Raw genomic sequence first — 56,917 nt, forward strand, 5'->3', positions numbered from 1 at the left:
CCCACGGCAGCTGCTCACCTCTTCTCATGTGCAGGCTAACAGCCCATCAGGCGCCCACATTCCAAGGGGAGATGCGACATTCTGTTAGGAGTTCTAAGTCGAGGCGAAGCGGTCACCTCACGGGTGCTCACCGGCCACTTTGGGCGACTCGACCCTCAAGCGTCTCAAATGGCGAGACGCATTTCATGTGACCTGCGCCACTCTCGTACATCATGTCTGCGAAGTCGCTTACGCAAAGCAGCAGTTCACGGTTAAGGCGTGCGTGACTCTTCGCCGGCGCCGCCCCGAACACCGTCTGGTCGCCAGGCTGCGGCGCGGGGAGACGCACAGCCTCAGCAGCTGGACAACATGTCAGCGGACAACAGACAGCTGCGGCCGGTTGTCCGAACCGCCGTGCCGTTGCCCCTCCCCCTCCTGCGCGGTGACAACGAGCCCGAAGATCAGGTCGTTGAGATCGGCGGGACGGAGGTGAAGCTCGCGGGCCGCATCGGCAGGCCGCGTCCCCTCGCTGCGCAGGGCAGTGAACACCTTTCCCAGTACCTGGGAGGTCTCGCCAGCGACTCCGCTCCGCGGCTCTGACTTGCGGTAGCCGAGACGGCCGAGTTCCACGCAGTGGGTGCGGTACTGCCATTCGGTGGTCAGGCCCAGTTCGTGCAGCCGGTGTGCGAGCGCCATGGCGGCGACCTTCCAACGGCGCTTTGCCTGGAGGATCCAACTCGTGCTCGCGCCATGCGGCGCGTGGGCGAGGACGTCTGCCCGCGGCATGAGGAATGCGGCTGCGAAGCGGTGCGCTTCGGCCTCGGCCTGTGGGCCGTGCGGCACCTGCTCCTCGCCATCCAGGACGAGGTGCCCGAGCTCGTGGGCGGCGTCGAAGCGCCCGCGTTCCGCGGTCTTCTCCGTGCTCAGCAGGACGAACGGCATCCCCCGGTCCCAGAAGGAGAACGCGTCGACTTCAGGACAGTCCCTGGAGAGGGTGAAGACGCGGACGCCGTGCGCCTCCAACAGGTGCACCACGTTTGGGATCGGGGCGTTCCCGAGTCCCCAGCGGGCGCGCACCAGGGAGGCGGCTTCCTCCGCTGGGACGTCCGTGCCAGCCGCTTCCCCTGGACGGGGAATCTGACCCTCGTCCGAACAGGGCGTGTCCCGTACGGTTCCAGGCCAGTACGTCGCTGCGGCGCCCGAGCACGACCGCGGGTGCGTCGCCGAACGCGTCGAGCAACTGCTGGGTCGTGTCACCCGCCCGTTCCGGCGCGGGCCTGCGCCGGGTGCCGGTGCGGCGCGAGGCGCGGGCCAGGTCGTGCAGATGGGCCCGCTCCACCTCGTCCAACCCGAGGGCACGGGCCAGCGCGTCCAGCACCTCCGGTGAGGCGTTGAGCGAGAGCCCCTGCTCCAGCCGCGTGTAGTAGGACAGTCCCACCCCGGCGAGCTGTGCCAGCTCGTCGCGGCGCAGACCCGGCACGCGACGGCGCTCTCCGAAATCCGGGAGCCCTACGTCCGCCGGCTGCAACTGCGACCGGCGGGTCTTGAGGAACTCCCCCAACCGCGGCTTCTTGTCCATGCGCCGAGTATCGATCACCGGGACGCCAGGCAGCCTGCCCCTGGCAGGGGCAGGCTGCGAGCAGCCGACGCCAGCACACTCGGAGCCCACGAGCAGGACGCAGGGCCGCCCCCGCAACGGAACACGGGCGGGGGCCGACCGGCGTCACCGGCCCGGAACCCGGCACGGCGGCTTCGCCGTCCACGCGGTCCCGGCTTCGGCTCGGCCCGACTCACTTGGCCACGGCATCCCCGCCCACCACGTCCCGGACGCGATGTCCGGCGTACCGGCCGGACCGCGTCTCACGAAAGGGAAACAACATGTCTGCGCTGTACACCACCGAGGCCCTGTCGACCGGTGACGGTCGCAACGGCGAAGTCCGGTCCCTCGACGGCGTCCTGGATGAAGTCCTGGCGGTCCCGAAGGAGATGGGCGGCCCCGGCGGCGACAGGACCAACCCGGAGCAGCTCTTTGCCGCCGGATACGCCGCCTGCTTCCACAACGGACTGCGCCTGATCGCGCGCGGGCAGGGGGTCGAACTGGCGGCCTCGACCGTGCAGTCGAAGGTGAGCCTGCTGGCGCGGGAGGCCGGCGGTTTCACCCTGGCCGTGTCGCTGACCGCGCACCTGCCGGGCCTGGAGCAGTCCACCGCCGACCAGTTGATGAAGGCCACTCATGAAGTGTGCCCGTACTCCAACGCCACCCGGGGGGAACATCGAGGTGACCCTCACGGCCACGGTCCAGTAAGGGACTTCGGACGGCCGACGCCCCCGAAGAAACTCAGCGGCTGCTGCCGCCGCGTGGTGGCGGCAGCCGTGCCCACCAGGCCCGTTGGCCACCACAGCCGGGGGCTGTTCGGCCGGTGAGGACTCTCCCCGTCGGGCCGCCCGGCAACCTCGGCTCACGTCGGCGCCGAACCGTCTCACTTCCGCCGGCGAAGCCCTGAGCCGCCGCCCCAACTTCCCAGAAACCGCGTGCCCAGTGACCAATATCGGACATACCGCGGACGGCGGTACGAAGGCGTGAAATCCAAGCTCGATCCGCTGTCCATGGCGGCGATGGCAGTCACCGTGGTCTCCGTCTCGGCCACCGCCCCGCTCACCGCCGCCGCCTCCGCCTCGCCGCTCGCCATGGCCTTCTGGCGCAACTGCCTGGGCTTCGCCGTACTCGGGCCTCTCCTGCTGTTACTACGCCGTCGCGAAGTGGTGCGCGTCGCGCGCGGCGAGCGCGGCATCCTGCGCCGGGAGCAGTGGCGGCCCCTGGTCTTCGGCTTCCTCGCGGCCACGTCGCTCGCCCTCCACTTCGCGTCCTTCATGACGAGCACCCGGCTGACCTCGGTCGCCATGTCCACGGCCCTCGTCGCCACCCAGCCCGTCTGGCAGGCCCTCATCGCCGCGGGCCAGGGCGTCCGGACATCCCGCCGGGCATGGGCGGGTCTCGCGCTCTCCGTGGCGGGAGCAGCCGCGGCGGGCGGTCTCGACATCAGGTCCGGCGGTACGGCGCTGCTGGGGGACCTGCTCGCCCTCGTCGGGGCCGTCGCCCAGGCCGGGTACACCGCGCTGAGCGAACGGTCGCGGGCGGATGTGAGCACGCCGCTGTATTCGACGTTCACTTCGCTGGTCTGCGGTGTGGAACTCCTCGCCGTCTGCCGACTGGCCCACATCCCGCTGACGGGCTTCGACAGATCCACGCAACTGTCGCTGCTCGGGCTGCTCGTCCTTCCCCAGATCCTGGGGCTCGGCTCACTGAACTTCGCCCTCGGCAGGACATCGGCGACGACAATGAGCGTCCTGCTCCTGCTGGAGACGCCCGTGGCGGCGCTCGCCGCGTGGTGGTTCATGGGGCAGGGCATCAAGCCCGCGACCGTGCCCGGGCTCCTGTTGATCATCGTAGGCGTCACGGTCGTGGTGACGAGCGGCGGCGAGGAACAAGCCACGGCCCAGCAGGGCAGACACCTCAGTACAGGAATACCGCCGTACCCGGCCTACGCCCCCGACCCACCCCAGCCTCCGCCCGCACTGCGGCACCCGACGTTCCCGGACTCCGCCCGACAAGACCCCAGAGTGGACTGGGCAAGGTACACCGGGGACGAGAGCCCAACGGTCACCCTCACCACCTATCACGGTGCGGGGGCGTTCGACACCTTGTTCTTGCGCATGCCGCGCATGCCACGCACAGAGGAAGAGGAGCCGAACCTCGACGCTCCCGCCGAGTCATGGGCGGACCGCGGTCGGCGGCGGTAGGCCGCCCATCCGATCGCAGCCCGGGCGCGGTCGTGTCCGGACCGAGCGTCAGGGGCGGGGGATGGATCTCCGCACCCTCCAGTTCTCAGAAGGGGGCATCACCCACTCTCGCGTGAGAACAAGTTGTGCGAACCGAACCGGGGTTCCAGGTTCGCGGATGGCCGTACCGGACGGCCAGAAGCCGGCCGTGGACTACGGGCCCCTGGAAGCCAGGGCCCGCAACCGGGTGAACCTGAAGCGGATCGAGACGCACTGGCCGGACCAGGGGGTGCGAACGGATCCGCGACTTGATGACAAGTACAGGGTGAGACCGTCGTCCGGCGGTCGGAGACGGAGATTCCGTGAAACCGGATACCCGGCAACACGAGGAACGCAGCGACGGCGCCCCCGACCGTGACGGCGACAGCGACGCCCAGCTGACACGGTCGGCGGCGGGGGACGCGGCGGCGTTCACCCCGCTGGTGGAGGCGTACTCGCCTGCCCTGCACGGCTACTTCGCCCGGCGCATGCCCGGCGCGGCGGACGATCTGTTGGCCGAGGCGTGGTTGCAGGCGTTCGCTGCGCGGCGCACGTTCGACCCTTCGCGCGGCTCGGCGCGGGGCTGGCTGTTCGGGGTGGCCCGCAACGTACTGGCCCAGCACCTGCGGCGGGCGGGGCGGCAGCAGGACGTACCGGGAGTGGAGAGCACCGATCCCTGGCAGGCGGTGGACCAGCGGCTCGACGCGGCCGCGCTGGCCCCCGCGCTGCGCCGGGCACTGGCCGAACTGCCCGTCGAGGAGCGGGAGGTGCTGCTGCTCGTCAGCTGGGAGCAGCTCACCCCCGCCGAGGCGGCCGCCGCCGTGGGCATCCCGGCGGGCACCGCCCGCTCGCGGCTGCACCGGGCACGGGGTCGGCTGCGCGACCGGCTCGCACCAACACGCCCGGCCGGCCGGACGGCACCTGAGCGTGACGGGAGACATGGCATGAGTACGTACGACGACGTGGAGCGGACCGGCATGAGCACGCAGGACGTGGAGGAAACCGGCATGACCGAGCGCGCGGCGTTGCTGGACTTCCCCGGCGCCGATGAACTGGTGGCCGCAGGGCGGGTCGAGCCGCCGTCGGCACAGGCGCTGGCCAGGGCGCTGGCGGGGATCGAGGCGGCGGTGGCCGCGCAGGAGGCCGGGCACGCCGCCGAGCGTAAGAAGGGCGCTGTGGTGACCGCACCGCTGGGGGTGATGTCCGGGCGCCGCCGGGTCCTCGTCGGCCTGTTCACCGCCGCCGCGGTCGCGGTCGGCGTGGTGACGTACGCGAACACCGGTGAGACGCCCACGGACACGGGCACGCGGAGCGAGGCGCGCGCGGACACCGCGACCGTCTTCCTCAACGACATCTCCACGGTGGCCGCCACCCGGTCGGTCTCCTCGGGGAAGTACTGGAAGACGCACCTGACGGTCGGCGACTCGTACCTCTCGCAGTCCATGGACTTCTACGTCGTCAACGACGGCAAGGCGTACAAGAAGGGGCGCCGGCCCGACTGGCAGTTCGGGCCGAAGGACCTCGACTGGAAGTCCCTGGACCAGCTGACCACGGACCCGGCGAAGCTGCTCCAGCTGCTCCAGACTCCGCCGAGGCCCGACAGCATCTCCCCCTTCGACCAGGCAGTCACCCTGCTCGGCGAGTCCCCGGCGAGCCCGAAACTGCGGGCAGGGCTGTTCAAGGCAATGGCGGGGCTGAAGGGCGTCAAACTCGTCGGGACCGTCAAGGACAGCACCGGGCGCGGCGGGACCGCCCTGGAGTTCGCGGAGGCCAAGAGCGTCGGCCGGGCGATCGTCGACCCGAAGACGAGCTCCATTCTGGAGTACACCTTCACGTGGACGGCGGGAGCCAGCAAGGGCAAGGTCACCCATCAGACGTACCTGGCGGTGGGCTTCACGGACAAGATCGGCTGACACCGGGCCGGCGAAGAGGTCCTCGAACGACCGAGGGCGCCTGGGGGCGCTGCACGCCCCCAGGCGCCCTCGGTCGGTTGTTCCTGCTGCTGACGATCAGTGGGCGGTCATGTGGGCGAGAGCCTGCTCGGCGCTGTCGGGGGCGAAGGCGCCGTCGATTCCTTCGGCGGCTCCCTCGGCCGCCTCGACGGAGCGGGGGATGAGGATCTTCTCGTAGGCGGTGACGGCGCCGTCGGCGGTGGCGTGTTCGGTGAGGGCCTGGGCGAGGTCGGCGCCGTCGCGCATGGCGAGGTTGGCGCCCATACCGGAGAAGGGGGACATCAGGTGGGCGGCGTCGCCCAGCAGGGTGACGCCGGGGGTGGGTTCCCAGGTGTGGGGGACGGGCAGGGCGAACAGGGGGCGGTTGGTGTAGCCGGTGTCGGTGTCGGTGATGAAGCCGCGCAGGGCGGGGCTCCAGTCGGCGAACCGGTGCAGAAGGGCGTCGCGGACGGCGGCGGGGTCGGTGAGGTCGACGCCGGCCTGCTGGTGCCAGTCCTGGGGGGTGCGCATGCCGACGTAGACGCGGATGTGACCGCCGCTGTTGCGCTGGGCGACGAAGCCGAGGTTGTTGTCGAGGGCCATCATGGTGCCGTTCCCGGTCAGGGCGGCCAGTGACGGGTGGCGGGTGTCGGCGTCGTTCAGGCCGGTCTCGACGAAGGTGACGCCGGTGTAGTTCGGGACTGCGTCCGTCAGCATGCGGCGCACGCGGGACCAGGCGCCGTCGGCACCGACGACGAGGTCGGTCTCGGCGCTGAGGCCGTGGGCGAAGTGCAGGCGGTGGCGGCCGTCGCCGAGCGGTTCGGCGCGCTCCAGTTTGTGGCCCCAGCGGACGGTGCCGGGGGCGAGGGAGCCGAGCAGGAGGTCGCGCAGCTGCCCGCGGTCGATCTCGGGGTTGCCCTGGCCGTTCTGGGGCGGCGCGGCGTCGAACAGGACGCGGCCGTCGCGTGCGACCAGGCGCATCTGCTCGCCCTCGGGCCGGGCCAGGGCGGTGAAGCCGGGCCACAGGCCGCCGGCGCGCAGGGCGTGCTGTCCGGTGTCGGGGTGCATGTCGAGGGTGCCGCCCTGGTCGCGGGCGGTCGCGGAGGCATCGGAGTCATAGACGGCGACGTCGATGCCATGGCGCTGGAGGATGCGGGCGCAGGTCAGGCCGCCGGGTCCGGCGCCGATGACGGCGATGCGGTTCATGGTCGTTCTCCTTGTCGCGGGTGTGCGGGGCAGGGGTCGGCACGGTCGGGTTCCGTCCGGCTCCTGCACTCCGGTTCCCCCACAAAAGCACGATCACTAAATAAGTGCAACGGTGCAACTTTTTATACCAGACACCTTTGTGTACGATGGGAGCATGACGACACCTGTAGGACGGCGCGAGCGCAAGAAGGCCGCCACGCGCCAGGCGCTCGCCGACGCCGCCCTGAACCTCTTCATCGAGCGCGGCTACGACGCGGTGACCCTGCACGAGATCGCCGAGGCCGCCGACGTGTCCACCACCACGCTGCTCAAGCACTTCCCCAGCAAGGAGGCGCTCGTCTTCGACGAGGAGGCCGACCAGGAAGCCGGCCTCGTTGCCGCCGTCAGCGACCGCGCCCCCGGCATGACCGTCCCCCAGGCCCTTTGTGCGCACGTCAAGCGCGTCCGCATCCGCGCCGTCGACTCCGGCGCCCGTTACGCCGACTTCCTCAACCTGGTGAAGACCACCCCGGCCCTCAGCGACTACGCCCACCGCATGTGGATGCGCCACCAGGACGCCCTCGCCCGCGCCATCGCCCAAGATCTCGGCGTCACACCCGACGACCTGCGCAGCGCAGCCCTGGCCCGGTTCGCCCTGGAGACCTCCGCCCTCGCCCAGCGCGCCGACGACCCCGAACGAGCCGTCGACGCCGCCTTCGACCTCCTCGAACACGGATGGAGCGCCCCGGCCCCGCGGTTCGTTGACGCCCGCGACTGACCTTGATCCCGGACGTCAGGCGGCGCGGCCCCGGAAGGGCGGCCCGTTCTCACAAAGGGGTACGCCCGCTGCACAAGCCCGCTCATTCCCATCAGGAGTGAGCGTCATGGCGCCGCACGAAGCTGTGCGGCCTCGTGGCGCAGTGCCTCCACGGTGGCTGTCACCTCGGGAGAGCGGTCGCGGACCGTGACGGCGACGACGGCTCGGCCGAGCCAGGCGGGGTCGTCGACCTGGACGACGCGGACTCCGGCGGGGACCGCGGCCGCGGCCACTTCGGGGAGTACGGCGATGCCGAGACCGGTGGCGACAAGGCCGAGGCGAGTGGGCCATTCGCGGGCGGCGTAGGCGATCCGCGGGTGGTCGAGGGTCGGCCAGGCGCCGAACTGGGGGTCGTCACGGAGGCCCTTGCCGACGATCCAGGGTTCGTCCCTCAGCTCGGCCACCGGGATGGTTCCGCGGCCGGCGAACCGGTGGTCGGCAGGGACGGCGAGCAGAAGGCCACCGTCGAGGAGCAGGTCGCGGCGCAGTCCCTCGAAATCGTAGGCGGGCAGGTCCGGTCCCACGCCGATCACCGCGACGTCGATGCGGTGCGCGCGGAGCTGGCGAAGCTGCGTGGGCGAGGACGCCTCGCCGAACTCGACGATCAGACCCGGGTGGTCGTTTCCCAGGCGGGCCAATGTCCTGGGGACGAGCACGGCGGCGGCCGAGGGGAACGCCGCGATGGCGACCCGTCCGGTGACGTGGTCCTGCAGTCCGGCGAGGTCTGTGCTGACGGCGTCGATCTCATTGAGGGCGGTGGCGGCTCGGCGGGCGAGCATCATGCCCGCGGGAGAGGGGGCCACCCCGCGGGCGCCCCGGACGAACAGCGGTGCGCCCGCGGCGGCTTCCATCGCCGCCACCTGACGGGACACCGCCGACTGCGTGTATCCGAGTGCGTCGGCCGCGGCGGTGAACGATCCGGTGTCGACCACTGCCTGGACGACGCGCAGACCGGTCAGGGTGAAGTCCGCCATGCCGTCATCCTGACACATTCCAAAACCGCATGTCTCTTATGTAAGACCTTCGCTGGTGGAATACCTGGATCAGCAGCACGCTGGAGGAGCAACAGCAAGCAATTCACGCAAAGGGAGCACCAGTCATGGCGAAGACGTGGTTCATCACGGGCAGTTCGAGGGGGTTCGGCCGCGAGTGGGCAGAAGCGGCGCTCGAACGCGGCGATCACGTCGCGGCGACGGCTCGGGACGTCAGCCTGCTGACCCCTCTGGTCGAGCGGTACGGGGACGCGGTACTGCCGGTCCGGCTCGACGTCACCGACCGCACCGCGGTGCACGAGGCAGTGCAGCTCGCCCACTCGCATTTCGGTTCGCTGGATATCGCGGTCAACAACGCCGGCTACGGGCATTTCGGCATGGTCGAGGAGTTGAACGAGGACGACCTCCGGGCTCAGATGGAGACCAATTTCTTCGGCGCCATGTGGGTCACGCAGGCCGTGCTGCCCGTCATGCGGTCGCAACGCTCGGGAAGGATCCTGCAAGTGACCAGCGAGGGAGGCGTACGTGCATTCCCCGGCATCGGTGCGTACCACGCCTCCAAATGGGCTCTTGAGGGGTTGTCGGAGTCCCTGGCGCAGGAAGTGGCAGCCTTCGGCATCCACATCACCAACGTCGAGCCCGGCCCCTATGCCACCGACTGGCTGGCTAGCGGGGCACGGCACAGTGAGCGGCACCCGGACTACACCGAAGTCCACGCGGCCACCGCGCAGGATTTCGAGGTGGGCGACCCGCGCGCGACCCGCGACGCGATTCTTCGGATCGCCGATGCGGAGCGGCCCCCGCTGAGGATCTTCCTCGGCAAGTCCTTCACCGATGTCGCCACTCTCTACGAGGAGCGTCTGAGCACCTGGCGCCAGTGGCAGCCGGTCTCCCTGGCTGCGTTCGGTTGAGCGGCAGCGCCGGGTGTCAGTGGTGGGCGGTCATATGGGCAACGGCGTGTCTGCTGGGCTTACTTGCCGGAGCCGACGTGGTAGCCGACCGGGTCGACGTAGACGTCCGGAGCGTTGCCGCTGGACGCGGAGATGGTGAAGGCGAGATCGTTGAGATTCACGATCTCCGAGACCTTCTCGTTCGGCGGGGTGACGGAGAGCCGGGTGTACTTCTTGCCGGAGCCGCTGGTGTCCGGGATGTAGCGGAGCAGGAAGCGGGTCTCCTCCCCGGGCCCGATGGTGACGGTGGACGCCGAGGCGTCGGTGCGGGCGGCGTCGGGCCCGGTGTCGCCCAGTCCATCGGGGCCCACGAGCTGGACGCCCGGGAAGCCGTGCATGCTGCATGCGCTGGAACCGGTGTTCTTCAGGTTGACGACTATCTCGTTCTTGGTCCCGCTGGCGGAGGCGCTGAAGGCGAGATGGTCGGTCTTGCACATGGAGCTCGACGTCGAGGACTGGGTCTTGCCGGAGAGTTCGCTGCCCTTGCTGGAGCCGGTGGAACCGGTGGAACCGGACGAGGAGGAACCTGAGGTCGAGCCCTGGCCGCCGGTGGAGGTGCCGCCGGTGGTGGAGGTGCCGCCGGTGGTGGAGGTGCCGCCGGTGGTGGAGGTGCCGCCGGTGGTGGAGCTGCTCGCGGTGGTGGACGCGCTGGTGTTGACGGAAGCGCTCGATCCGTCGCTGCTGCCGCACGCGGTCAGCGAGAGGCCGGCAGCAGCGGCGATGAGGGCGAGGGCGGGCATCTTCTTGACGCGCATCGGTACTCCTGGGAAGCGGTGTCGTATCGGCCGCTCGCTCCGGCTGGGCGGCCTCGGTTGCTTCATAGGAGGCCGGTGCCGGGCCATCCGTTGCCGTCGGAGTTGCGCCAAGACACCGCTGTGACACGGGAGTTGACGCGCCGTTACGGAAATGCGGAGAAACACGGACAGACCAGGACCATCCAACGACCGCCGGCCCCTGAAGGCATACGGGTACGCATGAATACCTCTAGGCACATCGACATCGGCTTAGATGCCAGGAGTTGAGCTCCCGGCAGGACGGATGACCCATCGCACGACTCAGGGGCACCGATGCGTGATATGCGCGGCTCCGTTTCCGGGGCGGCAGGCCCTACTCTGATCCCCGTGAGGCAGGCCGGCGCTGGGAAGGATGATCGGCGATGACGCCCCTGAGCACCGGGGACCCGGAGTCCATAGGCGGGTACACCCTTCTCGGTCGGCTCGGGGCGGGCGGCATGGGAGTCGTCTATCTGGGAGTCTCCGCCTCGGGACGGCAGGTCGCGGTCAAGCTCGTGCACGGGCCGTACGCCCAGGAGGAGGAGTTCCGCACGCGCTTCCGGCAGGAGATCGCGGCAGCGCGCAGAGTGAGCGGAGCGTTCACCGCGCCTGTCGTGGACGCCGACCCGGACGCCGAACGTCCGTGGATGGCGACGCTCTACGTCCCGGGGTTCACCCTTTCCGAAGTCGTGGAGAAGGACGGCCCGTTGAGCCAACGGGACCTGCGCGCACTGGGGCTGGGGCTCACCGAGGCGCTGCGCGACATCCACCGGGTGGGCCTGGTGCACCGAGACCTCAAACCGGGCAACGTCCTGATGACCGAGGACGGGCCGCGCGTCATCGACTTCGGCATATCGCGCGCTTCCGGCAACCAGCGCCTCACCACGACCGGGCGGATGATCGGCACTCCGCCGTTCATGTCGCCGGAACAACTGGCCTCTCCCCGAGAGGTCACCCCGGCCTCGGACGTGTTCGCGCTGGGGTCGCTGCTGGTGTTCGCCGCCGTCGGCACGGGGCCGTTCGACGCCGACAGCCCGTACATAACCGGCTATCAGGTGGTGCACGGGACCCCGGACCTCGGCGGGGTGCCCGAAGCGCTTCTGGGCATTGTCGAGCGCTGCCTGGACAAGGACCCGGCCGCACGGCCGGAACTGACGGACATACACCGCATGCTCCAGACGCTGCCGGAATCCGACGCCACCACGTCTGCGAAGACCGGGCAGTCCGCGAACCCCCGGCGCCACCCCACTCCTCGGAGCACGGCCACCACCTCCGCGGGCGCCGCGACCGGCACCGGCAAGCGACGCAGAGCCCGGATGCTGCTCACCGGCCTCGGCGCGGCGCTGGCCGTCACGGGGCTGGGTATCGGGGTGGCTGTCTTCGTGTCCGGCCCGGACACCACCACCGCCTCCGAGACCGCCGCCTCCGCCCGTGCCGCGTCACTGCCCGACGGCTGGCGGCCGTGGCGCACGGCGCTGCGGTCCGACGTGAAGGGTGTTCCTCTCGACTACGACAGCCCTGGATGCGTGACGCAGGGAAGCGCCCTGTTCTGTGGCGGTACGGGCTTCACAGCCGCCAGGATCGACGCGGCCTCCGGCCGCATCCTGTGGCGGACCGGCACCCGCCCTCAGGGGGCACAGCCGATCGGCGTTCGCGACGGGCTGGTCTACATGTACGAGGACCCGGACGACAGGACCAGGCGCGTGGTGGCCCTCGACGCCGCTACCGGGCACCGGCGGTGGCAACGCGACATCAACAAGTCCCAGGACGCGGTCCTGTACGACGGCGGACTGCTGACCATGTCCCCCGACTACTCCTCGTTCATGGCCTACGGGCCGTCCGGCAAGGAACTGTGGCGGGCGCCCTCGCTGAACGAGGTCTGCACTCCGTCGGCGCTGGGAGGCGCCCCCTACGCCCTGTGTTCAGCCGGCACCGAGCCCGGCCAGGCCCCGGTCGAACTGATGAAGCTCGGCCCCGGCAGCCTGACCAAGACCGCCACGCTGCCCAAGAAGGCGGAAGCGCTCGGCGCAGTCGGCGGGCAGCCCCTGTTCCTCGCCCCCCAGACCGCGAAGGACGTGTACGAAGCCGGGTACGAACGGCCGTACAACGCGCTGCTGCGGGTGGCCCCGGACACCGGGCAGGTCAGACGGATACCGCTGGCGCATCCGCTGACCGGCGCGGCCACACTCGTGGACGGCGTCGTCTACTTCGTCCGGTCCGACGGGACGGTCACCGCGGTGTCGGCCCACAGCGGCAAACAACTCTGGCAGAAGACAACGGACATGGAGAGTCTGTCCGCGCCCGCGGTGTCAGCGACGTACAAGCGGGTCTACTTCTCCAACCGCTTCGGCCGTCTGCTGGCACTGGACAGCCGCACCGGAGCAGAGGTCTGGCGCACCTCCGCCCTGGACGCCCCCGGGGACAAAGCGCAGGACTACCCGCCGCACGTGCTGCTCATCAAGGACGCGATCGTGGCACTGGCCGGCGACACGGCCTTCTCCCGGAGCCCGAACAGGCCCACCTGACCGGCCGAGGCAATCGCCGCGCACCGTGCGGATCAGCCCGCAGACCGCCTACGCCCTCATAGGGGTGTGCATCGGCAAGCCGATATGTCGGGGCCATCCCGCACCCGCAGCTGTCCCACCGCAGCGGAGCGGTCCGGCCCCCGCGCAGTGCCCCCAAGTGGGTGCGTGCCCAAAGCGTGCCCATAAGACGGGACAACCACGGTAAACAGCGGTGCGAAGCCAACCCTTCAAACTGCACCCCCGGCGACGTACTTGCAGGTCAGAAGCCGTGCCGCCACCCAAGCGCCGTCGCTTCCCAAGCTGAGAGCGCGAGTTCGATTCTCGTCACCCGCTCTTCTTGAAGCCCCGGGTCAGCGGCCTGGGGCTTGTTTCATTGGGGAGCCGCTGCTGCGTTTTACGAGTCCTTCTGTACCCCGAGATTGGGCACGCAGAGGGCACGCGCGCCTTGAGAGGGTGCCCCAATCACGTCACAGCGTGGCGCTGACCTGCACTTTCACGTAGATGAGCCGGAGGTGAGCCCTCAGCCCGCTGTTCCCGGGCGAGGGCGATAACCGTCGTGCACGTGCTTCATCGTGGGCGGTGCACAAGCCCCTTGTGGGAGCGGGCATTTGACCGCCGAGGGTCCTGCGTCAGAGCGGGAGGTCGTCGGGGAGCACTCGGAACGCCTTGTAGCGGCCCAAGGGGCGTACGGCCCGGAAGTCTCGTCGGTCGAGGGTGAGAATCGCGTCCGTGTCATAGTCGGCGGCAAGCGCCACGTTCACCGCGTCGGCGAGGTCGAGGTCCAGCGCGCGGTAGCGGACACGGACAGACTGGGCGGCGCCCAGGTGGTCCTCCGTGATCTCCGGCAGGACGACACGACCCCGGCTCATCCAACGCCGCAGGTCGTCGACCGCGCTGAGGGCGGCCTCTCTGCCGAGCTCACGCGTCGCCACGTGATCCAGTTCGGCCAGCAGGAGCGGGGACATGACCAGCAGGCCCGCCGCCATGATCGCCTCGTTCGCCGCCCGGTGTTCCGGATGAGCCGAGTCCAGGGCTGCCAGAAGGCCGGACGTATCGGCGATGACAATGATCACGCGGCAGATCCGGACCCTGAGCCGGTCTCACGCCGGACGGCCTCGGCGACCGTGTCGCGGACCTCCGGCTTGGACAGCGTGCGCCCTGGCCCCTCGAAGGTGCGTGAGAACAACGGCTCGTCCCAGACCCGGTTCGCCATGGCCGCAAGGTGGATGCCCTGGCGGATGATCTCGGCCTCGCTTATACCTCGGCGCTTCGCGGCCTCCTTGATGATGGCCAGGTCCTCGGGGTCGGCGTAGACGTTGGTGCGCTTCATGGACATGTACCAAGAGTAGTCCATGTACCGGATTGATGTATCCGGCGCACTTCCCCACGTCCCGTTGCCGAGGATCAGCCGAGCCGATCTCACAGGCCCCGTCCGGGTGCCAGACTGTTCCTGGGGAGAGGGGTATGTCATGGGGTTCGGTTTCCGTGTCGGTGTGCCCGGGATGAGTGTGCGGGTCTCCACTCGTGGAGTACGCACCTCGATCGGGCCACGTGCGGCGAGGCTCAGCGTGGGCAGTGGCGGCGCCAGGATGTCGACCGGACTCGGCCCCTTCTACGCGTCGAGTTCCCTCGGCGGCAATCGACGGCGCACCAGTACGCGGCGTACGGCACGATCTCGTACGGTCACCCCATCGGTCGCGCAACTGGACCGGGCGCGCCGTCAGGCGGAGCGGGCTCAGCAGGAAGCGGAGCGTGGTGCACCATCGCTCAGTTGCGCGAGCTGAGGCGGCAGATGACCAGCGTTCATCTGGAGTCCTTCCCCGCGGCGCATCCGCCCGTCATCCCGGGCGCTCCCCAACCGAGCCTGTCCTGGGCGCTCGCCGAAGCCCGGACGTTCCACCTTCAGGGCGTCGGGCGGCTGGCCCGCGCGGAGAGGGCCGCCGCCAGGCAAAGGGCGGAACAGGACGCGCCCGCCTACCTGGCCGCCGAGACAGCGCGACTGCGAGAGATCCGCCATCAGTTGACGGACGAGGCCGAACACTGGTGGCAAGCCCTGCTCGCCAATGACGAGGACACCGTCTGCGAGGCGGTGAACACCGCCTTCTCGGACAACCCGGCCGCCGGCTGTGCCGTAGGCGTGGACGGCTCGGTCCTGTCCGTCGTTGTGCGGCAACAGGACCTCGACTCCATGCCCGGTCAGACGCCTGGGCTCACGCCCGGCGGACGCCCGACGCTGAAGAACCTCACCAAGCGGGATCGCGTCCTGTGGTGGCTGACGTCCATGGGTTCCAACATCGTCGCCACGCTGAAGGAGGGCTTCGCCACCGCACCTGGCATCACGGCCATCGACCTCGCCGTACTGACCCGCCTGCCCGACACCCAGCGCCTCGGCTTCGTGGCCTACGGCCGCTGGACGCGCCAGGCGATCGAGTCCACGCCCTGGCGGGAACCCGAGGACGCCCTGCGCTTCCAGGACATCGGGCAGGACGTCGCCTGCTCTGTCACCACCACTGCATCGGGCAACCTGTCCAGCGCGATCAAGCCGCTGGAGGCCAGCCGCGTGCCCGGCCTCCAGGACCTGCTCGACCATGCTCAGGACGAACCCGGCGCCGACGAACCGTCACTCGCCGACATCGACGTCACCCTCGGCGCCGCCACCCCACCCGACGACCGGGCCCCACTCACCGATCCCTACCAGATCAAGCCGTTCGCCGAATGGAAGCAAGAGACGTCGGCGGGACCGCCTCCTGTACCGACCACACCGCCCGCACCGCCTGCCTCGCTCGTCCCCGGCCAGACCCTTGTCCTGCCCGAGGACGCCTGGCAGGGGCTGCGCGTCGCCTTCAGCTTCGCCGGCGCGGACGCGGACCTCACCCTCTTCCTGACCGGGGAGGACGGCCGGGTGGCGGCTGACGAGGACTTCGTTTTCTACAACCAACCCTTCGCTGCCGACGGTGCCGCACGGCTTCTGGGCAAGCAGCAGGAGGGTCCGTACGCCGTCGAACGCGCCACCCTTCACCTGGCTGCCCTGCCCGAGCGAGTGCGCCGCGTCGCCATCGCCATCAACATGGACGTCGACACGGGCCTGAACTGCGGCTCTCTCACCCACGCCGCCTTGCACATGGACTGCGTGACCGGGGCGGCATGGGCTTTCCAGCCCTCCGCGAACCCGGATATCCAAGCCATGGTCGTCGCCGAGTTGTATCGGCACACCGTCGACGGCCGACCCGCATGGAAACTACGGGCCCTCGGCCAGGGATGGGCGGACGGCCTCGACGGCCTCGCTCGCGCCTATGGAGTCGATGTCGAATGACAGCCGGAAGCCGACCCCACCTACGCATCCGCAACCACACCTGTCCTGGGCACGAGACACCTGGACGCGGAATCCTCCCCAGGCTCGTCGTCCCCTCCCCCAGACCTATTACTCCGGAGCGGTGCCCATAGCGTGCCCGTAAGGACGGAAAACCACGGTCAACAGCGGTGCAGTCCGGCCCACTCAACCACCTCAAGGGTCAGGTATCTGTGCTGGTCAGAGCCCATCGAGCCTGTCCAGGCGCCGTCGCTTCCCAAGCTGAGAGCGCGAGTTCGACTCTCGTCACCCGCTCCAAATTGAAACCCCAGGTCAGCGGCCTGGGGTTTGTTTGTTGCCTAGTCCAATTCGAGAGTGGCGTGCTCTCGGCGTGCCCTTAGGGCTCCTTTCACAACGCTGGGTTTCTTGCAGGCGAGGATCATGCAGTGGGCGAGTTGTAGAAACACGTCGTGCATGTCGTCGCGGGTCTCCCAGCGGGTCCGAGGGCGCGGCTGCCGCGCCGCGGAGTCTCAAGTCGCCGACCGCGCAGGTGTCGTACTACGGCGGGCGCACCTGGAAGAACACGGCCGTCCGCACGACCGCCGACGGCAAGCGGTCGGTAAGGCCGAGCGGCCCGAGGATGCCCGGTTCGGTGTCATTCCGGGCCGAGGCCGTCGACGCCAAGGGACCAGCGTCACCCGGACGCTGATCAACGTCTACCTCACCACGAGGTGACCGGAAGAAAGTTCCCGGCTCGAGGCAACCCTTTGCGGAGCCTGTGACCACAAGGGGATCGGATCCCGCCAGTTCCGGTGCCTGGGTCCGCCTACCTCTGGTGAACGGCATGCAAGGAGAACACCTCCCCATGAACAACCCCACGAACGGCGGGCGCCGCGGGCGTCACCGTCGTCGCTGGACCGCGACCGGTCTGCTGCTCGGCGTGCCCGCCATCGTCGTGCCGTATCTCCTGTTCGCGCAGGAGGACTCGCAGGCCGCAACGGTCGACGGCGATGCCTACTACCGGCTGGTCTCCGTACGCAGCGGCAAGGTGATGGACGTCAACGGCTTCTCCACCGCCGACGGCGCCCGTATCCAGCAGTGGACCAACCAGAACACCGCCAACCAGCAGTGGAAGCTGAGACCCACCGGGGACGGCTACTACGAGCTGGTGAACCGCAACAGCGGCAAAGTGCTGGGTATAACGGGCAATTCGACCGCCCAGGCGGCCGCCGCCGAGCAGCAGACCGACAGCTCCTCCACCTCCCAGGAGTGGCGGATCAGCGATGTGAGCGGTTCCGACGCCGTCACCTTCACCTCCCGCAGGAGCGGCCAGGTCCTGGACGTCTCCGGGGGCTCCACGGCCGACGCCGCGGCAGTCATCCAGTATCCCGGCAGGGGCAGCAGCAACCAGCAGTGGAAGCTGGTGAAGACGGTCGAGGCCCCGGCGGCCGGGGCCGGCGGTGCGCAGACCACGGCCGCGGCCGGACCGTACAGGTGGAAGAACGCCCAGGTGGTGGGCGGCGGTTACGTCACCGGGCTGGTGTTCAACCAGCGGGAGAAGGGTCTGCTGTACGCGCGCACCGACATGGGCGGCGCCTACCGCTGGGACACCGCGGCCGAGCAGTGGATCCCGCTGACCGACTGGATCGGCGAGAAGGACTGGAACTTGCTGGGCATCGACTCGGTGGCCACCGACCCCGTCGACCCCGACCGGCTCTACCTAGGGGCGGGCACCTACACCAACGAGTGGGCCGGCAACGGCGCGGTCCTGCGCTCCACCGACCGGGGCCGCACCTTCAAGCGCACCAGTCTGCCCTTCAAGCTGGGCGCCAACGAGGACGGCCGCGGGGCGGGCGAACGGCTCGTGATCGACCCCGCAGACAACGGCACCCTGCTCCTTGGCACCCGCAGGAACGGCCTGTGGCGCAGCACCGACCACGGCGTGACATGGAGTCAGGTCTCCTCGTTCCCCGTCAAGGACGGGGCGAGCAGCGGCGCGGGCATCTCCTTCGTGACGTACGGCCCGGCCGGCAGCAAGACGATCTACGTCGGCGTCGGCGACAGGTCCACCTCCCTGTACCGCTCCACCGACGGCGGCAGCACCTGGCAGGCCGTCTCCGGGCAGCCCACCGGCCAGCTGCCGCAACACGGAGTGCTCTCCGGTGACGGCTCGCTGTACCTGACGTACACCAACGTCCTCGGACCCAACGGCGTGACGGCGGGGTCGGTGTGGAAGTACACGCCGAGCCGCGGGGCGTGGAAGAACGTCTCCCCGTCCCAGGGCAGTTACGGCTTCTCCGGTCTGGCCGTCGACCCGCGCAAGCCGTCCACGGTGATGGTCACCACCCTCGACCGCTGGTGGCCCGAGGACGAGATCTACCGGACCACCGACGGCGGCACGACCTGGAAGGCACTGGCCGACAAGTCGGTGCGCAACGCCTCCGCCGCTCCTTACATCGGCACTCACACCGGGCACTGGATGACCGCCCTGGCCATCGATCCCTTCAACTCCGGGCACGTGCTGTACGGCACCGGCAACGGCATCTGGCGCAGCAAGGACGCCAACGCCTCCGACAGCGGCGGCACCAGCCACTGGACCGCGGGGGCCCGCGGCCTTGAGGAGACCGCGCTGATGGACGCGATCGCCCCGCCTGGCGGCGCCACCGTCATCACCGCCATGGGCGACCAGGGCGGCTTCCGGCACGACTCCCTGACCAAGGTGCCCACCGGGCGACTGAGCAACCCGATGATGACCAACAGCACCGACATCGACTTCGCCCAGTCCAAGCCCTCGATGATGGTCCGCGTCGGCCGTGGCGGCGCGCAGGACGGCGCCTACTCCACCGACGGTGGCCGCAGCTGGAACGGCTTCAAGTCGGAGCCGGTGGCCGGTGCCCAGGACGGCCATGTCGCGCTCGCGGCGGACGGCTCCACCATCGTCTGGACCGAGGCCGGCCAGGTCCCGTACCGCTCGACCGACAAGGGGGCGAGCTGGTCGCAGGTCGGCGGCCTGGGCACCGACGCCGTGGTCGTCGCCGACCGCTCCTCGGCCAAGACCTTCTACTCACTGTCGGGCGGCACGCTCCACGCCAGCACCGACGGCGGCGCGACCTTCACCGCCCGCGCCGGCAACCTGCCCACCGGCCGGCTCACGGCCGTCCCCGGCATCGCCGGTGACCTGTGGATCGCCGGCGGTGACAAGGGACTGATGCACTCCACCGACGGCGGCCGTACCTTCACCACGCTCAGCTCGGTGAAGTCCGCCTCCGCCCTCGGCTTCGGCAAGGCCAAGCCGGGCACCTCCTACCAGGCCCTGTACCTGATCGGTACCGTCAAGGACGTCACCGGCGTCTTCCGCTCCACCGACAAGGGCGCCACCTGGCTCCGCGTCAACGACGACGCCCACCAGTGGGGCAGCATCGGCGGCGTCGGCGTCATCACCGGCGACCCCGACACCTACGGCCGCGTCTACATCGGCACCAACGGACGCGGCCTCCAGTACGGCGACCCGTCCTGACTCCGACACCCGAGCGGGGCCGCAGGCACAACGGCCTGCGGCCCTGCCAAGGCAGAGGGAAAACGCTTCGTCCTGACCAGCTCCTGGCACCGGCCTGTCCGGGCGAGCCGAGGACGAACTCCGAGAGACGGCATCCAGGTGCATTCGCGACAGCACCATCCAGCCGGCATGGGAGTCCAGGCATCCAGCACATGGAAGCGACACCGTAGACCCCTGCCTCGACGCCCTACTGCTCCGTGCCCTTGGCGTGCCCTTAAGAGCGGTCAACCACGGTCAACAGGGGTGCGATCCGACCGGAACAACCATGTCGACACAGCGCATCTCCGCAGGTCAGAGGTAGACGGGCCAGTCAAGCGCCATCGCTTCCCAAGCTGAGAGCGCGAGTTCGATTCTCGTCACCCGCTCCATTTGAAACCCCAGGTCAGCGGCCTGGGGTTTGCGTTTTGCCCCTGGCTTTCCGGCGTTTTTCACCACAGGGCGTGCTCGAGGATTGGGCACGCGGAGGGCACAAACGCTTGGTTGGGACCATCCTGCCGCTGCCCCCATACCGGCGCACACCGCTGACCTGTGGTTTCACGCCAAGCCATGCAAGATCACGTAGAGAGAGCCCTCAGCCTGCCGTTCCCCAACGAACGCTGCCAGACGGTACCCCGCATGCACCCCAAAGCCTTCGGGTCGTCTACGCCGCGGTACTGCCCTGATCACCGCTTGCCGGCATCCGCAGCATTTGGTCACCGAATGCGGCAACCAGGGCGGCGCAGGCGGTCTTGCTGTAGCCCACCGGGCCGCCGGTGGCCGTGTAGCAGTCTTTCGACTGGCCGTAGACGGGGTCGCCGAAGGTCGCGTCGGTGCAGGGGGTGTTGCCGGTGGCGGTGATGGTGCTGAACGCGCCGTAGGCGCCGTACATCGCGGGCTGTCCCGCGACGGTCGAGCAAGTGCCGTTCTGGGAAGCGCACTTGGCCCAGCCGCCGGCCGGTACACCGGCGGGCGCGACGTAACAGGACTTGGCGGTGCCGTAGACGGGGTCGCCGCCGAAGTGGGCGCTGGTGCAGGCGACAGCGCCGGTGGTGACCTGGTGGGTGAAGTTGCCGCCCGCGCCGTATGCCACGTCGTGGTTGTAGGCGGGGACCGAGCAGGTGCCGCCCTCCCCGGCGCAACGGGGGTATCCGGCCGGGTCGCCGGCGTCGGCGAGGAGAACGGTGAGCCGGTCGTCGTCGACGTGCCGGGCGCGCTCGCGCCGCCGCGTCGGCCCCGTCGGCTCATGCATCGCCATACGGTGCTGATCGCCTCCGTCGTGGTGGCCGCCGCGCTGGGAGTCGTGGCGCTCACCTTGCGCGCGCCGTTCGGCGGGGACGACACGGCGGAGCGGCAGGCGGCCACGGGGGCGGGGGCGACGCACCGCGCGGCCGGCGCCGGGAAGCCCTCCGCCGACCCGTCCGCGTCCGTGGTCGATCGGTCAATGAGGTCGATTGGTCGATGTGTCAGGCGCCGGCCCGGTCCAGGGCGCTCTGCAGGGACTGTCGGTAGCCCGCGCTGGTGTACGTGGCACCTGACACCGTGTCGATGTTCGCGCTCTGCGCCTGCAGCGTCTCCTGGTTGAGCTTGGGGACGGCCGTGGAGTTGATGTCCCTGCTCCGCGCCGTCTCGTCCGGAGACTGGACGGCGGTCGCCCCGGTGATCCTGCTGCCGGTGAGGGTGATCCGGACCTGGACCGGGCCGTACTTCGTCTGGGCCGTGGACCCGGTGACGGTACGGGTGGTGGGGGCGGCCGAGGTGGTCTTCGGTGCGGAGGGGGCGCTGCTCGTTCTCGCGGGGGCGGCGGACGTCGTGTGCGACGGCTGCGCGGTGGTCGAGGGAGAGGACTGGTGCTTCTTCTTGGGCTTCTTCGACGGCGAGGGTGGCGCGGACGGGGAGTTCGAGGACGCCGACGGGGAGGCGGACGCGGCGGCGCTCGGCGTGATCGCGGGCTCGGCCTGAGTCAGCGACGGGTCCGTGGTCGGCTTGAGCGCGAGCAGCAGCACGATGCCGGAGACAGTGCCGACGGTGGCCAGCAGCGCGTGGCGGAACGGATGCTTCTTTCTCACGGGAGCACCAGCGCATCAGCAGGACGAAGTGTCACGGCGCCGCCTCAGAACTCGAAGGACTCGTGGTGGATATGGCGGTGCGGGACGCCCGCCTCGCGGAGTGCGGCGTACGACTCCTCGGCCAGTCCCGGCGGTCCGCACAGGTACACGTCGTGTCGCGCGATGTCCGGCAGGATGCGGCGCAGCTTCTTCGAGGTGATCGCGGGCCGTCGCCCGTCCGGGCTGTTGACCGCGTACAGCAGTTGCGCTCCGCGTGCGTCCGCGATCGCCTCCAGTTCGTCCCGCAGCGCCAGTTCCTCCTCCGTGCGGGCCCGGTAGAGCAGCGTCAGGTCCCCGGGTGCCCCGGGGAGCGTCTCGAACAGGGCGCGAAGGGGGGTGATGCCCGCCCCTCCCGCGAGCAGCAGCACCTTGCCGCGGCTGCGTCGGGCGGCGGTCATCGCCCCGTATGGCCCTTCCGCCCACACGCGTGTGCCCGGCCTGAGCCCGGCCAGCGCCGCGCTGTGCCCGCCGACGGCCTTGACAGTGATCCGCAGCAGGTCGGGGCGGGGCGGCGCCGACAACGAGTACGGGTTGGCGCTCCACCGCAGCCCCTTGGCGAGGAACCGCCAGCGGAAGAACTGCCCCGCCTCGGCGCCCAGCCGGTGCAGCCGCCGGCCGCGGATCAGCACGGAGACCACGTCCGGCGCCTCCTGCACGACCGACTCGACCCGCATGCGGTGCCGGAGGTTGAGCCGCACCGGGGTGAGCACGCGGTACCACAGCAGCAGGGCACCGACCGCGACGTACAGGGCGTACCAGGCCGTACGGGTGGTGGCGTCACCGACGAACTCGTTGCCCGTGGCGAGCTGGTGCCAGAAGACGAGGTAGACCGCTGCGTAGGTGAGCAGGTGCAGGTAGTACCAGAGCTCGTAGCGCATACGGCGCCGTACGGCACCGGCGGACACGAAGCCGACGAGGAGCAGCAGCAGCGTGCCGACGGCCGCTTCGATCATGTGTGGGTAGTCGGTGACGACGGTGACCGTCTGCGCCACGATGCCGGTGTCCGCCTGCAGCGTGTATCCGTACAGGACAAGCACGACATGGGCGAGGGTCAGGGTCAGCGCGTAGCGGCCGCTTCTCGCGTGCCAGCGCACCACACGGTCGGACCCGACGCGGCGCTCGAGGGCCGGGACGCGCGCCATCTGGGCGATCACCAGGGCGATCGCATAGCCGGCGAGCAGTCCGGTGATCCGGCCCGCGTTCACCAGCCGGTCGGCGGTGGTCGCGGGGACGGCGGGTGTGTTGTGCCACCACAGCCACAGCACGGCGGCGGCGCCCGTCCAGGCGAGCAGCAGCAGCGGTGCCGCGGGAGAGCGCCGGGGCCGGATCCGGCGCATGGCCTGCCGTCTTCCCGCCCGGCTGTGCTGGATCGTCGTCACAAGGCAGTTCTTCCCTTTGCCGACTTCGGTGCCCCGGCACCGTACACCGGCCGGATGGCCGAAAACAGTCGGTCAGGACGGGGCGCGACCTCCAGGAGATCCACTTCCGGGGAGGGCCCGCGGGGCCCACTTCCCCATATCCACCTAGTCCAGCGCACTGGCAGGGCCGAGCGTCACACCCTCCGTGGCACGGTGGTCGCCTTGTTCGTTTCGGACACACCCACGGCATCGCCCGTGACTACACTCGCCGCCCATGCAACAGCTCGGCAGGAAGACAAACCAGCAGATAACGCACGCCCCTTCATCGGGTGCCGACACCTTCGGCACCCTTGTGAAGAGCACGTGGAGTGCCACCGCACTCGTCGTTGTCCGCGCCGTCAGATCGACGTCTCCCACCGGGGCATGCGGTCTCGGGCACGAGCCCGACCCACCCGTCCGCACTGCCCTCGGAGCACTCACGGCCGCCCCCAGCTCCCGCCGAACAACCACCGATTCAGCTGTGATTAACGTCACTCCGGGGAGCGTGGTGTGAGTCGTTCGGCACGACGTCGGCACGCCCGTTCCCGCGAGCCCCGCGGTCACTGGCGGCTGCTGGCCCTGACCCTGTCCGTCGTCTTCGCCGCCCTGCTCTTCGAGGGCTGGACCACCCATGAGGTCGACGCGGCCAAGTCACGCATCCCCTGCACCGGGCCCGCGCCCAAGACCGTGGACGAAAGCGGTCCGGTCCTGCGCCGTATCAGCGGGGACGACGTCGAGTCCTCGGCCGTGCCCGCACGCACCGTCGCGCTCACCTTCGACGGCGGACCCGACCCCGTATGGACCCCGCGCCTTCTCGACCTGCTGCGCAGGCATCATGCGCACGCGACCTTCTTCCTGTTCGGTGCGCAGGCGGCCCGCCATCCGGAGCTGGTGCGGCGGATCCTCGACGAGGGCCACGAGATCGGCTCGAACACCTACACCGGGGCCGACCTCGGTTCCTCGTCGCGCGTGCGCAGCGCGATGGAGCTGACACTCACCCAGAAGACCCTCGCCGGCTCGGCGGGCATCCGCACCGACCTGCTGCGGATGCCGCTGACCTCCCAGGTGGACACGCTGTGCGGCGCCGAGTGGACGGCGGCCCGGCGTGCCGCCGCGGACGGCTATGCGCTGGTCGCCGCGGACCGGCCCGACCGTGATCCGAAGTACGGCATGGTCCGCCAGTTCAGCCAGACGGACCTGGCGTACCAGGAGACGAAGGACCTGCTCGGCAACCGGCACGCCGACCGGTTCACCACCGTGACGGACGCGCTCGGCATGCCCCCGGCCGACACCCGGGTGTCCACCGCCGAACGGTGGCAGGGCAAGGCACTGATCTGGACCACGACCGCCGGTCACGCCTTCACGAACGCCATGACCTGGGTGCTGCTCGCGCTGGGCCTCCTGGGCGTGCTGCGGCTTGTCATGCTGACGGTCTTCGCGCGCGCCCATGTCCGGCGCCTGACCCGCTTCCGCCCCGGCTCGCCGTGGCTGCGGGAGGTCGGCGCACCCGTGACGGTGCTCGTACCGGCGTACAACGAAGAGGCCGGCATCGAGTCCACCGTCCACTCACTGCTCGCGTCCACGCACCCGTACCTCGAGGTCATCGTGATCGACGACGGGTCGACGGATCGGACGGCGGACCTCGCGACCTGGATCGACGACCCCCGGGTGCGGGTGATCCGGCAGCCCAACTCGGGCAAGGCGGCCGCGCTCAACACCGGCCTGGCGCACGCCTCGTACGACATCGTCGTGATGGTCGACGCGGACACCGTCTTCGAGCCCGACGCCCTGTACCGGCTCATCCAGCCGCTCGCCCACCCGGCCGTCGGCGCGGTCAGCGGCAACACCAAGGTCGGCAACCGGCGCGGGCTGCTGGGCAGATGGCAGCACCTGGAGTACGTCTTCGGCTTCAACCTCGACCGGCGGATGTTCGAGGTGCTGGAGTGCATGCCGACGGTCCCGGGAGCCATCGGCGCCTTCCGCCGGGACGGGCTGCTGGGCGTCGGCGGGGTCAGCGAGGACACCCTCGCCGAGGACACCGACCTCACGATGGCCCTGTGGCGGGCCGGCTGGCGGGTGGTCTACGAGGAGTCGGCCGTCGCCTGGACCGAAGTGCCCACCTCGCTGCGGCAGTTGTGGCGGCAGCGCTACCGCTGGTGCTACGGCACGCTCCAGGCGATATGGAAGCACCGCCGAGCCGTCCTCGAAGTGGGCCCGTCCGGACGCTTCGCCCGCCGCGGACTGACGTACCTGATGCTCTTTCAGGTGGTCCTGCCGCTGATCGCGCCGGTCGTCGACCTCTTCGCGCTGTACGGAGTGCTCTTCCAGGACCACATGCAGTCGCTGGGGGTGTGGTTCGCCTTCCTCGCCGTCCAACTGCTCTGTGCCGGTTACGCGTTGCGGCTCGACGGGGAGAGGCTGCGGGCCCTGTGGTCGATGCCGTTCCAGCTCTTCGTCTACCGGCAGCTGATGTATCTGGTCGTCATCCAGTCCGTGTTCGCCCTCCTGGGCGGCACCCGGCTGAAGTGGCACCGCATGCAGCGTTCCGGGACGGCCGCCACCGAACAGCTCAGACAGCCGGTCGCCGCACGGGAGTTGTCGTCGAGGTGATCAGGGGGTGGACCCATGGATGACATGAATGACTGGAATGACTGGAACGGGGAGACACCGGCGCCCCGAGTGATCACAGGACAGGTCATCGCACAGACGCAACAAACGCTGCAGACACAGCAGACGGAACGGACACGGCCGTACGAGGAACACGTTCCGAGCCCGTACGAGGCGCGGCCCGGCGGCGGTCACACCCGCAGCACGCGGCCCCCTTGGGTACGCCCCAGCCGACGGCGACGTATCGCCCGCCTGCTGGCACTCCTCCTCTGCGCGCTGCTCCTCGCCGGCGGCGGCACGTACGCATGGGCCGACTTCGAGCTCGACCGGGCGGTCGACCTCGGCAAGGTCGCGGACCGTCCGCCGCAGGGGAAGGGGACCACCTACCTCATCGTGGGCTCCGACAGCCGTGACGGCCTGTCCGAACAGACCAGGAAGGATCTGCACGCCGGCGGTGGCGGCGGTGGCCGCACCGACTCGATGATGCTGCTGCACACCGGCGCCCACGGCACCACGATGGTGAGCCTGCCCCGCGACTCGTGGGTGACCCTCCCGTCGTACCTCGACCCCGACACCGGCAAGCGGCACCGCCCGGCGAAGAACAAGCTGAACGCGGCCTACTCCCTGGGCGGCGCCCGGCTGCTCGTGCGGACCGTCGAGCTCAACACGGGCCTCCGCGTCGACCACTACGCGGAGATCGGCTTCGGCGGCTTCGTCGGTGTCGTGAATGCCGTCGGCGGGGTGGACATGTGCGTGGACCGGAACATCAAGGACAAGAAGTCGGGTCTCGACCTGACGAAGGGCTGCCACACCCTGGACGGCGCCCAGGCGCTCGCGTTCGTCCGCCAGCGGCACCAGGAGGCCCAGGGCGACCTGGGGCGCAGCAGGAACCAGCAGAAGTTCCTCGCCGCGCTCGCCCACAAGGCGGCCACACCGGGTACCGCGCTCAATCCGTTCCGGACGTATCCCCTTCTGGGCGCGGCGCTGGACAACCTCGTGGTGGACAAGGACATGGAACTGCGCACCCTCGTCTCGCTGTTCCAGGCGATGAGGAGCGTCTCGTCCGGAGGCGGCAGGCAGCTCAACGTCCCCGTGGCCGGCCGCGGAATCAGCACGTCGAAGGGCGACGCGGTGAAGTGGGACGCGGCGAAGGCGAAGAGGCTCTTCACCGAACTGCGCAACGACCGGCCGGTGAGCATCGAGGAGAAGGGCTGACCGGCCGCTGCCGGTCCGAAGGGTGTGTGGGGCGGCCGGGTCCCCGTGCGTGGCGGAGCCCCGGCCGCCCCGGGCCCCTCTCCATGCCGCTCTCGGGGGGAGTCAAGGGCGGCGCGGAGAGAGGTTCGGGGAGTGGTTGCGTCACCGACGTCCGGCCGGGCGGTCGCCGTCGACCTGTGGGGCGCGGACTCGGTACTCACAGAGTGCACGGCAGACGTGAAACGTCACCCGGGGTCTCGGCGCCGGCCATGGCCGCGGGCTTGCGGCGGCGGCCGGACAGGCGGGTGGCCAGGGGTTCGGTGCAGCGGACGGTGAGGGGGCCGAGGACGACCAGGATCAGGGCGGATGCGGTGGCCAGGGGGCCCAGGGCGGGTTCGATGCCGACGGTGACTGCGCGAGGCCGGCGATGACGATGGAGAACTCACCGCGGGCGACCAGCGCGCCTCCCGTGCGCCGGCGGCCGTGGCGGAGGTTCCGGCGCATCTCGCAGCCCAGTGGCCGGTGACGATCTTCGTGCAGGCGGTGACACCGGTGCCAACCCCTCGGACCCGGCCCACCGCTACGTGCTCCAGACGGCCGTCATCGGCGCTCGGCTGCTGGACCGGCCAGGCCAAGGAGGTGTGACGAGGGCCGCAGACCCGGGAAGACAAGACGCTCAGCGGCGAACTGATCGGCAGTCACTGATCAGTACGCGCATGCCGGAGGATCCCCGAGAGACGGATTACGGAAGGGACTTAACCGGTCCCACATCTCAGGAGTCATGAGCACACCGTAAGGGGAGGCACTGACACAGCCGCTTCGAAGCAGCGGCGGGCAGCCGAGGAGTCGCCTGGTTCCCTGTCCTGGCGAACCCGGCGTGGCACAGACACCCCCCACCCGCAGCTACCGCGTCCGGCGCCACTGCCCGCAGCGACACATCCCCGGCAGCACACCACCCCTCACAGCCAACCTGATCCAAACGACAAGGCCGAGGCCGTCGGCGATCTCTCCTCCGGTGCTCCCGCAACGGCTGCCTTCCGGCCGACGCTCGCTTCCGCTGCTCAGCCGCCCGTCAGCCCCCGAGAGGCCCCCCTCCACTTCTCTGACACGACGGCGTGCCCATGGCGTGCCCATAGGACCGGTGAACCATGCTCAACAACGGTTCGATCCCACGCTCCCGGGCGCCACACCAGAGCACGTACGCCCAGGTCAGAAGTTATCCGGCTCCCCAAGCGCCGTCGCTTCCCAAGCTGAGAGCGCGAGTTCGATTCTCGTCAACCGCTCTTCTCGAAGCCCCAGGTCAGCGGCCTGGGGCTTGTGTATTGGTGGGAATTCTCCATCGGTTTCGACCCGGCAAGCGCAGGAAGAACGGGCACACGGAGGGCACGAGTGCTTGGCAGGGCTTGGCAGGGCTTGGCAGGTGCCGTACGCGCATCACTCCCGATGCCGAAAAATGTCGCTGCCCTGCGAATTCGGGGCGTCGGCCGCCCCCTTCCCGGGGGGAGAGCCCTCAGCCTGCCGTTCCCCGGCGGGCTAAATGACGTTTCGTGTGCCTCGAACGCGGCAGCCACCCAAGTCGCCGTCGGTGGACTGAACTTGGGCACCGGGAGCTCGCGGCACAGTCGCAGGTCAGGGTCCGACGCACCGTCGCGGGGCTTCCGCCAGGCTCTGCGCAGCCGTCGCCCGGAGCAGCATGCCCGCAGACGGTAGGTCACGATGGCCGGTCATGGACATGCTGTTAGGCTCCCCGTCACGCGCGTGGGGGGAGCGGCCGGGGGGCCGGGGGAAGTGCCAGGGCGTTGCCGTACGTCCCGCCATGCCTTCTTCTTGCCTTTCAGGAGGAACGGTGGCACGACTCGGCCGACGCCGACACAGACAGGCTCTTGGTTCAAGCTCAGCACGCCTCGGCACGTCGGCGACACGTACCGCCGCCGTCCTGGCGACGGCACTGAGTCTCGGCCTTCCGCTCGCCGCTGTACCGTCCTCGGCGGCAGCCGCTCCGCTGTCGGCAGCCGCGGCCGGCGAGGTCGTGCTGCCTGCCGCCCCGCGTGCCGTCCCCAGGGCCACGCAGATCCTCAACGCGGGGACCAGCGGCTTCCTTTGGGCCCAGGAGGGCGACGACCGGTTCCTGTGGACGGACTACGCCACCGGCACCACGACCGCACTGGACAAGCGGCTGGACGTCCCGGTGCAGTACGACATCGACAACGGCTACTTCCGTGAGGCCGCGTCCTTCCAGCCCGGCTACTACGGGGACGGGTCCGACACCGTCGCCCTCTACTCGGAGGAGGCCTCCCAAGTCACCCTCCTCCAGGGCGCGGGCACCTCGGGCAGCACCGCCGTGGTGCCCGTGCCCGACTACCACACCTACCGGGGCACCTTCGGCAGCACCGTCCTCACCAGCACCAGCGGCGTCAGCGGAAACCCGAACGCCTACCAGCTGTGGCGCGTCCAGGACGGGGGCGGGGTCGCTGAGACGCCCGTGACCGGGCTGCCGGAGGGCGCGTCCAACGTGGTGGTCGAGGACGGCGACGCCCGGTCCGTCATCCTCCGCTACAACACCGGCGACAGCGAGGAAAGCTGGGGCCACTGGGGCATCGTCGACCTTGCCACCGGCGCGCTCAGCGCGCTGCCCGACCGGGTCAACCCGCAGGACGGCTGGGAGGTGACCGGCTTCCGGCTGGGTGCCGACTCGGTGCTGCGGCTGCGCACTGGGCGCGGCAAGGTGGACATGTACGACCGCGACGACCTGTCCGCCGCGCCCCGTACCTTCGACACGGGCGCCCTGACCTACCAAGCCGCGTACGGGATCGTCGGCGACAAGCTGCTCGGTGTCGAACCGGTGTCGCCCGGCGACAATAAGTACCGGGGCCAGCCGCTGTGGGCCCTCACGTCCGACGGCACGGACACCGACCTGACCAAGGTCATGGACCCGGCCGCCCATCAGATCGTCCAGGCGCCGGACGGCTCGGTCCTCGTGGCGGGCGCCGCGCAGTACGTCGAGCGGGGCGACCTCGACTGGGGCGTGTACCGAATCGCCCCGGCCGCCGACGGCTCGGTCACCCGCAGCCGCTTGACCGCCGTGCAGCCGATGCCCGCGCAGATCAACGGCATCTCGCTCGGCAGCGGCATCCTCACCACGGCCGACAACAGCACGTTGTACGAGCCCCAGACGATTCTCGGCGCCTATCGCAGCACCTGGCTCACCACGAGCGGCAGCCCGAGCGTCACCAAAACCACCGTGGACGGGCTGGTCAGCGGGTGGGACGGCGACTGCTCCGCCGACGCCACCCGCTGCATCCCGATGTTCGCCGACGGCACCGGCCACCACGGCCGCCGCGACGCCACCGAGTCCGGCCTGACCATGCTGCGCACCAACGGCGCCACCACCTGGGGCCCCACCCTCGACACGGGCGACGACAGCCCGGAGCTCAAGGACCTCTCCGGGCGGTACGCGGTCGTCGACGGCGCCTCCTCCGGCACCCAGTACATCGGCGAGTTCCCCGACGCCTCGGCGGGCAAGGTCCTTCAGAAGCGCGACCGGGTCGCCGCGGCCGTCTGGGGCAACACCCTGTGGAGCGGCGCGGCCACGGGAGGCAAGGTCACGGCCACCCGGCTCCCGTCCGGCACCGCCGCGGAGTCCTTCACCACCCGCAATGGCTGCACCCCGTCGGACCTCCAGGCCGTGGGCCGCTGGGTGTACTGGACCTGCGTGGACGCCTGGGGCGACGTCCAGGGCTCGGGCGTCTACGACCGTACGACCAAGCTCACCGCCACCGCCCCGGCCAGCAGGGTCCTCCTCGGAGACGGCTACCTCGTCCAACACGTCGGCGGCACCAACTCCGACAGCGGGCTGACGCTCATCGACCTGCACGGCGGTCTGCCGTCCAGCGGGTCCTACACCGACCTGCCGAGCCGCAAGCTCGTCAACTGGACCGAACTCGGCCGGTACGGAACCGGGGTCAGCGGGGTGCGCACCAGCTGGACCGTGGACCGCTTCGGCGGCGGTGTCGCCTATGCCGACGACGAGCAGCGCGTCCACCTCGTGCCGACCGGCGTTCCGGCATCCGCACTGTCGGCCATCGACTCCACGGTCACCCCCGGGGCCGCGAGCTGGTCCGGCACCTGGTGGCTGTCGAAGCCCGCCGCCTCCTGGAAGGTGATCGTCCGCCACAAGGCGTCCGGCGCCACCGTGCGTACCGTGTCCGGCTCCGCCGCCCGCGGTCTGCTGACGGCCGCCTGGGACGGCAAGGACTCCGCGGGCCGCCTCGTCACCAACGGCACCTACACCTGGACGCTCACCGCCCAACCCGCCGACGGCCAGGGCGCCGCCCTCAGCCTCTCCGGCAACCTCGCGGTGACGGCCGGAGCGGCGGCACCGCGCGACTACGCGGGCAACGACGGCGTCGGTGACGTCCTCACCCTCAACTCCTCCGGCACCCTCACCATCCAGCGCGGCACCGGCACGGGCACGCTGGGCAGCAAGGTCTCCGGCGCCGGCTGGCCGACCACCGCGAAGTTCGTGCCGTTCGGCGACCTCAGCGGCGACCGGTGCAACGACGTCCTGGTCCGGCTGAGCAGCGGCGCCCTCCGCGCCTACCGCCCCTCCTGCGGCAAGGCGGCGACGCCCTCGACGCCGTACACCTCACTCGGTACCTCCGGCTGGGGCCAGTACGACGTGCTGACCGCGCCGGGTGACGTGAGCGGTGACGGTCGCCCGGACCTGATCGCCCGCAACGCCTCGACCGGCACGGTCTACCTGTACAAGGGCACCAGTACGGGCAAGCTGTCGGCGCGCGTGAAGCTGTACGACAACTGGAAGACGTACAAGAAGGTCGTCGGGGCCGGTGACCTGAACGGCGACGGCATCGGCGACCTCCTCGCCCAGGACACGTCGAACAACCTGTACCGGTACGACGGCACCGGCAGCGGCACTTTCAAGGCCCGCGTGAAGGTGTTCTCGAACTGGGGCGCTTCCTACAACGCGGTCGTCGGAGTCGGCGACATCACCGGCGACGGCAGGACGGACCTCGTCTCGCGCGACACCAGCGGCAACCTGTACCGCAACAGTGGTGACGGCAAGGGGTCGTTCGGCGGCCGTACGAAGATCGCGACGGGCTGGCAGGGGTACAAGGCCGTCGTATGAGGAACAGCGACGTCGTGTCGCCCGCTGCTGGGCCCAGGTCCCTGGGCCCGGGCCCGGCAGTTCGCCCGCTCTGCGAACTGCCGGGCCTCCGCCTGCGGGGCAGGTTCCCCAGCGTTGCACCCGGCGGCCTTGGCCGGGCTGAAGCGCCCTGCGTGTGGGCGGAGTTCCGCGGGCTCAGAGCGTAAGCACCGGCCGGACGGAGAAGTCCTCGCAGAGGTCTTCTCCGTCCGGGCCGTACACGAACTCAACCATGGAAGGGCTGCGGTTGGCGGTGGCCAGGGGCAGCCACGCCAACATGTGGCCGTAGCCGCCGCACACCGACTCGCCACCGTCTCCACCGTGGACCGCAGCGCCATCGCTCGTCAGCTCCGTGCGGTACGTGTCGTAGGCGATGCGCAGGCCGAAAGCATTCAGCTGGTTCTGCGGACCGGTGGGGTCCCCGTAGGGGATGCGGTCGAGAGGGCAGTCGTTCCCCCATCGGAACAGGGTGCCCGCCCCAGCGCCACAGGCATGTTCCCACTCGTCGGAGCTCGGCATCCGCAGGCCACGAGCTGCCAGAACAGCGGGCATGTCAGCAGGCAGCTCGGTCAGATTCTCGTCCTCCACGGCCATGAGCACGGTGACGAGGTCGACGCTTCGGCGTGGGCTCAGCACCTGTGCGAGGTGGGCCCGCAGATCGGGTTCGTAGTCGAAGCCCTGTTCCTGGCTCTCGGCGTAGTCGGCGATCTGCTCCGGGGTCGGCTGCCAGGTGTCGAGGTCGAAGCCGAGGGATACCGGGCCTTCGGGTATCAGGGCGAACTCCTGCCCGTTCCGCTCGATCCGGACGCGGTGCAGCGGGGCGCCGAGATGCTCCGTTGTCTCTACGCCGATCAACCGGCCGTTCACGAGGTCGGCGGCCTCCTGGGCGACGCGGCGTGCGGTGGGCAACTCGAAGGACCGCCACTGGTCGAAAGTGAGATCAGCGAGTGACATGGGCCGCAGTGTGGCACGCGGGTACGACACAGCAGCGCGGACAGCACCGCAGCGCCGGGCCCGTCGACCTCGTGGTGGCCGCCACGGCCGAACTGCAGGGACTGACCCTCCTGCACCGCGACCGGGGCTTCGAATGCATCGCCGCCTGCCGGCGTCGACGAGGATTGTCCGGTCGCCGGTGCGTACGAGGAAGCAGCCGATGGGGAGCCAGGCCAAGCCGTGGCGGGTGAAGAGGTCCTCGTGGCCGTCGGGGTGAGCGTGGTCGCCGAAGTAGGCGGGTGAAGCTCGGAAGGTTCCGTCGGAGATGGGGTGGATGTCGATGTCACCGATGAGCATGGATTCGTGGTTCCTTCAGAGTGAGGCATCATCCTGCTTCGGCAGCAGCGGCTCGATCACCGCCCACAGCTCGTCACTGACCTCCCACCGCTTTCGCCGTGCCATGGTCACCCCCAAGCACGGGAACACATCCATCTCCACCGTGCCACAAGAAGGTCATTCTGCAAGGAGCCCTGAGGCGGCGCGGGAAGCAGTGGACGTCGTCTCTGGCCAGGGCGGGCAAGCAACACATCGCGGCGGCGCCTGCTGAAGCGCGTCTGGAGTTCTCGTTACGGATCGACTGACGCGTCCGTCTCTCGCCGATGACACAAGCCGACAGCGTGGCTGACGACAGTGGGGGTGCAGCGAGGCATACGCGTGCCTGATGCGGAGGTCAGCCACTGTCAGCGAAGGAGACCTGCGGTCGGTTTTCACCGCACCAGGTCTCGAAACCCCAGGTCAGCGGCGTGACGCGGATGTTCCCGTCCCGAGCTGTGCCGACGGCCACAGCGAGCCTGATACACGTAGGCGCATACTGAGCCATGACAAAGCCTGCAGCACCGAAGCGTCATTTGCCCACCAGCCCCTTCAAGGCCCCGGTCACACCGGCTCCCAAGCACTTCGCCATGGGCGACCAGGTCACACACGACATGTACGGCCTCGGCCGGGTAATCGGCATCGAGGACGGCATCGCGGCGCTCGTGGATTTCGGCTCGGCCCAGATGCGGATCTTGAGCCCGTACGCCAAGATGACCAAGCTGTAGGACCACTTGTGCCCGGTCACGGCACGCCAGGCCCCATCAGGGACCTGTAACGAAAGGCAGACCTCTCATCGACCCGACTTCGCTGTTCTCTGCCCTGGAAGGGAAACCCCGCCGTTCCACTGCAGTATCGCCGCCTCCAACGACAAACCCCTTCCACGCCCCGGACTTCGGAGAAGACGAAATCTTCTCGTCCGAGGATGCGCAGGTGCCCACCCCGGGCACGCGTGCGGAGCGCCCCAAGGCTGCCTAGTGGAGGTTTCGACAGCTACCCGCGAGCTGTCTCCGGTGCTGCGGTGAGGAGTGCAGCCGTCTCATTCAGCCCCGTTCACGAGCCGCCCCGGCACCGGCGGCGCGGGGCACGAGCGCTTGACAGATGCCATGCAGGCACCGCTCACGGTTGCCAAATCGCGCCGCTGGCCTGCGACTTCGTGGCGCACACCGGAAGCGTTCACGGACCTGAGCCCTCAGCCTGCTGTTCCCTCGGTGAGGCCGGGTGATGTTCCCCTCCGCCTGGAGGCGGCCGCTGCAGAAGCCCCTTCCGCGGCGGGGACTTCGGCACCGGGACGCTCGCGTCAGAGTGGCAGCTCGTCATGCAGTACCCGGAATGCCTTGTGGCGGCCCAGCGGGCGCACAGCACGAGTAAGCGCCCCCATACGGCTCTTGGTCGCAGCACCCGGCCTGGACGGAGAGATCCCAGCCGAGGACCTGGCGCGGGCGCGCGGGCATGAGGTGGGAGAAACCCGCTGTGGCCGGGGCGGTCGGGGGGATACGAGGGGAACCGGACCAATGATCCGGTCGGAGCGGCCTACGATCACCTCTCATGGCCACAGTGATCTTGACCGTCGGGCTGGCGTTCATCGGCTACCTGGCGACCTATCTCAACGGACTGCGACTGGCGCAGAGGCAGGCCCGACTGACGCGGGTCAACATCCAGCTGAGCGACTTCTACGGCCCTCTGTTCGCGCTGATGGAAGCCAACAGCCGTGCCTACGACACCTTCTCTGAGAAGTACGCCCGCCCCGACGGCCGCGATCCCTTCCACCACGACATACCTCCCACCGAGCAGGAGCTCGCCCGGTGGCGCACATGGGCCACCACCATCTTCATCCCCAACATTCAGGCAATGCGCGACGTGGTGGTCACCAAGGCCGATCTCCTCATCGAGGAGGAGATGCCCGCGGCCCTGCTCCAGCTCTGTGCGCATGTCGCTGGATACGAGATCACCGCCGCGCAGTGGGCCGAGGGCAATTACGAAGAACACCTGTCACCCATATCGTTCCCTGGCCGGGAGCTGAGGGAATACACCCGCGACCGGTTCACCCACCTGAAGAGCGAGCAGGCGAGGCTACTGGGGCGCCGACGCGAGCGCTCAAACCGTCGACGCTGAAGCGGAGGGGCGGAGCCGTGCCACAGCCGTGCCACAGCCGTGCCACATCGGGCGGTCAATCACGGTCAACGGCGGTTCGCCGCAGCCGAGATGCGCCGCTGACCTGCTCGGCTCGTGTAGCTGGAGTGACCTGGACACCCTCGTGGCACGTCACAGCCGCCCTGACAGCCGCAGGTCACGGCCGCCATTGATCAGTTGTGGCAGAGCAGGTCGACGACGACGGCTTCGGCATGGAGGCTGTCGAGATAGTTGTTGGCCTGCTCCCAGTAGCCGTCGCTGTCCGCGTCCGTCCACACGCCGTCGAGGGTGACCAGGGCGAAGCCGGGCACAGCACACCGGACCGACCACTGTCGGGCCTCCTCGTGCTCCTGCGCGAAGTACGCGACCGGGTCATTGACCAGGAACGACGTGTCGAAGTGTGGGTCGCCCGAGACGGCCCGCTGCGCCACGTCTTGTACCAGCGGCTGGGCCAGGTGCTCTCGCTTGGCATCTGCCATGGAGTAGCCACCGGGATCGGACTCGTGGCGGGCGACGAACTCGGACAGCGGGCGGGCCGGAGGATGCAGCGCGGTAAGTTCCTCCCAAGCGGCGAGCCGGGCGTCATGCCTGTTCACCGCCCGCAGCCGCATGGCGTCGAAATCGAGCAGACCCCGAGGTCCGCCGTAGCACTGCAGCGGCGCGAGGGCATCGAGGCCGGCCTTCCTTCGGGGAACGGTCGAGGCAGTCACGAGCCTACGGTCGCCGTCGTGCGCGGGCAGGGTGAGGTAGGGGCTCTCCGTGTCGGAGTAGATGACCCACCAGTCCCAGTGGCCGACCGGATTCCAGTCGTCGGTGAGGTTGAGGTCATACGGCGCCATGACGGCCGCTATGGCACTCGGAAGCTTCCGTGGCGGGGTCGGCGGCAGGCACACCGTGACGAAGAACTTGGTCATGCGCGGGATCGTAGAGCCCAGGATCCGTCCGGGCTTCGCCCCACTGGCCTGGCGTGATCAGGAACGCGAGTGGGAGGCGACCGACCCCGGGAACGTTCGAGCCCCGCAGGGTCCGTGGCTTGCCTACGAGATTGCTTACTGACCTGGTCGATGGCATCACGCGCACCCGACAGAGCTTCGATGAATTCGGCGTACAGAACCTGTGGCTTCGCGCGTTCCCGCTCACGAGTGTCCCGTCGCCAACGCATGCGGTCGGCCGCCAAGGTGCTGCCGGCACCGATCACGGCGCCAAGTCCCGTACCAATCAGGGCGGTCCACTGCATCGTGCGAGAGTGCGGGCGACGCTCTGCGCTGCTGAAGGGCGCCTGCTCGACACGTGCCCGACACTGCCCCGCGGCCCTGACCTTTCGGTGCCGGGCACGGTGGTCGTCATCGAGCCCGGGCCGTTGGTTCCAGGGCGGGTTGCCGTGGCGGGTCCGGCTGCGGGGCCGTCAGTAGCGAGTGGGGCTGACCTGCAGCAGCGGGGAGACGATCGACGGGTTCCCGTCGACGGTGGCGCCGGCGAACTGGAGCACTCGCGCCAGCGTCCGGTTGTTCTCGGCGGGGAAGTTGAGGGTGGGCGCGGACACGTCGTCGAGCGCGGTGCGCTGGGCGTCGGTGAAGGTGATGTCGAGCGCGGCGAGGTTGGCCTCGAACTGGTCGAGACGGCGGGCGCCGAGGAGGGTGGAGGTGATCCCGGTCCGGCCCTGCACCCAGGCCAGCGCTGTCGCGGCGGAAGTGGCACCGATCTCGCGGGCTACGTCGTTGAGCGCATCGATGACGACGTAGTCGCTCCGGCTGGGTGCGCCGACCAGCTGCCCACGGCCGGTGTCCACGCGGGCGGTCGTGGCACTGGAGTACTTGCCGGACAGGAACCCGTTCTTCAGCGGGCTCCAGGCCATCACGCCCATGCCCATCGCCTCGGCCATGGGAAGCAGTTCACCCTCCGCGGTCCGCTCGAGCAGGGAGTGCTCCAGTTGCAGCGCGGTGATCGGGGCCCAGCCGCGGAACCGGGCGATGGTGGCGGCCTCGGCGGTGGCCCAGGCCGGCACGTCGGAGAAGCCGACGTAGCGGATCTTGCCGTCGCGGACCAGGTCGTCCAGGGTTCGCAGGGTTTCCTCGACGGGGGTGGTCGGGTCGAAGTTGTGCAGCCAGTAGATGTCGACGTAGTCGGTCTGCAGGCGGCGCAGCGAGTTCTCCAGCTGCTGCACGATCGCCTTGCGGCCGGGTCCGCCGCCGTTGGGGTCGTTCTCGTAGAGGTTGGCGAAGAACTTGGTGCCGATGACCACGCGGTCGCGCAGTTCGGGGCGGCGCGCGAAATAGTCTCCGATGATCTTCTCGGAGTGTCCGTTGGTGTAGATGTTGGCGGTGTCGATCGAGTTGCCGCCGCGCTCGAGGTAGGCCGTCAGGATGGCGCGCGACTCCTCCGGACTGGCACCCCAGCCGTGGTCCTCCCCGAACGTCATCGTGCCCAGGGTGAACGGGCTGACCCGCAGCCCCGAGCGGCCAAGGCTGACGTAGGAACGCAAAGTCGTACTCATGTCGTGCTCTCTTCTGGTGCGTGTCTCTTGTGGAGGGGCCGGTCAGGTGCGGCGGGCCGGGCATCCTGTGCGCCACGCCCGTCACTCTTGACCCTCTTGAGCCAAACCAAACGGTTCGGTTTGAACCGTACCCGGCACGGCAGTCCGGGTCAAACCAAACAGTTTGGTTCGCTACTCTGGGATCATGACCGACCCGAACCCCACAGACTCCACGCGCGCACGAATCGCCGCCGCGGCGAAGGCCGAGTTCTCCCAGTACGGGATCGCCGGGGCGCGGGTGGACCGCATCGCCAAGGAAGCCAGGACCAGCAAGGAACGCGTCTACGCGCACTTCCGCAGCAAGGGAGCGCTCTACACCTTCATCGCGAGCCGGGAACTGCTGGCGGTGGTCGAGGCCACCTCGATGGACCCCACCGACCTGCCCGAGTACGCCGGTCGGCTCTTCGACTACTTCAACGCCCACCCGGAGCACCATCGGCTGATCAGCTGGGGTCGCCTGGAACGCGAGACCTCCCTCGACGACCTGGAGGACTCCTATCAGGCGGCCATCGTCCACAAGGTCGAACAAATCCGCGAAGGGCAGCGGGGCGGGTACCTGGACCCGGCATGGGATCCGGTCGACGTCCTTGCCCTCGTCAACCAGATCGCCAATACCTGGGTCGCACAGCCGGAACTGGTCCGACTGGCCGCCGAGCAGGCCCTCGACACCGACACGGCAGCCCGCCGAGCGGCCGTCGTCAACGCAGTCCAACAGCTTTTCCCCGCCACTCCGGGCGCGAGGGACGACTCCTGAGCCGGCGCCCACCGGCGCCAGGGGGACCGTGCGCCAGGCGGCCAAGGAGTTGGACCGCGACGGTGGCTTGAGAGCTCGGACGGAGGCGGAGAGCGCAGCGGCACGAGGAGCCAGCCGCGCCTGGAACACAGGTGAACGCCCCTGTACACACCCCGGCCGCACGTCAACAGACTTGGAAAGTCTGCACTCCGCCCGAATCTCGTGCCGACCATGTCAACCCAAGTCACCGCCGAACCCGAAGAAGGGCCGCCGCGCAGCGACGCGGCGGCCCTTCTTCTGTCCCCTTCTACGCCGTCGGCGCGTCAGCGGACGATGACCACTATGGGGGTGTTGTTGAAGCCGAACCCGCCGAAGGGGAAGAACCCAGCGTTCCCGAACGAGTTGCCGAATCCGAAACCGCAGTTCGAGCCGAAGCCGCGGTTGAAGCCGCCACCGAACCGGCACCCGCCGTTGGCCAGGCTGCTGGGTGACAGCGACGCCACGCCGTCGGTGGTTGCTGCGGCTGAGGCCGGGCTCGCGACCGCTCCCACGATGACGCCGCCCGCGAGAAGGGCGGCGGCCAGGGTTCGCATGACCGGGATCCTGTGCATATTTCGGTCTCCTTTACCCCGAGGTATCCGCACCCCACCGGTTTCTCCCCTCACACCAGGTAACACCTGATCGGCGGAACGTACCACTCGAGCGCCCACGGCCCCGTGGTTCCACCAACACCACGACCGGGCCCAGCAGGCCTCAGCGACCGCCCCACCCCGCCCGCGGTTCGCATCGAGCGGCCGTGACCCGGAGGTCTACATCCGGACGACGGGCACGCCGCGTTCCACGGTGTAGGCGTGGGCGGCCGTCAGGACCGTGTGCTGGTCGGCGACGATCCCGGCGACCTGCTGGGCCTTCAGCACCTTCTGCTTGCAGGCGGGCACGGGCCCGCAGACGGCCAAAGCACGGCAACCAGTCATGGACATGCCGTTACGCTCCCCCCACGCGCGTGGGGGGAGCGGCCGAGGGGGCCGGAGAAGAAGTCCGCGCGCTGCCGAACGTCCCGCCCGAGCCCCATCCGGCGCGAGAGGATCCCCCGCCTTCCCATCTGTCAGTGCCTGCCACTAAGGTTTCGCCGCTGCCGTGCGGACGCCGTCCGTTCACCTCGGGGGAGGGGCCCGGCAGCGATTCATTCACTTGTGGGGGCACTTTGAACATGCGTACGCGTCGCAGATCCGCGGCGCTCACCACCGTCGCCGCGCTCGCGGCGGGGCTCGTCGCCACGCTTCCGGGGCAGGCCTCGGCCGCTTCCTCCGGCTGGCCCGCCACCGACGGGAAGCTGCTGTACACCGAGAGCGGACAGCTGGCCTTCGTCAACCCCGACGGGACCTCGCGGAACTCGTTCAGCCCGACCGGCAACCAGGGCGCCTGGTCCGCCGACGGCAGCCAGGTCACGTTCGTGAACCCGTACGACGACCACGTCCGCACGGCATGGGCCGACTCGGAGGACACCGGGATCGACATCGCCATGCCGGCGGGCAGCGGCTGGCATCCGCACGATCCGACGTTCTGGTACGGCGGCGGCGACATCGTCTTCGCGGCGGGCGGCCGACTGCGGCTGACCGCGGCCGACGGAACCCGCGCGCCCAAGACGCTGTTCGGCACCGACGTCGACGGCTGCGACTCCAAGCCCAGCGGCGCGGTCAACGGCATGCTGGCCTTCGTGCGCACCGGCACGAGCTGCACCACCACCGGCACGCCCGCCGTGTGGGTCTACAACGGCCGTACCGGGGCGTTCACCAAGCTGGCCACCGACGCGAACGATCCGAGCATCTCCCCGGACGGCACTGCGGTGGCCTTCACCCGCACGGTCGACGGGCACAAGCAGCTCTTCAGCGTCAAGGCCGACGGCACCGGGCTCACCCAGCTCACCACGGACGCGACCGACCACAACCGGCCCGCCTGGTCGCCCAAGGGCAACCGGATCGCGTACGACATCTACTTCACCGGCAGCCCGGACACCGGCCCCAGCGGCCCGCAGGTCTGGATCCACGACCTCGGCACGGGCACGGAGACGCAGGTCCCCCAGGGCAACGGCACCGACGTTGCCTGGCAGCCGCTGCGGGACAACGCGATCTCCCGCGTCTACGGCTCCGACACGTACGACACGAACATCGCCGCGTCCAAGTGGACCTGGAACACGGTCGGGACGAGCACGCCGGGCCTGACGAACGCCGGCGCGGCCGTGCTCATCAGCAAGTCCGACTCGGCGTACGCCACCACCGCGACGTCGCTGGCCGGCAAGAAGCGGGGGCCGGTGCTGATGACCTCCGGCACGGCTCTGGACTCCTCGGTGCAGACGGAGCTCAAGCGCATGCTGCCGAAGGGCAAGACCGTCTACCTGATCGGCGGCACCAAGGTCCTCAACAGCGCGGTGGCGTCCAAGGTGACCTCGCTCGGGTATGTGGCCAAGCGGCTGTCCGACGTCTCGCGCTACTCCACCTCGGTGGCCGTGGCCAAGGCCGTCACCAGCACACCGAAGTACGTCTTCCTGGCGACCGGCACCGACTACCACAACGCCCTCGCGGCGAGTTCCGCCGCCGGCGCCATGGGCAGTTCCGGTACCGCGACCGTCCTGCTGACCGACGGTACGACCATGACCCCGTCGGTCTACGGGTACCTCAACAAGTACAGCCCGAGCACGACGAAGGTCATCACGGTGGGGACCGACGCCGAGTCGGCGCTGGCCAAGGCCTACCAGGCCGGCAAGATGCCGAACTGGCCCAGCTCGTACCGCTATTACCGGGTCGCCGGCGCCACGCCGCAGTCGAACGCCATGCGACTCGCCGACTTCTGGTGGTCGCTGCCGTCGGACGCCGCGGTGGCCTCCGTGGGGAGCTGGCGCGGCGGCGTCTCCGCGACGTCGGCGATGACCACGTACGGTCCGCTGCTGTGGACCGACGTCACGTCGCTGTCGTACGACACCAAGCGGTACCTGATGCGGATGTCGTCGAGTGTGAACCACGTGGCCGTCTTCGGCGGCACGGGATCGGTCGACGCGTCCGTCGTTCCCAAGATCGGTGCGGCGATCGGCGTGGGTACCCACTACGACTACACGTCGTACTACAAGGGCGTGGCGCCGCAGACCACGGCTGCTCAGCCGCTGCCCAACAGCACCCTGTCCGCTCCGAGCCCGAACCTCGCGCCCCTGCAGGTGACGGCCACGAGGTAGGCGTCCCTACGCCCCGGCGGGCGCGTCCGGCGGTTCGCCGGGCGCGCCCGCGTTGTCTCTCGTACCGAGCGCAAGCGTCGTCGGACGTGCGAGCCGAGGCAGCCCGTCCGCGCCCTTGCCGACATGCCCGCTCGCCCCAAGGGCGGTGCTACTCGCGATGATCGTGTCCTTTCGGGCGGGAGGACGGCCAGGGATCGAGCGTCTCGTCCGAGGCGAGCCGGGCCAGCGCTTCCGTCAGGCGCTCGCAGGCCTCTTCGATCTCACGGAGGGTGCGGTTCCGCTCGGCGACGATCGCCGAGAGCAGCAGGGCCGTCAGTGACACGGTGCCGTTGAAGGCCTGCAGGATGACCATCTTGGCGAGGAGGTCGTGACCGACAAACGGGCCCGACCCGGCGGCACCCGCGTCGATCGCGATCACGGAGGCGATCAGCGCACAGGGCGCGGCGCCGGCCAGCCGGAAGCGGAAGGCCGCCCAGATCAGGAAGGGAACGACCAGAAAGAGAAGGCTGACCGAGCTGCGGGTGACCGCGACGGTGACCACTGCCGTGCCACCGAGCAGGACCAGCGCCTCGACCCAGCGCAGGACGGGTACGCCGCGAGGCCATCGGGTGGTGCGCGCGGCCAGCAGGAACGGCGCGATGACCAGGACCCCCATCGCGTCGCCCGTCCACCACACCGACCAGGTCGGCCAGAAATTCTGGGCTGTCAGCGCGCCGGAGGCCACCAGGACTCCGGTGCCGAGCGTGGCGCTGATCAGCATCCCGCCCAGGGCCCCGAGGAAGACGAGCGACAGCGCGTCCTGCAGCCGGTCGAGTTCGATGCGGAATCCCACCCGCCGCAGGAGGAGGTAGGCGCAGACCGGGGCGATCGTGTTGCCCGCCGCGATGGCGAGCACGGGGAGGATCGACGGCCCGAGCATCACGTTGACCAGGAACGCTCCGAGAGCGATGCCCGGCCACATGCGAAGGCCCCACAGCAGCAGGACGACGAGAGCGACACCGGTGGGCGGCCAGAGGGGCGTGACCTGCCCCCGTACCAGTTGCTGCTGCAGCCCGATCTTTGCACTGACGTAGTAGGCGGCCGCAACGGCAGCCAGCCGAAGGCCCTCGACGGCGTAGCGCCGGAGCCGCTCACTGCGCGCCACGTTGATCATCCCCGCCCGCGTCGGCGGTCACACCGGGCGAGGCACACCGCACCGGGGTCGCACATGCCGTGCATGCCCCTCATTCTTCGCTCTGCGGCTGCTCCTGTCGCCCTCTGCCACGCCACTCGTCCCGGAGCCCTCCGTAACGAAGGACAAGGACCGCGGCGTCGTCGCTGTGGCCGGTGAGGTCCGCCACCTTGATCACCTGCGCGGCCAGCTCGTCCGGGTCGGTGCGCAGGGCGCCGACGACCAGTTCGGCCACCCGCTTGAGACCTTCCTCGATCGGGTAGTCGGGGCCTTCCACCACACCATCGGTGAGCAGGACGAACGCGCCCACGTCGGTGAGCAGTCGGCGGGTCGACCGGTAGCGCTCGCCGGCGTGGATGCCCAGCGGCAGACCGCCGTCGGTCAGGACGATGTCGCAGCGGCCGGCCGCCGTGGCCCAGACGGCGGGGACATGCCCGGCGCGGGCGTCGACGAGCTCGCTCGTGACCGGGTCGAAGCGCAGGAACGAGCAGGTCACGAACAGCCCGTAGTCCATGGCGACGAGCAGGTCGTTGGTGCGCCGGAGCACCTCCGCCGGGTCCGTGGTGGCGGTGGCGATGGCGCGCAGACAGGTGCGCACCTGCCCCATGACAGCCGCGGCCTCGACATCGTGGCCCTGTACATCGCCGATCACGAATCCCACCGAGCCGTCCGGCATGAGGAAGCCGTCGTACCAGTCGCCTCCTATGTCCAGCCCGGCCCGCGCGGGTGCGTACCGTCCCGCCACCTGCAGGCGAGGCAGGACCGGCAGCTCGGCGCCGAGGACCTGGCGCTGGAGCGCGGCAGCGAGTTCCACCCGGGCCTGCTGGACCTTGATCCGATCCAGTATCCGGCCGGTGAGATCACCAAGCTCGTCCAGCAGCTCCGCGGCGCCACTGGACGAATCGTTGCGGCGACGAGGCATGGCATCACACTCCGGGGCCTATCGGAGTTGCGCCCTATGTCACGATTTCACCGTACCCCCCCGGTACCAGGTCCCCGGATATCGAGTCCCCCCGATGACCGCCGTTCTTCAGTGCGGCTTCCGCCGGCGATCGAGGAGAGCCTTCGCCGCTGATGGCACAGCGACCGCCAGGCCCACGTACATCAGCCCGCGGCCCCAGACCGAGGCGATGAGCTCCCGCGGATCCCCGGCAGGGTCAGCAGGCGCGGCTTGAGCGCGTGCCCGCGCGAGAGCGGCCCGATCACATCGAAGATCAGGACCAGCCAGCAGTACGAAGACGCCCGTCACGACGAGAACGCCCAGGAAACCCCGCTGTGGTCGATCTGGTCGTACGTGCAGCCGTCCAGGTCGGGGCGGTCGAGGTCTTCCAGACCGCAGCGCCCGTATGCGGCGTACCACCGAGCACACGGCAGGACGGCGATCGCCGGAACGCCGATCAGCAGGTTCACCAGCAGCGGAGCACGGAACCGGCGTATCACCGCCCCCACTTCGGTGGGGAGGGCGGGGGCAGGGGTACGCATCCGACCACCCCACCGGGACCGGGCGAACCGGGCTGTGGCGGAAGCCACTCCTCCAGTCCCAGGCACGTCACAGCGTGCGGCCTGAAACGTCCGGCGCCCTCCACCGTCAGCCGATGTCCTCCAGCCCCGTTGCCCGGCCTTCCTCGTCCCAGCGGACCTCCAGGACGCGCTCGACGGCGTCGCGATTGATCGGCCCGAACACGTGCGGGAACACGGTGCTCTCGGCGACCCCGGGCGGCGGAGCGGGAACGGCCGCCTCCCATTCACACTTCGCGGTGAGCCGGTCCTCGTCGAGGACGAGCGCCAGCAGTGGCCTGGGAGCGGTGCGGTAGAACGCGTTGACGATGGTGAGCGTCGTCTCCTCGTCGGGCGAACAGTGGACGAAACCGTCCTCCCGCAGGGAAGCGGGTGCGTACGGCTGGTCAGGGCCGGCGTTCCACTCACCGAGCGGCACGACGTGATAGATCATGCCCCGGTTATACAGCAGCGGAGTGGCCGAAGGGCCAAGAGCGACCTGGCCGTCGCGGCAGCTCCGGGCGGAGGGCTGCCCGAGGAGAAGCGCGCTCATCGGGCAGCCCTCCGCCCGGCCTTGCCGGGCCATGCGCCTCTGGCATCACCGCAGTTCAGGGAAGCCCGCCGCGCGGACCGCCGCCTCGGTCAGGGTCGTCGCGGTCCGTACGGCGCTGGTGACCGCCTCGTCCGGGTCGAGCCCGCACAGATCGGTGAGAGAGAACAGGGCCTCGGCGCTGACGACCACCGCGAGGTCCCGCTTGAGCTGGGCGAAGGCGTCCGGATCCGTAGCTCCCAGGGTGTCCTGGAGGGGGACGAGCGCGTGGTCGATGAGGCCGAAGCGGATACCGGGTCGCATGGTCACCGTCTCGGGGCGCGTGATGGTGGCGGCGATCATGGCGCGCACCGCGCCCTGGCGGGCGAGTATGCCGCGGAGCAGGAACTCGCAGGCGAAGGCGACGCGTTCGACAGGGTCACGGGAGTCCGCGACCGGTCGCAGCGCGTCGGCGGGCGCGGGCCAGACGCCGGCCAAGGCCTCGCTGATCAGTGACGGAAGGTCGGGGAAGTACCGGTAGGCGGTGGCTTCCGAGACCAGGGCCGCCCGGGCGATCGCGGGCATGGTCACCTCGACGCCCGTGCCGATGAGTTCGCGGGCGGCCTCGACGATCGCCGTGCGCGTGCGCTTCTTCTGGTTGCTGCGGCCGGTGTCCGTCTGTGTCGTCGCCATCGGTACGCCTGTCCTCGTCTCTGCCGGTCCGCCCGTCCCCCATCCACAAGCACTTTACCACTGCCGACCCTCATTATGAGAGTTCACTTGCATAACGAGAGCGACCTCCCTAAGCTCATGAGAGCGAACTCTCACGAAGGAGGGGGCAATGAACGAGGTTTCCCTGGTCGGCCCGGACGGCGGCGAGACCATCCGGCTGGGCCCGACCCAGATGCGCATCCTCGAGGACGGGAGCACCACCGGGCACCGGATCGGGATCGGCGAGATCACCCTCGCCCCGCACACCCAAGGCCCGCCACAGCACCGTCACGCCCAGCACGACGAAGGCTTCTACGTCGTCTCCGGCACCGTGCACTTCACCATCGGGGACACCACGCACGTCGCCCCCGCCGGCACGCTCGCGATGATCCCGCCCGGCGCCCCGCACACCTTCGCCAACCTCGGCGACGAGCCGGCGGTGATGCTCAACACCTTCACGCCCGACCTGTACGTGCAGTACTTCCGCGACCTGCGGGACATGATCGCCGGCGGCCAGGAGATGACCGCCGAGGCGACCGTCGAGGTGATGAGCCGTTACGCCACCGTTCCCGCCACCGACTTCGCCTGACCGCCCATCCCTCGCATCCCAACGCCCTTGAGGACACTCCATGACCAGCACCGTCCACACCCTCGCCCTCCCCTCCGGCGACCTCGACGTCACCGTCGACGACCAGGGACAGGGCCACCCCTTCCTCCTGCTGCACGGCGGCGGCGGTCCGCAGACCGTGGCACCGTTCGCCGGGCTGCTCGCCGCACGGCGGCCGGCCCGGGTCATCACCCCGGTCCACCCCGGCTTCGGCGGCACCGCCCGGCCCGGCTGGCTGACCGACGTCGCCGCCCTCGCCCGGGCCTACGTACGACTGCTCGACGAACTCGGCCTCACGGACGTCACCGTCGTCGGCAATTCCATCGGCGGCTGGATCGCCGCCGAAATCGCCCTGCTCGGCAGCGACCGGATCAGCGGCGTCGTCCTCGTCAACGCCGCCGGCATCAAGGTCGCCGGCCACCCCGTCGCCGACCCCTTCTCCCTCACCCCCGCCGAGCTGTCGCGGCTCGCCTTCCACGACCCCGCGAAGTTCGCCGTCGACCCCGCCACCCTCCCGGAAGCCGCCCGCGCGGTGATGGCCGCCAACCGCGCCGCCCTCCAGGTCTATTCGGGGCCGTACGTCATGGAGGACCCCACCCTCCACGAGCGCCTGGCCAAGGTCACCCACCCGGCCCTGGTCGCATGGGGAGAGAGCGACGAGGTCGTCGACGCCGAGTACGGGCGCGCGTACGCGGATGCCATCCCCGAGGCCCGGTTCGAGCTGCTCCACGACACCGGCCACATGCCGCAGATCGAGACCCCCGAGCAACTCCTCGCCGTGGTCTGGGACTTCGCCGACTCCCACGCCACGAACCGGCCCTGAGGGGAGGCGTCCTGTGCCCCGACCCCGTGGCGGACGGCAGACGTCGGTCCTGGCCGTCTGCTGTCTGAGCGTCCTGCTCGTCAGCCTCGACACCACCGTCCTCAACGTCGCCCTGCCCGCCGTCCGGCAGGACCTCAACTCCTCGGTCTCCGGCCTGCAGTGGACGCTGGACGCGTACACCGTCGTGCTGGCCTCGCTGCTGACCCTGGCCGGCTCCACGGCCGACCGCGTCGGGCGGCGGCGGGTCTTCCGGCTCGGCCTGGTGCTGTTCACCGGCGCTTCGGCGCTGTGCAGTCTGGCGCCGACCACGGGGTGGCTGGTGGTCTTCCGCATGGCGCAGGCGGTGGGCGGCTCCATGCTCACCCCGGTCGCCATGGCCATCCTCGCCAACACCTTCCCGGAGCCACGGGAGCGGGCCCGGGCGATCGGTGTGTGGGGTGGCGTGGTCGGCGTCAGCATGGCGGCCGGGCCGGTCCTCGGCGGCGTGCTGGTGCAGTCGGTCGGGTGGCGGTCGGTGTTCTGGCTGAACGTGCCGATCGGGCTGGCCGCGCTGGTCCTCACCGCGCTGTGCGTTCCCGAGTCCCGCGCGGCCCGGGCCCGCCGCCCGGACCCGGTGGGGCAGTCGCTGGTGATCGTCCTGCTCGGCGCGCTGACGTACGCCGTCATCGAGGCCCCCGGCAAGGGCTGGACCTCACCGCTGATCGTGGTCTGCCTGATCGCCGCGGCGGGCGCGCTGGCCGGGCTCGTACCGTACGAGAGCCGGCGCCCCGAACCGCTGATCGACCCGCGGCTCTTCCGCGGCGCGTCCTTCAGCGGGGCCACCCTGACGGCCCTCTTCGCGTTCGCGGCGCTCGCCGGCTTCCTGTTCGCAAACGCCCTTTACCTGCAAGGGGAGTTGGAGATGAGCCCGCTGGAGGCCGGACTGCGCCTGCTGCCGATGGCGGTGCTGTCGCTGGTGTGCCCGCCGCTGTCCGGGCGGATGGTGGGCAGCCGCGGCCCGCGGGTGCCGCTGCTGATCGCCGGGGCCGGCATCACCGCCAGCGGCGTGCTGGCCGTTCTCGTCACCCGCTCCGCCCACCCCTCGTACGTCCTGCTCGCCCTGACGTACGCGCTGTTCGGTCTCGGCTTCGGCTTCGTCAACGCGCCGATCACCGACACGGCGGTGGCCGGCCTGCCGCGCGACCGGGCGGGGGTGGCCGCCGCGGTCGCCGCGACCAGCAGGCAGGTCGGCTCCGCGATCGGCGTCGCGGTGATCGGAGCCGTGGTCGCGGCCGGGGCGAGGGCGGCGGCCTGGTGGATCATCGCCGGGTGCGGCCTTGCCGTCCTCGCCCTGAGCACCGTGACCGCCGCGCGGCGGACCGCCCCCGAGACCGCCGCCACCGCCGGACGCGTCACCGAGGGGCGGTCACACCTCACCGTGGACGCGAGCTGAATCACCGCGCGCGGATGGCGTAGGCGGGAGGTGTCCGTAGCGCCTGGCGGGTGGGCAGTTCGATGGTGAGGAAGGCCGTGACGGTGACCGTGAGGGCGAGGGCGGACAGGAGCCAGACGGGGCCCGCGGGCCAGGGGCGGCCGAGGAAGCCCTGGCCGAGCAGGGCGAGAGGCGGCGCGGACAGCAGCAGGGCCGTGGTGAGCGCGGTGGCGGCGGTCACCGCGGCCTCGCGTCGCATCATCGCGCGGATCTGACGTGGTGTGGTGCCGTCGAGGCGCAGGGCCGCCAACTCGACCCGGCGCCGGGCGGTGGCGGCGACGAGCTTGTTGGCGATGCTGAGCAGCAGGCAGACGAGCCCGTACGGCAAGCGGTACGCCACCGCCGGGGTGACCGACAGCCGCCCGATCCTTGGATCCGTTCACCTACGCGCAGGGGATTCGTGCAGGAGCATCACACAGGCTGCACACGGTCTTGCGAAAGACTCGTTAGGTTGCTGGCCATTCGATTCCACGTGCGAACGTGATCAGGTCGCGGCCCGGCGCGGGCGACGGCACGTCAACTCAGGAAGACCGCAGATGGACTACTGCTCCTCGTGTCGTCGGCATCTCAATGGCGCCCTGGTGTGTCCCGGGTGCGGTGCGTACGCTCCGGACATCGCTCCGGCCACAGCCGACGGTCGCACTGTCCCCGCCCGGGCCGCGGAGGCGAGGACGGACGCGTCGGGCGCGTGGGAATTCACGACCTCCGAGGCGTGGCACGACGGCCGTCCTCGTAACAGGACAACAGGTCTTCGTGCCGGGTCGACGGCGATCGGGGCCGGCACGGACGAGGCCGCACAGGCCGGCCCGTCCGGCGATCTCAAGGACGTACCGCCGGCGCCGCAAGGTCGGGCGGCACGGCGTCGCCAGCGGGCCCGCTGGAAGAAGAACCAGCGCCGGGCCGTGGTCGCGACCGCCGTCGCACTCGTCGGAGGCGGTCTGACCGTTGCCGCGATGGACCGGCAGTCCGCCGACCGGGCACAGGCGGCCGCGGCGCCCGAGCTCCCGAGCACGAGCGCCGCGGAGGAACCGACCTCGCAGCACACCCGCCCGGCGGAGACACTGTCCGGCACGCACCGGTCCTCATCCACTCCCCCCTCGCAGTCGCCCGCGACCACCCTCCCGCGCGAGCAGTCCACCGCCACCCTGCCCACCGCTCCGCCGAGCGCTCGGCCGGCCGCCACCGCCACTCCTCATCCGGCCCGTACGACGGCGACGTCGGCCCCGCGGCAGCCGGCCGCCTCCCCGTCCTCCGGCGGAACGCTCCCGGACCACACCGGTACGGCGGCGCAGCAGACGTCCGCGCCCACCGCCGCCGGCACGGACTCGGGAACGCCGCAGGCCGCCCCCTCGCCGGCGGCGACTTCGCCTTCGGAGATCTGCCTGCTCGTGGTGTGCATCGGCTGACCGGCCGAGCCAGGCCTGCCCTCCCCCTCGCGCTCGACTCTGCGGACCGTGCGCGGCCGCCCTAGGCTTGAAGAACCGGTTCGGGGACGCGGGAGCCGGGGCCCCGGACCGGAGCGGGGGCGGGGGCGGGGCACCCCAGGAGGACGCGATGTTGCGGCACACCAGACTGGCCGGGGAAACGGCGGACTACCTCGCCGCACGCGAAGAGCTGCGCCTGGCCGAGATCAAGCTCATGCGCCGACGCGAGCAGGTCGCGGCCCTGCGACGGGCGCTCCCTCAGGGGTCGCCCGTCGACGACTACGCCTTCGTCGAGGGCCCCGCCGACCTCGACGCCGGCGACGCGCCGGTCAGCGAGGTCACCCTCAGCGGGCTGTTCACCGCCCCGGACCGCCCGCTGATCTGACGCCCTGCGACGGCCGCCGCTCAAGTGGCTATTACCACTGGCCACTATAAGGTGAGTGGTCAGTGCGCGAGCCCGTACGCTGACGAGGGTGACGCGCTTGATCGTGGCAGCCGGGGGCGGCGGCGACGCCGTCGCCGCCTCAATGCTCTACGCGGCCCTCTACGCAAACCGCGGCGGTCCGGCACTCGTCCTCACCTACGCGTGGGACCGCCAGCTGATCGATCCGGTGCCGGGGCCACGAGGGCCGGACAACTTCACCGGTCTCCGGCCCCTCACGCGCAGCGTGTGGACCGTCCCCGCCGAGGCGAAGCCGATCGCTCCGGCGGGCTCGACGCTCCCGCGCCTGGCGGGCGAGCTGCCGCACACCTTCGCCCTGCTCGATCCGCTGCACGGCGCCGAGGGCATCACGCGCCAACTGGAAGAGCTCATCCAGCTCCTGGACCCCGAGTCCATCGACCTCCTGGACGTCGGCGGCGACATCCTCGCCAGGGGTGACGAGCCCACCCTCCGCAGCCCTCTCGCCGACGCCCTCACGCTGGCCGCGTGCTGCCAAGTCAACGCACCTGTGCGGCTCTTGGTCGCCGGTCCCGGGCTGGACGGCGAACTCCCGGCCGAGGAGCTGCGCGACCGCATGGGCCCGGCGGTCCTGACACTCACGGCCGAGCATGTCGAACCGGTCGGCCCGGTACTGGAATGGCACCCGTCCGAGGCGGCGGCCATGCTGGCGGCCACGGCCCGGGGAGTCCGCGGCCTCTGCGAAGTCAGGGACGTCGGCCTGCCGGTGCCGCTCACCGACGAAGGCCCCACCGTCCACGAAGCGGACCTGGACGACGCCGTCAATCGCAACGAGCTCGCCCGCGCCCTCCTCGAGACGGAGAGCCTTGAGGAGGCCGAACAGGCCAGCCGCGAGGTCTGCGGTTACTCGGAGATCGACTACGAGCGGAACAAGGCCGGCCGGCTCGGGAGCCTGCCGGAACAGCGGCTCGACCCGGTCAGCACGCTCCGTCGGCTCGACCGGTTCGAGGCCGAGGCCCGCGCCCGAGGCATCACCCACATGACGTTCCGCAGGATCACCGAGGCGCTCCGCCTCGGCGACGAGCAGCGCCAGGACCTCAGGACGCTCCTGCTGAGCAGCCGTCCGGAGCAGTACGCGGCGCCGCTGTGGTGGATCGCGTCCGACAGTCGTGGCAGCGCCTGACGGCCCGCGGGTCCCCCGCAACTTCCCATGCCGAGCACATGAGTTCGGCGGCCCGCGGACACGGCCGGCGGGGCCGTCCGTCAAAGCACCTGCGGCACCATCCCGGTCGGAATCGTCCGCGGACGGCCCCTACTTGATCTGACCGGCCGCCCACTCGGCCCACTCGCGGCGCATGGCGTTGAACCGCAGGCCGTACTCCAGGGCGATCCGGCCGTAGACCGAGAGGTCGTCGTCGTCCCAGTCGACCGACTCCGTCAGCCGGCGCAGGTGCTCATAACCCTGGTCGGACATCTCGATCAGCTCGGCCAGGTAGCCCCGCGCCTGCTCCGGTGTCAGCACCCCGAGGAAGAACACCCGCAGCAGAACATCGCTGCGGGTGGTGCGCTGCGGCCTGGTTTCGGTCAGCCAGTGCCGCAGCTCGCCCAGCCCCTCGTCGGTGATGGCGTACTCCTTGCGACCCCGCGGGCCTTCGGCCGCGACCGTGATCAGCCCGGTACCCGCCAGCTTGGTCAGCTCGGTGTAGATCTGGCTCTGGGTCGCCGGCCAGACGTTGGCCAGCGACGTCTCGAACAGTTTCAGCAGGTCATACCCGCTCGCGGGGCGATCGGAGAGGAGACCCAGCAGTGCGTGTCGGAGGCTCATGTTCGCACTCTACATTCCACTCTTGACATGTCACTACTGCACATTCTAGTTTCGACATGTCAGGAGCGGAACCACGAGCGAGACGCCGAAAACGGAGACCTCATGTCCTACCTGCGCACCTTCCTCCCGTGGATCGTCTTCGCCGTGCTGCCCTCGGGGAACTGGCAGTGGGCCGCGCTGGCCGCTCTCGTGGTCGCGGTGGCGGTGATCGCCCAGCAGGTGCGGTCCGGCACCGGATTCGACGCGCTGATCATCGAGCTCGGCTCGGCGGTCTTCTTCGCCGCCCTGGCCGTCATCGCCTTCGCCGATCCGCACTCGGGCGTGCACGGCTACTCCGCGGCCCTCTCCTCCGGCACCCTGGCGGTCATCGCCGGAGGCTCGCTGGCCATCGGCAAGCCGTTCACGCTGGGCATCGCCAAGCGCACCACCCCGCGGGAGGTCTGGGGGCTCAAGCCGTTCATCCGGACCAACGTCGTCATCACCTCCGCCTGGACGGTGGCCTTTGCCCTGACCGCCCTCGTGCTCGCCGCCTTCGCACACGCCGGAGACGCCCACTCGACCGCCGCCACGCTCATCCAGATCGCCGGCTTCGCCGTCCCGATGATCTTCACCGTCCGCTACGTCGCCCACGTCCAGGCCAAGGCGGCGCAGGTCACTCGCTGACCCCGCCGCACGTCGAGAGCCACGGGTGATGCCGGGCGAGCCGCGGAACCGGCCTTTACGGGACGCCGAGTTCGAAGAGGGCGTAGCCCGCGTACGAGCCCGAGGCAACCGCGGCGATGGCGAACAGCGTGAACTGCGTGGGCAGTCGCAGGCCGCGCATCTGCAGGGCGAGCGGGATGAAGAGGGGGAATGCGGGGAGCAGGTAGCGGGAGATGTTGCCGAAGATCTGCCGGCTGCCGAGGACCAGGGCGATGGTCAGGAGGGTGTGGATCACCAGGACGGCCGGGGGGCGCAGGCGGATCAGGAGGGGGAGCAGCAGCAGGCACAGGAGGACGACGGCTACGCCGATGAGGTCTTCGAAGGGGAACGCGAAGAGGTAGTCGAAGTGGCCCACCGGGACGGAGGTGAGGACGTCGAGGGTGTGACTGCCGTAGTCGAAGGTGTGCGCCCAGGCCCCGGTCTGCAGCTTGAAGTAGCCGCCGTAGTCGCCCATTCGGTGGCCCACCCAGAGCAGATATCCGGCCAGACCGAGCGGGGCGATCACTATCGCGGTCAGCGGGCGGACCATGCCGTCCCGGCGGCGGTGGCGGTGGAGTGCATGCAGCGCGGCCACCGTCAGGGCGGCTGTCAGCGCAACGGCGGTGGGGCGATTGAGGCCGGCGGTGAAGGTGAGGACCCCCGCGGTGAGCCAGCGGTGGGTCATGACGGCGTGGCAGGCCCAGACGGCGAGGGCGACGTAGAGGGACTCCGAGTAGACCGACCACTCCATGCCGGAGCCGGGCCAGACCGCCCACAGTCCGGCCGCGGCCAGCCCGGCCCGACTGCCGCCGAACCGGGCGGTGACGGCGTAGATGCCGAGCGCGGCGACGAAGGAGGCGACGACGGAGACCAGCATGCCGGCGCCGTACAGACCGAGGCCGGTGCACTCGGAGACCAGGCGCATCGCCGCCGGGTAGAGCGGGAAGAACGCCGCCGAGTTGCCTTCGAGGGTGATCAGGCCCTTCGCTCCGGGAACCGGGACGAGCGCGGGGTGGTACCCGTGCGCGGCGATCTGCTGGTACCACCAGCCGTCCCACGTGGCCAGTACGTCCCAGGGGTGGGAGCCACCGCCGAAACGCGGGTGCTTGGTGCGGTAGTCCCCGGCGGAGTGCAGCAGGTACATGAAGACGGAGAAGCCGATGAGCTTCAGTGCCCCGTACATCGCGAGGACGGGGCCGTAGTGCCGCACGGCCCGGCGCAGCCGCTCCTCCCTGGTGGGGGTTGAGGCGGAGAACTCGGGAGAGCCGACGTCCGGACGAGCCGCCGACTTCGCTCGACTCGTCGCGGCGTGGCTCATCGTCGCTCGCTTCATCGCAGCGTGGCTCATCGTCGTGTGATTCGGCGTCGTGTGGTTCGGCGTCCTGTGGTTCGGCGTCGTGTGGTTCATGAGGCCGTCGGGCCCGTCCCGCGACGACGGGTGCGGCGGGCGGGGAAGACCCACGCCCGGAAGAGCAGAAAGCGCAGGAGCGTCGCGGCCAGGTTGGCGGCGACGAGCACGGCGACTTCGGTGGGGCGCGCGGCCCCGGGCGCCACGTGGTGCAGGGCGGCGAGCGCCCCGCTGGTGAGTGCCAGGCCGATCACGAAGACGAGCAGGCCCTTGGCCTGGTGGCGCATCGCACCGCCACGGCCGCGCAGCCCGAAGGTGAGCCGCCGGTTCGCGGCCGTGTTGGCGACGGCGCAGACCAGCAGCGCCAGCGCGTTGGCGGCCTGCGGCCCCACCGCCGGGCGCGATGCCGCGTACAGCAGCACGTATCCGACGGTGCTCACCGCTCCTACGGCGGCGAAGCGCAGCAGCTGGCCGGCCAGGCCGCCCCGCGACGCGCCGCCGGCGCTCCGGCGCAGCCCGGCCATCGGGAGCGTGCCGCGGGCCAGTGCCCGGCCGATCCGGGCGATGCCGCGCAGGTCGGCGAGCACCGTGGACAGGATGTCGACCCGGCTGTCGGGGTCGTCCACCCAGTCGACCGGGACTTCGTGTATGCGCAGCCCGGCCCGCTCGGCGATCACCAGCAGCTCGGTGTCGAAGAACCACCCCGAGTCCTCCACCAGGGGCAGCAGCCGCTCGGCGACATCGCGCCGCACCGCCTTGAAACCGCACTGCGCGTCGGAGAAGCCCACGCCGAGCGTGGAGCGCAACAGGGCGTTGTAACAGCGGGAGATGACCTCTCGCTTGGGGCCGCGCACCACCCGGGAGCCGCGGGCCAGGCGGGTGCCGATGGCGATGTCGGAGTGGCCTGATATCAGCGGCGCGACCAGCGGCAGCAGCGCCGAAAGGTCGGTCGACAGGTCCACGTCCACATACGCGAGTACCGGGGCCGGCGAACGCGACCAGGCGGTGTGCAGCGCCCGGCCCCGTCCCTTCTCGGTAAGCCGCAGCCACTCCGTCTCGGGGAGCTCGGCGGCCAGCCGGGCCGCGATCCGCGGAGTTTCGTCGGTGCTGGCGTTGTCGGCGACGGTGATCCGGAACGGGTAGGGGAAGGTCTCGCACAGGTGCGCGTGGAGCCGCCGCACGCTCGGCTCCAGATCCGTTTCCTCGTTGAACACCGGAACGACCACGTCCAGGACGGGCTCCCGGTGGTGCGCAGGCACCGGTGTGCGGAGCGGCAGTTGGTCCATGAAGTCGTCCACCACAAAGTCCGTCAAGGCGATCAGCCCTGCATTCGTCACGATGCGTCCATGTCTGTGTGCTGTCGCAGGGCATGCCGAAGTCACCCACGGCAGGGTGCGACCAGGGGGCAGCTGTCAGGTGTCAGGGGTTACGAGTTGCGGGTCGCCGGTCGGGGACGCGGCGCCGCTCCCGCTACCCGGGGGCGGCGGAGTCGGCGAGCGACGACGACTCGACGGTCGAGGGTGTGGTCGACGGCGTGGCCGGTGCGCTCGGCGTCCCCGAGGACGAGGGCGGCGGCGTGTTGGTCGCGGTCAGGGTCGGGTCCGGGGACACCGTGACCGAACTCCCGGTCGCGGTCGGTGTCGTGGGCGGGCCGGAGGTCGGGTCGCCGGTCCCGGCAGTGGCCGTGGGGGATGAGGTGGAGGTCTCGCTCGGCGACGCGTCCGGCGTCGGCGTCGTACTCGGGTACGACGGGCTCGTCGCGGGCCGTGGCAGGGGAGCCTGGGGCCTGTCCTTGGCGGGGTCGTGGGGCAGCAGGAAAAAGCCGACGCCGAGTCCGGCGACCGCCAGGACGGAGCCGACGGCCTTCTGCGCCGCGCGGGCACGGCGGCGGGCCCGCACGCCTGCCCGGAGACGTGTCTGGTGCTTCGGCTCGAAGGGGGTGTGTTCCTGGGTGTCGCGCATCAACCGCGCCAACTCCCGCTCGAAGTGATCCATGGACTCCCCTTCACCCCACCGGCTCGATGACATCGGCCAGGATCCGACGCAGCCGCGCCACGCCCCGTGACGCATGGGATCGAGCGGTGCCCACCGGGCACCCCAGCGCCTCCGCGACCTGCTTCTCGGGCAGGTCCTGGTAGTAGCGCAGCACGACCGCGGCCCGCTGCCGGGCCGGCAACTGGGCCAGCGCGGCCTCCAGCCGCGAGCGCTCCACCACGGCGGCGGACACGTCGCCCGCCT

The 56,917-nt window shown here is 70.1% G+C and carries 46 protein-coding genes and 4 pseudogenes (1 of these 50 cut by a window edge); 23 read left to right on the top strand and 27 right to left on the bottom strand.

Features of this window, described 5'->3' with window-relative positions; translation table 11 throughout:
- Positions 1-351: 351 nt before the first annotated feature.
- Both ACZ4RZ_RS32735 and ACZ4RZ_RS32740 read right to left on the bottom strand, forming a co-directional pair.
- Complete coding sequence (locus ACZ4RZ_RS32735; protein ID WP_467750142.1) at positions 352-1,014, bottom strand: ImmA/IrrE family metallo-endopeptidase; 663 nt, start codon at positions 1,012-1,014, stop codon at positions 352-354.
- A 91-nt stretch (positions 1,015-1,105) separates the two neighbouring features.
- A pseudogene (locus ACZ4RZ_RS32740) lies at positions 1,106-1,558 on the bottom strand (helix-turn-helix domain-containing protein); the annotation flags it as partial.
- A gap of 299 nt (positions 1,559-1,857) precedes the next feature.
- On the opposite strand from ACZ4RZ_RS32740, the gene ACZ4RZ_RS32745 reads away from it, so the two are divergent.
- From ACZ4RZ_RS32745 to ACZ4RZ_RS32755, 3 genes are all read left to right on the top strand, one after another.
- Positions 1,858-2,403, top strand: coding sequence for an organic hydroperoxide resistance protein (locus ACZ4RZ_RS32745; protein ID WP_467750143.1), 546 nt, complete (start codon positions 1,858-1,860; stop codon positions 2,401-2,403).
- 156 nt (positions 2,404-2,559) lie between these two features.
- Positions 2,560-3,780 (top strand): DMT family transporter, encoded by a 1,221-nt coding sequence (locus ACZ4RZ_RS32750; RefSeq protein ID WP_467750145.1) that lies wholly within the window; start codon positions 2,560-2,562, stop codon positions 3,778-3,780.
- 341 nt (positions 3,781-4,121) lie between these two features.
- The gene (locus tag ACZ4RZ_RS32755; protein WP_467750146.1) at positions 4,122-5,711 is read left to right on the top strand and encodes an RNA polymerase sigma factor; all 1,590 of its coding nucleotides are present in this window, start codon (positions 4,122-4,124) and stop codon (positions 5,709-5,711) included.
- Between the two features lie 96 nt (positions 5,712-5,807).
- On the opposite strand, the gene ACZ4RZ_RS32760 is transcribed toward ACZ4RZ_RS32755, so the two are convergent.
- Complete coding sequence (locus ACZ4RZ_RS32760; protein WP_467750148.1) at positions 5,808-6,935, bottom strand: FAD-dependent oxidoreductase; 1,128 nt, start codon at positions 6,933-6,935, stop codon at positions 5,808-5,810.
- Positions 6,936-7,089: 154 nt separating this feature from the next.
- Here ACZ4RZ_RS32760 and ACZ4RZ_RS32765 point away from each other — a divergent pair, with 154 nt between their 5' ends.
- Positions 7,090-7,692 carry a TetR/AcrR family transcriptional regulator gene (locus tag ACZ4RZ_RS32765; protein WP_467750149.1) on the top strand — a complete coding sequence of 201 codons (603 nt, stop codon included), beginning with the start codon at positions 7,090-7,092 and terminating at the stop codon, positions 7,690-7,692.
- Between the two features lie 104 nt (positions 7,693-7,796).
- On the opposite strand, the gene ACZ4RZ_RS32770 is transcribed toward ACZ4RZ_RS32765, so the two are convergent.
- Positions 7,797-8,705 carry a LysR family transcriptional regulator gene (locus tag ACZ4RZ_RS32770; RefSeq protein ID WP_467750151.1) on the bottom strand — a complete coding sequence of 303 codons (909 nt, stop codon included), beginning with the start codon at positions 8,703-8,705 and terminating at the stop codon, positions 7,797-7,799.
- A 125-nt stretch (positions 8,706-8,830) separates the two neighbouring features.
- On the opposite strand from ACZ4RZ_RS32770, the gene ACZ4RZ_RS32775 reads away from it, so the two are divergent.
- A complete protein-coding gene (locus tag ACZ4RZ_RS32775; RefSeq protein ID WP_467750153.1) occupies positions 8,831-9,634 on the top strand; it encodes an SDR family NAD(P)-dependent oxidoreductase in 804 nt (267 codons plus the stop codon).
- 59 nt (positions 9,635-9,693) lie between these two features.
- On the opposite strand, the gene ACZ4RZ_RS32780 is transcribed toward ACZ4RZ_RS32775, so the two are convergent.
- A complete protein-coding gene (locus tag ACZ4RZ_RS32780; RefSeq protein ID WP_467750155.1) occupies positions 9,694-10,428 on the bottom strand; it encodes a DUF4232 domain-containing protein in 735 nt (244 codons plus the stop codon).
- Positions 10,429-10,829: 401 nt separating this feature from the next.
- Here ACZ4RZ_RS32780 and ACZ4RZ_RS32785 point away from each other — a divergent pair, with 401 nt between their 5' ends.
- A complete protein-coding gene (locus ACZ4RZ_RS32785; RefSeq protein ID WP_467750157.1) occupies positions 10,830-12,971 on the top strand; it encodes a protein kinase domain-containing protein in 2,142 nt (713 codons plus the stop codon).
- 629 nt (positions 12,972-13,600) lie between these two features.
- Here the strand turns inward: ACZ4RZ_RS32785 and ACZ4RZ_RS32790 are convergent.
- On the bottom strand, positions 13,601-14,044 hold the full coding sequence (locus ACZ4RZ_RS32790; protein ID WP_285556848.1) for a PIN domain-containing protein: 444 nt from the start codon (positions 14,042-14,044) through the stop codon (positions 13,601-13,603).
- The gene (locus tag ACZ4RZ_RS32795) at positions 14,041-14,307 is read right to left on the bottom strand and encodes a ribbon-helix-helix domain-containing protein (RefSeq protein WP_141313723.1); all 267 of its coding nucleotides are present in this window, start codon (positions 14,305-14,307) and stop codon (positions 14,041-14,043) included. The genes ACZ4RZ_RS32790 and ACZ4RZ_RS32795 overlap by 4 nt, the downstream gene beginning before the upstream one ends.
- Positions 14,308-14,742: 435 nt before the next feature.
- On the opposite strand from ACZ4RZ_RS32795, the gene ACZ4RZ_RS32800 reads away from it, so the two are divergent.
- Positions 14,743-16,284 (top strand): TerD family protein, encoded by a 1,542-nt coding sequence (locus tag ACZ4RZ_RS32800; protein ID WP_467750159.1) that lies wholly within the window; start codon positions 14,743-14,745, stop codon positions 16,282-16,284.
- A gap of 841 nt (positions 16,285-17,125) precedes the next feature.
- Positions 17,126-19,777: an RICIN domain-containing protein gene (locus ACZ4RZ_RS32805; RefSeq protein ID WP_467750161.1), complete on the top strand. Its 2,652-nt coding sequence runs from the start codon at positions 17,126-17,128 to the stop codon at positions 19,775-19,777.
- A gap of 679 nt (positions 19,778-20,456) precedes the next feature.
- On the opposite strand, the gene ACZ4RZ_RS32810 is transcribed toward ACZ4RZ_RS32805, so the two are convergent.
- The 3 genes from ACZ4RZ_RS32810 to ACZ4RZ_RS32820 form a co-directional block, all read right to left on the bottom strand.
- The gene (locus tag ACZ4RZ_RS32810; RefSeq protein ID WP_467750163.1) at positions 20,457-21,044 is read right to left on the bottom strand and encodes a hypothetical protein; all 588 of its coding nucleotides are present in this window, start codon (positions 21,042-21,044) and stop codon (positions 20,457-20,459) included.
- Between the two features lie 214 nt (positions 21,045-21,258).
- The gene (locus tag ACZ4RZ_RS32815) at positions 21,259-21,861 is read right to left on the bottom strand and encodes an FMN-binding protein (RefSeq protein ID WP_467750165.1); all 603 of its coding nucleotides are present in this window, start codon (positions 21,859-21,861) and stop codon (positions 21,259-21,261) included.
- A gap of 44 nt (positions 21,862-21,905) precedes the next feature.
- Positions 21,906-23,237 (bottom strand): ferredoxin reductase family protein, encoded by a 1,332-nt coding sequence (locus ACZ4RZ_RS32820; RefSeq protein ID WP_467750447.1) that lies wholly within the window; start codon positions 23,235-23,237, stop codon positions 21,906-21,908.
- Between the two features lie 570 nt (positions 23,238-23,807).
- On the opposite strand from ACZ4RZ_RS32820, the gene ACZ4RZ_RS32825 reads away from it, so the two are divergent.
- Both ACZ4RZ_RS32825 and ACZ4RZ_RS32830 read left to right on the top strand, forming a co-directional pair.
- The gene (locus ACZ4RZ_RS32825) at positions 23,808-25,907 is read left to right on the top strand and encodes a bifunctional polysaccharide deacetylase/glycosyltransferase family 2 protein (protein ID WP_467750167.1); all 2,100 of its coding nucleotides are present in this window, start codon (positions 23,808-23,810) and stop codon (positions 25,905-25,907) included.
- A 15-nt stretch (positions 25,908-25,922) separates the two neighbouring features.
- Complete coding sequence (locus ACZ4RZ_RS32830; RefSeq protein WP_467750169.1) at positions 25,923-27,119, top strand: LCP family protein; 1,197 nt, start codon at positions 25,923-25,925, stop codon at positions 27,117-27,119.
- Between the two features lie 196 nt (positions 27,120-27,315).
- On the opposite strand, the pseudogene ACZ4RZ_RS32835 reads toward ACZ4RZ_RS32830, so the two are convergent.
- A pseudogene (locus tag ACZ4RZ_RS32835) lies at positions 27,316-27,646 on the bottom strand (cation:proton antiporter); the annotation flags it as partial.
- A 1,298-nt stretch (positions 27,647-28,944) separates the two neighbouring features.
- Between ACZ4RZ_RS32835 and ACZ4RZ_RS32840 the strand changes: the two are divergent.
- Complete coding sequence (locus ACZ4RZ_RS32840) at positions 28,945-32,244, top strand: FG-GAP-like repeat-containing protein (protein ID WP_467750171.1); 3,300 nt, start codon at positions 28,945-28,947, stop codon at positions 32,242-32,244.
- Positions 32,245-32,418: 174 nt separating this feature from the next.
- Here the strand turns inward: ACZ4RZ_RS32840 and ACZ4RZ_RS32845 are convergent, their stop codons facing one another.
- Positions 32,419-33,216, bottom strand: coding sequence for a hypothetical protein (locus ACZ4RZ_RS32845; RefSeq protein ID WP_467750173.1), 798 nt, complete (start codon positions 33,214-33,216; stop codon positions 32,419-32,421).
- A 32-nt stretch (positions 33,217-33,248) separates the two neighbouring features.
- Between ACZ4RZ_RS32845 and ACZ4RZ_RS32850 the strand changes: the two are divergent.
- The 3 genes and pseudogenes from ACZ4RZ_RS32850 to ACZ4RZ_RS32860 all read left to right on the top strand — a co-directional run.
- Positions 33,249-33,446 (top strand): annotated as a pseudogene (locus ACZ4RZ_RS32850) (hypothetical protein); the annotation flags it as partial.
- A 627-nt stretch (positions 33,447-34,073) separates the two neighbouring features.
- On the top strand, positions 34,074-34,295 hold the full coding sequence (locus tag ACZ4RZ_RS32855; RefSeq protein WP_385079154.1) for a hypothetical protein: 222 nt from the start codon (positions 34,074-34,076) through the stop codon (positions 34,293-34,295).
- Positions 34,296-35,115: 820 nt separating this feature from the next.
- The gene (locus ACZ4RZ_RS32860; RefSeq protein ID WP_467750175.1) at positions 35,116-35,682 is read left to right on the top strand and encodes a hypothetical protein; all 567 of its coding nucleotides are present in this window, start codon (positions 35,116-35,118) and stop codon (positions 35,680-35,682) included.
- Between the two features lie 191 nt (positions 35,683-35,873).
- On the opposite strand, the gene ACZ4RZ_RS32865 is transcribed toward ACZ4RZ_RS32860, so the two are convergent.
- Together ACZ4RZ_RS32865 and ACZ4RZ_RS32870 are read right to left on the bottom strand one after the other, a co-directional pair.
- The gene (locus ACZ4RZ_RS32865; RefSeq protein ID WP_467750177.1) at positions 35,874-36,614 is read right to left on the bottom strand and encodes a hypothetical protein; all 741 of its coding nucleotides are present in this window, start codon (positions 36,612-36,614) and stop codon (positions 35,874-35,876) included.
- A gap of 491 nt (positions 36,615-37,105) precedes the next feature.
- Complete coding sequence (locus tag ACZ4RZ_RS32870; RefSeq protein WP_467750178.1) at positions 37,106-38,194, bottom strand: aldo/keto reductase; 1,089 nt, start codon at positions 38,192-38,194, stop codon at positions 37,106-37,108.
- A 184-nt stretch (positions 38,195-38,378) separates the two neighbouring features.
- On the opposite strand from ACZ4RZ_RS32870, the gene ACZ4RZ_RS32875 reads away from it, so the two are divergent.
- Complete coding sequence (locus tag ACZ4RZ_RS32875; protein ID WP_467750179.1) at positions 38,379-38,987, top strand: TetR/AcrR family transcriptional regulator; 609 nt, start codon at positions 38,379-38,381, stop codon at positions 38,985-38,987.
- 302 nt (positions 38,988-39,289) lie between these two features.
- Here ACZ4RZ_RS32875 and ACZ4RZ_RS32880 read toward each other — a convergent pair whose 3' ends face one another.
- Entirely contained in the window at positions 39,290-39,577 is a 288-nt protein-coding gene (locus tag ACZ4RZ_RS32880; RefSeq protein WP_467750181.1) for a hypothetical protein, read from the bottom strand.
- A 198-nt stretch (positions 39,578-39,775) separates the two neighbouring features.
- Entirely contained in the window at positions 39,776-39,946 is a 171-nt protein-coding gene (locus tag ACZ4RZ_RS32885) for a hypothetical protein (RefSeq protein ID WP_467750182.1), read from the bottom strand.
- A 230-nt stretch (positions 39,947-40,176) separates the two neighbouring features.
- Between ACZ4RZ_RS32885 and ACZ4RZ_RS32890 the strand changes: the two genes are divergently transcribed.
- Positions 40,177-42,192, top strand: coding sequence for a cell wall-binding repeat-containing protein (locus ACZ4RZ_RS32890; RefSeq protein WP_467750183.1), 2,016 nt, complete (start codon positions 40,177-40,179; stop codon positions 42,190-42,192).
- A gap of 148 nt (positions 42,193-42,340) precedes the next feature.
- Here the strand turns inward: ACZ4RZ_RS32890 and ACZ4RZ_RS32895 are convergent, their stop codons facing one another.
- The 5 genes from ACZ4RZ_RS32895 to ACZ4RZ_RS32915 form a co-directional block, all read right to left on the bottom strand.
- Positions 42,341-43,345, bottom strand: coding sequence for an MASE1 domain-containing protein (locus tag ACZ4RZ_RS32895; RefSeq protein WP_467750185.1), 1,005 nt, complete (start codon positions 43,343-43,345; stop codon positions 42,341-42,343).
- Positions 43,346-43,415: 70 nt separating this feature from the next.
- The gene (locus tag ACZ4RZ_RS32900) at positions 43,416-44,285 is read right to left on the bottom strand and encodes a PP2C family protein-serine/threonine phosphatase (protein WP_467750186.1); all 870 of its coding nucleotides are present in this window, start codon (positions 44,283-44,285) and stop codon (positions 43,416-43,418) included.
- Positions 44,286-44,608: 323 nt separating this feature from the next.
- Positions 44,609-44,845 carry a hypothetical protein gene (locus ACZ4RZ_RS32905; RefSeq protein ID WP_467750187.1) on the bottom strand — a complete coding sequence of 79 codons (237 nt, stop codon included), beginning with the start codon at positions 44,843-44,845 and terminating at the stop codon, positions 44,609-44,611.
- 106 nt (positions 44,846-44,951) lie between these two features.
- Positions 44,952-45,314, bottom strand: a complete 363-nt coding sequence (locus ACZ4RZ_RS32910; RefSeq protein ID WP_467750449.1) for a DUF952 domain-containing protein — start codon at positions 45,312-45,314, stop codon at positions 44,952-44,954.
- Between the two features lie 144 nt (positions 45,315-45,458).
- A complete protein-coding gene (locus tag ACZ4RZ_RS32915; protein ID WP_467750189.1) occupies positions 45,459-46,082 on the bottom strand; it encodes a TetR/AcrR family transcriptional regulator in 624 nt (207 codons plus the stop codon).
- Between the two features lie 148 nt (positions 46,083-46,230).
- Between ACZ4RZ_RS32915 and ACZ4RZ_RS32920 the strand changes: the two genes are divergently transcribed.
- The 3 genes from ACZ4RZ_RS32920 to ACZ4RZ_RS32930 are packed head-to-tail and all read left to right on the top strand — an operon-like array spanning position 46,231 to position 48,962.
- Positions 46,231-46,689 (top strand): cupin domain-containing protein, encoded by a 459-nt coding sequence (locus ACZ4RZ_RS32920; RefSeq protein WP_467750190.1) that lies wholly within the window; start codon positions 46,231-46,233, stop codon positions 46,687-46,689.
- A gap of 40 nt (positions 46,690-46,729) precedes the next feature.
- Positions 46,730-47,530: an alpha/beta fold hydrolase gene (locus tag ACZ4RZ_RS32925; RefSeq protein WP_467750192.1), complete on the top strand. Its 801-nt coding sequence runs from the start codon at positions 46,730-46,732 to the stop codon at positions 47,528-47,530.
- A gap of 13 nt (positions 47,531-47,543) precedes the next feature.
- Entirely contained in the window at positions 47,544-48,962 is a 1,419-nt protein-coding gene (locus tag ACZ4RZ_RS32930; RefSeq protein ID WP_467750193.1) for a DHA2 family efflux MFS transporter permease subunit, read from the top strand.
- A gap of 1 nt (position 48,963) precedes the next feature.
- Here the strand turns inward: ACZ4RZ_RS32930 and ACZ4RZ_RS32935 are convergent.
- Positions 48,964-49,317: pseudogene (locus ACZ4RZ_RS32935) on the bottom strand (FtsX-like permease family protein); the annotation flags it as partial.
- Positions 49,318-49,537: 220 nt separating this feature from the next.
- Between ACZ4RZ_RS32935 and ACZ4RZ_RS32940 the strand changes: the two are divergent.
- The 3 genes from ACZ4RZ_RS32940 (at position 49,538) to ACZ4RZ_RS32950 (ending at position 52,008) form a co-directional block, all read left to right on the top strand.
- Positions 49,538-50,407 carry an SCO2400 family protein gene (locus ACZ4RZ_RS32940; protein ID WP_467750195.1) on the top strand — a complete coding sequence of 290 codons (870 nt, stop codon included), beginning with the start codon at positions 49,538-49,540 and terminating at the stop codon, positions 50,405-50,407.
- Positions 50,408-50,555: 148 nt separating this feature from the next.
- Positions 50,556-50,810: a DUF899 family protein gene (locus ACZ4RZ_RS32945; protein WP_467750197.1), complete on the top strand. Its 255-nt coding sequence runs from the start codon at positions 50,556-50,558 to the stop codon at positions 50,808-50,810.
- Between the two features lie 88 nt (positions 50,811-50,898).
- Positions 50,899-52,008 carry a DUF1152 domain-containing protein gene (locus tag ACZ4RZ_RS32950; protein WP_467750199.1) on the top strand — a complete coding sequence of 370 codons (1,110 nt, stop codon included), beginning with the start codon at positions 50,899-50,901 and terminating at the stop codon, positions 52,006-52,008.
- A gap of 129 nt (positions 52,009-52,137) precedes the next feature.
- Here ACZ4RZ_RS32950 and ACZ4RZ_RS32955 read toward each other — a convergent pair whose 3' ends face one another.
- A complete protein-coding gene (locus tag ACZ4RZ_RS32955) occupies positions 52,138-52,650 on the bottom strand; it encodes a PadR family transcriptional regulator (RefSeq protein WP_467750201.1) in 513 nt (170 codons plus the stop codon).
- A gap of 102 nt (positions 52,651-52,752) precedes the next feature.
- Here ACZ4RZ_RS32955 and ACZ4RZ_RS32960 point away from each other — a divergent pair, with 102 nt between their 5' ends.
- Positions 52,753-53,313, top strand: a complete 561-nt coding sequence (locus tag ACZ4RZ_RS32960) for a hypothetical protein (protein WP_467750202.1) — start codon at positions 52,753-52,755, stop codon at positions 53,311-53,313.
- A 55-nt stretch (positions 53,314-53,368) separates the two neighbouring features.
- On the opposite strand, the gene ACZ4RZ_RS32965 is transcribed toward ACZ4RZ_RS32960, so the two are convergent.
- The 4 genes from ACZ4RZ_RS32965 to ACZ4RZ_RS32980 all read right to left on the bottom strand — a co-directional run.
- Entirely contained in the window at positions 53,369-54,514 is a 1,146-nt protein-coding gene (locus ACZ4RZ_RS32965; RefSeq protein WP_467750451.1) for a hypothetical protein, read from the bottom strand.
- 221 nt (positions 54,515-54,735) lie between these two features.
- The gene (locus ACZ4RZ_RS32970) at positions 54,736-55,965 is read right to left on the bottom strand and encodes a bifunctional glycosyltransferase family 2/GtrA family protein (protein WP_467750453.1); all 1,230 of its coding nucleotides are present in this window, start codon (positions 55,963-55,965) and stop codon (positions 54,736-54,738) included.
- Positions 55,966-56,149: 184 nt separating this feature from the next.
- A complete protein-coding gene (locus ACZ4RZ_RS32975) occupies positions 56,150-56,674 on the bottom strand; it encodes a hypothetical protein (RefSeq protein ID WP_467750204.1) in 525 nt (174 codons plus the stop codon).
- 10 nt (positions 56,675-56,684) lie between these two features.
- A protein-coding gene (locus ACZ4RZ_RS32980; RefSeq protein WP_467750205.1) for a SigE family RNA polymerase sigma factor crosses the window boundary here: on the bottom strand, positions 56,685-56,917 show its final stretch. 274 nt of this gene lie beyond the right edge of the window; the window shows 233 of its 507 coding nt (coding positions 275-507); its start codon lies off the right edge, out of view; the stop codon is at positions 56,685-56,687.

Source organism: Streptomyces sp. NPDC027189 (genome assembly GCF_055566975.1).

Coding starts and splice junctions, on each gene's coding strand:
- ACZ4RZ_RS32745 (WP_467750143.1), top strand. CDS start 1,858: ATGTCTGCGCTGTACACCACCGAGGCCCTGTCGACCGGTGACGGTCGC.
- ACZ4RZ_RS32760 (WP_467750148.1), bottom strand. CDS start 6,935: ATGAACCGCATCGCCGTCATCGGCGCCGGACCCGGCGGCCTGACCTGC.
- ACZ4RZ_RS32765 (WP_467750149.1), top strand. CDS start 7,090: ATGACGACACCTGTAGGACGGCGCGAGCGCAAGAAGGCCGCCACGCGC.
- ACZ4RZ_RS32770 (WP_467750151.1), bottom strand. CDS start 8,705: ATGGCGGACTTCACCCTGACCGGTCTGCGCGTCGTCCAGGCAGTGGTC.
- ACZ4RZ_RS32775 (WP_467750153.1), top strand. CDS start 8,831: ATGGCGAAGACGTGGTTCATCACGGGCAGTTCGAGGGGGTTCGGCCGC.
- ACZ4RZ_RS32780 (WP_467750155.1), bottom strand. CDS start 10,428: ATGCGCGTCAAGAAGATGCCCGCCCTCGCCCTCATCGCCGCTGCTGCC.
- ACZ4RZ_RS32785 (WP_467750157.1), top strand. CDS start 10,830: ATGACGCCCCTGAGCACCGGGGACCCGGAGTCCATAGGCGGGTACACC.
- ACZ4RZ_RS32795 (WP_141313723.1), bottom strand. CDS start 14,307: ATGTCCATGAAGCGCACCAACGTCTACGCCGACCCCGAGGACCTGGCC.
- ACZ4RZ_RS32805 (WP_467750161.1), top strand. CDS start 17,126: ATGAACAACCCCACGAACGGCGGGCGCCGCGGGCGTCACCGTCGTCGC.
- ACZ4RZ_RS32810 (WP_467750163.1), bottom strand. CDS start 21,044: ATGCATGAGCCGACGGGGCCGACGCGGCGGCGCGAGCGCGCCCGGCAC.
- ACZ4RZ_RS32820 (WP_467750447.1), bottom strand. CDS start 23,237: ATGCGCCGGATCCGGCCCCGGCGCTCTCCCGCGGCACCGCTGCTGCTG.
- ACZ4RZ_RS32830 (WP_467750169.1), top strand. CDS start 25,923: ATGGATGACATGAATGACTGGAATGACTGGAACGGGGAGACACCGGCG.
- ACZ4RZ_RS32845 (WP_467750173.1), bottom strand. CDS start 33,216: ATGTCACTCGCTGATCTCACTTTCGACCAGTGGCGGTCCTTCGAGTTG.
- ACZ4RZ_RS32855 (WP_385079154.1), top strand. CDS start 34,074: ATGACAAAGCCTGCAGCACCGAAGCGTCATTTGCCCACCAGCCCCTTC.
- ACZ4RZ_RS32860 (WP_467750175.1), top strand. CDS start 35,116: ATGGCCACAGTGATCTTGACCGTCGGGCTGGCGTTCATCGGCTACCTG.
- ACZ4RZ_RS32865 (WP_467750177.1), bottom strand. CDS start 36,614: ATGACCAAGTTCTTCGTCACGGTGTGCCTGCCGCCGACCCCGCCACGG.
- ACZ4RZ_RS32870 (WP_467750178.1), bottom strand. CDS start 38,194: ATGAGTACGACTTTGCGTTCCTACGTCAGCCTTGGCCGCTCGGGGCTG.
- ACZ4RZ_RS32875 (WP_467750179.1), top strand. CDS start 38,379: ATGACCGACCCGAACCCCACAGACTCCACGCGCGCACGAATCGCCGCC.
- ACZ4RZ_RS32880 (WP_467750181.1), bottom strand. CDS start 39,577: ATGCACAGGATCCCGGTCATGCGAACCCTGGCCGCCGCCCTTCTCGCG.
- ACZ4RZ_RS32885 (WP_467750182.1), bottom strand. CDS start 39,946: ATGTCCATGACTGGTTGCCGTGCTTTGGCCGTCTGCGGGCCCGTGCCC.
- ACZ4RZ_RS32890 (WP_467750183.1), top strand. CDS start 40,177: ATGCGTACGCGTCGCAGATCCGCGGCGCTCACCACCGTCGCCGCGCTC.
- ACZ4RZ_RS32895 (WP_467750185.1), bottom strand. CDS start 43,345: ATGATCAACGTGGCGCGCAGTGAGCGGCTCCGGCGCTACGCCGTCGAG.
- ACZ4RZ_RS32900 (WP_467750186.1), bottom strand. CDS start 44,285: ATGCCTCGTCGCCGCAACGATTCGTCCAGTGGCGCCGCGGAGCTGCTG.
- ACZ4RZ_RS32905 (WP_467750187.1), bottom strand. CDS start 44,845: ATGCGTACCCCTGCCCCCGCCCTCCCCACCGAAGTGGGGGCGGTGATA.
- ACZ4RZ_RS32910 (WP_467750449.1), bottom strand. CDS start 45,314: ATGATCTATCACGTCGTGCCGCTCGGTGAGTGGAACGCCGGCCCTGAC.
- ACZ4RZ_RS32915 (WP_467750189.1), bottom strand. CDS start 46,082: ATGGCGACGACACAGACGGACACCGGCCGCAGCAACCAGAAGAAGCGC.
- ACZ4RZ_RS32920 (WP_467750190.1), top strand. CDS start 46,231: ATGAACGAGGTTTCCCTGGTCGGCCCGGACGGCGGCGAGACCATCCGG.
- ACZ4RZ_RS32925 (WP_467750192.1), top strand. CDS start 46,730: ATGACCAGCACCGTCCACACCCTCGCCCTCCCCTCCGGCGACCTCGAC.
- ACZ4RZ_RS32940 (WP_467750195.1), top strand. CDS start 49,538: ATGGACTACTGCTCCTCGTGTCGTCGGCATCTCAATGGCGCCCTGGTG.
- ACZ4RZ_RS32945 (WP_467750197.1), top strand. CDS start 50,556: ATGTTGCGGCACACCAGACTGGCCGGGGAAACGGCGGACTACCTCGCC.
- ACZ4RZ_RS32955 (WP_467750201.1), bottom strand. CDS start 52,650: ATGAGCCTCCGACACGCACTGCTGGGTCTCCTCTCCGATCGCCCCGCG.
- ACZ4RZ_RS32960 (WP_467750202.1), top strand. CDS start 52,753: ATGTCCTACCTGCGCACCTTCCTCCCGTGGATCGTCTTCGCCGTGCTG.
- ACZ4RZ_RS32965 (WP_467750451.1), bottom strand. CDS start 54,514: ATGTACGGGGCACTGAAGCTCATCGGCTTCTCCGTCTTCATGTACCTG.
- ACZ4RZ_RS32970 (WP_467750453.1), bottom strand. CDS start 55,965: ATGGACCAACTGCCGCTCCGCACACCGGTGCCTGCGCACCACCGGGAG.
- ACZ4RZ_RS32975 (WP_467750204.1), bottom strand. CDS start 56,674: ATGGATCACTTCGAGCGGGAGTTGGCGCGGTTGATGCGCGACACCCAG.